Genomic DNA, 56,427 nt, shown 5'->3' with positions numbered 1-56,427 from the left:
GGGATCTCGCCGACCAGCATCGGCGTCCGGGTGCGGTTGAGGCCGAACTGCTCGACCTCGTCGTCGGCCTCGGGCGTGAGGAAACAGCGACGGAGGGCATCGGCCGGTCCGGCCGTGGCCAGCGGGGTGTGGCGGCGACGCTCGGGGTCCCGAACGGCCAGCCACGCCGCGTCGAAGGGCACGATCCGGCCCAGGAGCTCGAGCGCCGCTTGCGTTGTCTCGTGCAGCGTCGACACGATCGCGGCGAGCTCCCACCGCAGCGCCGCGAGGTCCGGTTCTCGTCCGCTCATGTCCCTCGTCGCCTCCTCGTCGGGACGGTGGAGCTCTGGCACCACGATGATCGCCAGGTCCGTCGGGTGGCATCGGCAGAGCGCCCGATCCCTGGGACACGCGAGGCGGCGCTGCGCGCCACGGGGATCCACGGATCGGCAGGTCTGCCGATATCGCCGGACCACGCGACCGGTGTCCGATGGCGAGCGTTGCCGTGCGGGCCGGACGCCGCGCAGGCAGCGCACCGACGACCAGCGAGGGGGACGGCATGCGAGCAGTGGTCTACGAGGGGCCCCGGCAGGTCAGCGTCAAGGACGTACCGGACGCGCGGATCGAGCGGCCGACCGACGTCCTGGTGCGGATCACCTCGGCGAACATCTGCGGCTCGGACCTGCACATGTACGAGGGCCGGACCGACTTCGAGACCGGCCGCTGGTTCGGGCACGAGAACCTGGGCCAGGTGATCGAGGTCGGCGACGGGGTCGACAAGGTCCAGGTGGGGGACTGGGTCGTCCTGCCGTTCAACATCGCCTGCGGACACTGCAAGAACTGCGAGCAGCAGCTCACGAACTACTGCCTGACCGCGCAACCGGAGCCGAAGATGGCCGGCGCGGCCTACGGCTTCGCCGACATGGGTCCCTGGGCCGGTGGGCAGGCGGAGCTGCTGCGTGTGCCCTGGGGCGACTTCAACTGCCTGCGGCTCGGTGAGGACGCCGAGCAGCGCCAGACCGACTACGTGATGCTCGCCGACATCTTCCCGACCGGCTACCACGCCACCGAGCTGGCCGGCGTGAAGCCCGGCGACCAGACCGTCATCTACGGAGCCGGCCCGGTCGGGCTGATGGCCGCCCTCTCGGCCACGATCCGCGGGGCCGGCAAGGTGATGGTCGTCGACCGGCAACCGGACCGGCTGCGGCTGGCCGAGTCGATCGGCGCGATCGCCATCGACGACTCGAAGGTCGACCCGGTGCAGGCCGTCCTCGAGCAGACGATGGGGCTGGGCGCGGACAACGGCTGCGAGTGCGTCGGCTACCAGGCGCACGAGCCGGACGGGCAGGAGCAGGCCAGCCTGACGATGAACCGGCTGGTCGCCTCGGTGCGCTTCACCGGGAAGATCGGCAACGTCGGCGTCTTCGTGCCCCAGGACCCCGGCGCCAGCGACGAGCTGGCGAAACAGGGCAAGCTCGCCTTCGACTACGGCATGTTCTGGTTCAAGGGCCAGCACATCGGCAGCGGCCAGGCGCCGGTCAAGAAGTACAACCGGCAGCTGCGCGACCTCATCGCCGCCGGCAAGGCCGAGCCGTCGTTCATCGTCAGCCACGAGCTGCCGCTGGACCAGGCACCCGAGGCCTACAAGCACTTCGACGCCCGGGACGAGGGCTGGACCAAGGTCGTCCTGCACCCGGCGATGGCGGGGGCCTGACATGGCAGGAGAGCTGAACGGACGACGGGTCGCGATCCTGGCGGCCGACGGCGTGGAGCGGGTCGAGCTCGAGCAGCCGCGCCGTGCCCTCGACGACGCGGGGGCACGGACCGACCTGCTGTCGATCCACGACGGCGAGATCGCGGCACGCAACAACGACGTGGAGGACGCCGGCACCTTCGGGGTCGACCGCCTGGTCGGCGCCGCCTCGGTCGACGAGTACGACGCGCTCTTGCTGCCCGGCGGGACGGTGAACCCGGACAAGCTGCGGATGCAACCCGTCGCGGTGCAGTTCGTCCGCGACTTCGTCCAGTCGGGCAAGCCGGTCGCCTCGATCTGCCACGGCCCGTGGAACTTCGTCGAGGCCGACGTCGCGCGCGGACGCCGCTTGACCTCGTGGCCGAGCGTGCGCACCGACCTGCGCAACGCCGGGGCGGACGTGGTCGACGAGGAGGTCGTCACCGACGGCAACATCACCACCAGCCGGTCGCCCGACGACCTGCCGGCGTTCTGCGAGCGCATCGTGCAGGAGTTCGCGCGGGCCCCGCAGGCCGCCGGCGCGGGGGGTCGGCTATGACCAGCTCCCTCGGGAATGTGGCGTCCCTCGCCGCCCGCGCGGGCGGCACCGTCGTCCGCCAGGTGCGGTCGGCCATCGACCCGTCCGCCGCCCGTCCGGCCGGCCGGGGACAGCCGGCGTCCGGGTGGCTGGCGGTGACGGTGTTCCGCGAGCCGTCCGACGTCGACACCGCGCAGCTGCCCGCACCCCTGGCCGAGCTCGGCGACCGGATCGAGGTCCGCGTCCGCCCGGCCCCCGGCGGCAAGGGCACCGAGCTGGCGGCCCGGCTGCGCGACCGGCCGTCGTCGGGCGCCCTGAGCCGGATCGGCGGCCGCGACCCGCAGGCCGACCTGCGATCCGCGCTGCGCCGGGCCAAGCAGCTCATCGAGGTCGGTGAGGTGCTGGCGGTGGACCCGGCACCGCACGGCAAGCGGACGGCGACCCCCGGCGGCGCGCTGCTGGAGGCGTGGACCAAGGTGGCGCCCCGGGCAGGTGTGCGGTGAAGGCGGTGACCTGGCGCGGGGTCAACGAGGTCGGCGTGGAGGACGTCCCCGAGCCGAAGCTCCTCAACGACCACGACGTCATCCTCGAGGTCGGCCTGTCGGTGACCTGCGGCTCGGACCTGCACCTGCTGGGCGGCTACATCCCCGCCATGCGCGCCGGTGACGTGCTCGGGCACGAGTTCATGGGCACGGTCACCGAGGTGGGGCCGGGGGTGACCAGGCACCGCGTGGGTGACCGCGTGGTGGTGGCCTCCTTCATCGGCTGCGGGCAGTGCTGGTACTGCCGGCAGGGGCTGTGGTCGCTGTGCGACAACGGCAACCCCAACCCTGGGATCACCGAGGCGCTGTGGGGCCAGTCGATCGGCGGCTGCTTCGGGTACTCCCATGCGATGGGCGGCTGGGCGGGCAGCCACGCGCCCTACATCCGGGTGCCCTACGCCGACCAGGGGGCGTTCGCCATCCCCGACGGCGTCTCCGACGAGCGGGCGCTGTTCGCCTCCGACGCCGCACCCACCGGCTGGACGGGAGCGGACCAGGCCGGTGTGCGGCCGGGGGACGTGGTCGCGGTGTGGGGTGCCGGGGGTGTGGGCCAGATGGCCGCCCGCGCGGCCATGCTCATGGGCGCCGAGCGGGTCGTCGTCATCGACCGGTTCGACAACCGGCTCGAGCAGGTCCGCACGCACATCGGGGCGGAGACCCTCGACTACGAGGAGGCCGACGTCCCCGCCGAGCTGCGCGAGATGACCGGCGGGAGGGGACCGGACGTCTGCATCGAGGCGGTGGGCATGGAGGCGCACCACCCGGGCCCGCAGTTCCTCTACGACCAGGTCAAGCAGCAGATGCGGCTGCAGACCGACCGGCCCACGGCGGTGCGCGAGGCGATCTACGCCTGCCGCAAGGGCGGGACGGTGTTCACCCTCGGTGTCTTCGCCGGCCTCGTGGACAAGTTCCCCCTCGGCGCGGTGATGAACAAGGCGCTGACCCTGCGCGGCGCCCAGCAGCACGGGCACCGCTACATCCCGGAGATCCTCGACCGGATGAGCCGGGACGAGGTGAGGACCGAGCACCTCGCCACGCACGTGATGCCGCTCGACGACGGGCCGAAGGGCTACCGCATGTTCAAGGACAAGGAGGACGGGTGCGTCCGCGCTGTTTTCCGTCCGGGTGCATGAGGCGCCGACGGGCGGGCCGCCCCCGCGGTGTGATGAGCAACTGCTGAGGCGCGACTCGCTGGCCCTTGTTGCTGGGCTGATGCTCGACCACCAGGTCCCGGGGGGAGTGACGTGCCCGGGATGCAAGGTGGCGCCCTGTCACACACTCGGGATCGCACGCGTCGCCCTCGGTAGACACGTCTGGACAGGCCGCTCAGGTCGAGGGCCACGCACCTATCTGACGTCGAACTCCGCAGCGATCTGCCGGTCCCGGTGACGTCAGTGGCGCAGCACCTGACGAGGACGGCCTTCACCGACTCACTGCCACCCGACTTGCAGCACCTGGAAGCGGCCTTGGTGCCCCGAGACAGGGCCTGGCGCGACGGCCTGGCCGGCCGTCCGTCGATGGAGAAGCTGGATCGCTGGCGAACAGCTGCGGCGGCGGGTGAGAAGACCGAACGCCACCCGATGCTCTTCCATGACGGCGGCCTACGGCTGGCATCACAGGTGCCAGTCGACGCCAGTTCGCTGGATCGGCACGACATGCTGGCTCTGCTGGAGGCGGCTCTCACACATCTGGGTCGAGTCGCCCGCGACGTGCCACAGCGCTGTCGAAGCCGCGCGACGCGACCTGGGCTCGTGACGCTGCGGGGGACGATTCCGCTATGGCGCTAGCCGGCGTGTGCAAACTCGCGACGGATTCGTGTGCGAGCGCCACAGCCCGATACCTGAACCGGGCGATCTACCCGCTCGCATTTCGCCAAGATCCCACAGACAGACACACACCCCGAAAGTCCTCCTGATCCCCGGGAGGACTGCAGCTCAACTCACGTGCGGAGCCCGGTCGGACGACCGGGCCCCGCACGTGTCCCCGTCTCTGGCAGCGCTCCCTACCAGCCGCCCGTGCCGGCGCTCAGGCCGGGAGGACGCCGTCGATGGCGACCGGCAGGTGGCGCGGGCCGCGCAGGACCGGACTGGTGCGGTACGGCGGCGGGTCGACGACCAGGCGCGGGTTGACCAGCCGGCGAGCCAGCTCGGCCAGGGCGATCTGCGTCTCCAGCCGGGCCAGCGGGGCGCCGAAGCAGTAGTGGACGCCGCCGCCGAAGCCGAGGTGCTGGTCCCTGTCCCGGGCGAGGCCGAACCGGTCGGGGTCGAACCGGTCGGGATCGAAGCGCTCGGGGTCGTGGACGTGCTCGGGGTCGCGGCTGCCGGCGGCGAGGACCAGCACGACCCGGGCGCCCTTCGGGATGGTGGTCCCGGCGATCTCGATGTCGTCGAGGGCGGCCCTGTTCGGCAGGAACTGCACGGGCGGCTCGAATCGCAGCAGCTCCTCGACCAGGTGGATCGCCAGCTCGGGTTCACGGCGCAGCCGCTCGAGCACCTCGGGGTTGCGCAGCAGGGTGAGCACACCGTTGGTGATCAGGTTGACCGTCGTCTCGTGGCCGGCCACCAGCAACAGGACGGCGGAGGTCAGCAGCTCGACGTCGGTCAGGCGGCCCTCGGGACCGTCCTCGGTGGCCAGTGCGGACAGCAGGTCCGCACCGGGCGATCCACGGTGGGCGTCGACCAGCCCGGCGAGGTAGAGGCCCAACTCCCTCGTGGCGGCCGTCCGCCGGCGCTGCTGTTCGTCGGGGTCCCCGGCGCCCGGGTCGAGCGCGTCCACGAGGGCCTGGGCCCAGCCGTGGAAGCGGGGCTCGTCCTCGCGCGGCACTCCCAGCAGCTCGCAGATGACCGTCACCGGGAACGGGTAGGCGAACTGGTCGACGATGTCGACCTCGGTCCGGCCGGCCAGGCCGTCGATCAGCCCGGTGACCTTCCGGCGCAGGTCCGGCTCCATGCCGTCGACCCGTCCCGGGGTGTGCGGCGGGCCGAAGTGGCGGTTCACGATGCGCCGCAGCCGGTCGTGCTCGGGTGGATCGGTGCGGATGAACGCGGGCGGCAGCCCGGGTGGCTGGTCGGTGTCGTCGGCGGCCGGCGCGTCGGCGCTGCGCGCGTCGGAGCTGATCCGCGGGTCGTGCAGCAGGTCGACGATCTCCCGGTACGTGGAGACGACGTAGCTGCCGTCGGCCTCCCGGGCCACCGGCGTCCGGCGCAGCTCGGCGTAGAGCGGATACGGGTCGGCGCGGTTGGCGTAGTCGAGGATCTGCGCGAAGACGCTGGGCGGCGCGATGGTGACCATGATGGCGGCCTCCTTCAGGCGCGGGGCGTGGGGATGCGCGGCGTGCTCGCGGTGCCGGACCTCTCCGGCAGCAGGGTGGCGCGCCGCTCGTCGGGGTCGTGGCCGGTGAGCACGACGGTGGCGTCCTGGGTGGGGATCGGCTGGGTGGGGAACCCGGCCTCGACCGGGCGCAGCTCAGGGGGCTGGTCGACGGTGCGGTGGGCGGGCGGGAAGGGCGCACCGCGTTCGATCTGGCGGCCGTAGAACTCCAGCCACTTCGACTGGTCGAAGGTGACCGCGCCGACGAGGCGACCGCGCCGGCCGTAGGCGGCGACGAACCGGCGGTCCGCGACCGAGCCCTGGGTGACCACGACCTGATCGGCGACGTTCGGCACCCCGACCGACTTGATCTCGGTGCCGAACTGGGTGGACCAGAAGATCGGCAGAGCCAGGTGCGGCCAGCGGTGCGCCTGGTCGCTGATCATGTTGTGGGCGGCGACCTCGGCCTGGGCGACCGCGTTGCCCCAGTGCTCGAGGGCGAGCATCTGGTAGCCGAACAGCGGCTGCGGGCTGCGGGCGACGTCGCCGGCGACGAAGACGTCGTCGGTGACCAGGCCGTTGGCGTCGAAGGCGCGGCAGCCGGCGTCGCAGGCAACGCCCCACCGGCCGGCCGCGAGCCCGGACCCCTCCAGCCACTCGACGTTGCGGACGCCGCCGAGCGCAGCCACCGCCACCTCGACGTCCAGGGTGCTCCCGTCGGAGAGCCGGGCGCGGCGCAGCCGACCGTTCTCACCCTCCAGCGCGGTGACCATGACGCCGCAGCGCAGGTCGACGCCGGCCGCGCGGTGCATGTCGGCCGCGACCGCGCCGATCGTGCCGCCCAGGGCGGCCACCAGCGGAGCCGGGCCGGCCTCGGCCACGGTGACCGGGACGTCGATCTGGCGGCAGACGGAGGCGACCTCCGAGCCGGTGAACCCGGCGCCGATGACCAGCACCCGGTCCGGCCGCGCGGCGACCAGCCGCCGCAGCCGATCGGCGTCCTGGCGGGTGCGCAGCACGAGCACCCCGTCCAGTGCCGCCTCGGCCGGGTTCGGCCACGGCCGCGCCCGCACCCCCGTCGCGATCAAGAGCCGGTCGAACCCGACGGACGAGCCGTCGGCCAGGCGGACCTGCTTGGCGGCCAGGTCCAGCCCGGTGGCCGCCACACCCAGCCGCCAGTCGGCCTCGATGGCGCGGCGGCGCGGCAGCCCGGTGTGCCCGGCCGGCACCCAGCCCTCCAGCACCTGCTTGGACAGCGGCGGGCGGTCGTAGGGCTCGGCGGACTCGTCGCCGATCACGGTGAGCGAGCCGGTGAACCCCTGGTGGCGCAGCGCCCCGGCGGCCCGCGCCCCTGCCAGCGACGCCCCGACGATCACGATCCGCCCGGTCCGCAGGAACTCCTCGTCCATGTCCCCGCGGCGCGCCGCGGCCGCGGCGGCCCGCCGACCGCCGTCCTCGACGGGTCCCCGGTCGAGGACGATGGCCTGCACCGGACAGGCCGCCGCCGCCCGCAACACCCGCTCGCGCATCTCGTCGCTGGGCTCGGGGTCGTAGAGCAGGGCTTCTCCCTCGCCGTGCATGGTGAAGGCGCTGGGGGCCAGGAAGGCGCACTGTGCGTAGCCCTGGCACCGGGTCAGGTCGACGACGAGTTCCATGTCGGCGTTCTCCCGTCAGGCTCTGGTGCGACGGGCGGGCGGACCGAACGGCACGGCTGCCGCACTGCTCCCCAACCGGGCCGATCGTCCCGCGAGCCACCGGACGGCCCAGGCTGGACCAGCGGCCCGGTGCGCGGCCTCACCCGCAACGGGTGAGAGGCATCGCGACCGCCGTTGTGTACGCTAGTTCTCATGAGTGCCGCGCCCGTCGCGGGCGATCCCCGGCCCCTGCGCGAGCGGGTGCTCACCGGCGACCTCTACACCGCCGACGACCCCGAGCTCGCCGAGGCCGGCAGCCGGGCTCTCGACCTCACCGACGCCTACAACGCGACGACGGTCCTCCAGGGTCCGCTGCGCCGGCAGCTGCTCGAGGAGCTGCTCGGCGAGATCGGCGAGGGCACCGAGATCCGGCCGCCGCTGTACGTCGACCACGGCAGCCACCACCGCATCGGCGCCCGGTGCTTCGCCGACTCCGGCCTCGTCGCCCTCGACGTCGCACCCATCACCATCGGGGACGACGTCTGGCTCGGCGGCGGGGCGATCGTGCTGCCCGGCGTGACCATCGACGAGAGCACCGTCGTCGGCGCCGGGTCGGTGGTTCCCCGCGACCTCCCGGCGAACGTGGTCGCCGTGGGCAACCCCGCCCGCGTCGTCCGCACGCCGGACACGACCGGCCGGTGAGCACCGCTCCCGCTCCGGCCCGGCGGGCCCGCCGGCACGACCCGGGACGGCGCGACCGGCTGGTGGACACCGCGCTCGACGTCATCGCCGAGCAGGGCGTCGCCGCCGCGACGCACCGGGCGATCGCCCGTGCGGCCGACGTCCCGCTGGGGTCGCTGACCTACCACTTCGGCTCGCTGACCGACCTGCTGGCCGCGGCGTTCACCCGGCACGTCGACACCGTCGCGGCCCGCTTCGACGAGCGCATGCGCGCCGCACCCGACCGGAAGGCGGCGCTCGAGGCGCTGGTCGAGCACCTGACCGGCGACCTGCTCGGCTCCTCGCGCGACCTGGTGCTCGCCGTCGAGCTCTACGTCGCCGCGGCCCGCAACCCGGCCCTGCGCGCGGTCACCCAGGACTGGATGTCCCGCAGCCGCTGCAGCCTCGAGCGTCACCTCGACCCGGTGACCGCGCGGGAGGTCGACGCGTTGGTCGAGGGCCTGGTCCTGCACAGCGCGCTGTCGACCGACCCGATGGACGCCGGCCAGATCCGCTCCGCCCTCTCCCGGCTCGCCGGCTGAAGACCCGACCCCGAGGACCCGTGGACACCACCACGCTCGACGCCCCGCGCCTGCGCCGCGCGCGCGGCGCCGTCGCCACCTGCTTCTTCCTGAACGCCGTCTTCTACGCGAGCCTCGTCCCGCGACTGCCGGAGGTGAAGGCGCAGCTCGGGCTGAGCAGCACCGCCCTCGGCACGGCGCTGGCGGCGCTGCCGCTGGGTGCGCTGCTGGCCGGCCTGTCCTCCGCGGCGCTGATCCGGCGGTTCGGGTCCGGCCGGGTCGCCTCCTACGGCCTGGTGCTGCTCGGCGTGACCGTGTGGACGGTGTCGGTGGCGCCGAACTGGTTCGGCCTCGCCGCGGCGCTGCTCGTGGCCGGCGCGCTGGACGCGATCATCGACGTCGCCCAGAACGCGCACGGGCTGCGCGTGCAGCGGCTCTACCAGCGGTCGATCCTCAACGCCTTCCACGGCATCTGGAGCATCGGCGCGGTGGCGGGCGGGCTGCTCGGCTCGGCCGCGGCGGGGCTGGGCGTCCCGCTCGTGGCCTCCCTCGCCGGCTCGGCCGTCGTCTTCGGCGCCGTGGCGCTGGTCGCCTCGCGGGCGATGCTGCCCGGACGCGACGAGCCCGAGCCGGCCGACGCCGACATCGACGAGCACCCGCGCGAGCGCCCGCGCCGGCGAGCTGCCGTCCCGGCGCTCGCGGTGCTCGGCGTGCTCGCCGCCTGCGGTGCGTTCGTCGAGGACGCCGGCGCCTCGTGGAGCGCGCTCTACCTGCGCACCGAGCTCGCGGCCGGCGCGGCCACCGCCGGGCTGGGCTTCGTCGCGCTGTCGGTGGCGATGACCGTCGGGCGGCTGACCGGCGACCGCGTCGTCGACCGGTTCGGCCAGCGCCGGGTGGCCCGGGTCGGCGGGGCGCTCACCGCCGCCGGCATGGGGCTGGCCCTGGCGTGGCCGTCGGTGCCCACCACGCTGGCCGGGTTCGCCCTGGCCGGCCTCGGCGTCGCCACCCTGATCCCCGCCGTCTACCAGGCGGCCGACGAGCTGCCCGGACTGCCGCACGGGCTGGGCCTGGCCGCGATCAACTGGCTGCTGCGGATCGGCTTCCTCGTCTCCCCACCGCTGATCGGAGCCCTCGCGGACGCGACCAGCCTGCGGGTCGCCCTGCTCGCGGTCGTGCTCGCCGGGGTCGGCACGCTGGTGCTCGGCCGGGCCCTGCCGGGCCGGCGGTCCGCGGGCGGGTCCGGCGGCTGACCTCCGCGACCGGTGGCGAGGGCGGGAAGACCCTCGCCACCCGCGGCGGGCGCGAGCGCCCTACCGCGCGGCGACCGCCGGAGCGCGGACCCCGCGGCCGATGAGCTCCCCGGCGACCGCGGCGAGCCGCCGCGAGAGAGCGGGGTCGCGGCTCGGGTCCTCGTCGGTCAGCTCGCCGAGGGCGACCACCCGCTCCACGCCGAGTCGCCGCCGCTCCTCCGGCGTCAGCAGCGACCGCCCGACGACGGCGGACACGGGGCGCGGTCCCGACCGCGCCGCGACGACGGCGGGCAGCTTGCCGGCCAGCGTCTGCCCGTCCATCCGCCCCTCGCCGGTGACGACCGCCGCGCAGTCGGCGACCGCGGCGTCGAAGCCGAGGAGGTCGAGGAAGAACTCCGCTCCCGCCACCCGGCGGGCACCGAGCCACCGGCAGGTCAGGCCCAGACCTCCCGCGGCCCCGGCACCGGGCTCGTCGGCGAGGGCGGTCGCGTCCAACAGGCGGGTGAGGTGCGCCAGTCCGGCTTCGAGCTCGGCGACCTGCCGAGCGTCGGCACCCTTCTGCGGACCGAACACGGCGGCGGCGCCCTCGGCCCCCAGCAGCGGGTTGGTCACGTCCGTGGCCACGACGAGCTCGACGTCGTCCAGGTGCCGCAGTCCGGACACGTCCACGGACGCGATCCGCGCCAGCGTGCCCCCCGTCGGCTCGACGTCCCGCCCCGTGGAGTCGCGGAACCGGACGCCGAGGGCGGCGAGCATCCCGGTGCCACCGTCGGTGCTGGCGCTCCCGCCCAGGCAGAGGACCACCCGCCGGGCCCCGGCGTCGAGGGCCGCGAGGACCGCCTGCCCGAAGCCGGCGCTGGACGACGTCATCGGGGCGAGCACCCCCGGGGGGAGCGTGCTCAGCCCGCACGCCCCGGCGACCTCGACCACGGCGGTCGTGCCGTCGAACGCGATCCCGGTGTCGCGCCGGCGTCCGTCCGCGCCCTGGACGGACACCGGGCGGACGGCGGAGCCGGCGTGGACGGCGGCGGCCACGCTGCCGTCCCCGCCGTCGGCCAGGGGCAGGAGCCGGGCGGCGACACCGGCCGCTGCCAGGCCCTGCCCGATGGCGGTGGCCACCTCGAGGGCGGTCAGGGAGCCCTTGAACTTGTCGGGAGCGACGAGGACGCGCACGTCAGCCCCTCGCCGCAACGGGGATGCCGACGACGCCGGGCGCCGGGTGCGGCGCGGCTGCCTGCGGGGTGTCCGGGGTCTCCTCGGGCGCCTCGGCCACCTCGTGCAGCGGCGGGACGTCGTTCCCGCGCAGGACCGCGCGGGCCCGGTCGCGGTCCAGCGTCCCGTCCCAGGCGGCGATGAACAAGGTGGCGACGGCGTTGCCGCAGAAGTTCACCAGCGCGCGGCACTCCGACATGAACTTGTCGATGCCGAAGACCAGCATGATGCCCGCCGCCGGGATGGTGCCGACCGTGGACAGGGTCGCCGTCAGGGCGATGAAGCCGCCGCCGGCGACGCCGGCCGCGCCCTTCGACGTCAGCAGCATGACCGCGAGCAGGCCCAGCTGCTCGGTGATCGACAGGTCGGTGTCGGTCGCCTGGGCGATGTAGAGCGCGGCCAGGGAGAGGTAGATCGCGGCGCCGTCGAGGTTGAACGAGTAGCCGGTCGGCACCACCAGGCCGACGGTGGACCGCTCCACGCCGGCGTGCTCCATCTTCCTCATCAGGCCGGGCAGGGCCGGCTCGGCGGTGGAGGTGCCGAGGATCAGCAGGAGCTCCTCCCGCAAGTACCGCAGCAGGTGGAAGACGTTCAGCCGCAGGTAGGCCATCACCGAGCCCAGGACCACGACGACGAACAGCGCCGAGGTGACGTAGAACAGCGCGATCAGGGAGCCGAGGCTGGTCAGCGTCTCGAGGCCGTACTCGCCGATCGCGTAGGCCATCGCCCCGAACGCGCCGAGCGGGGCGGCCTTCATGAGGAAGGCGAGGACCTTGAAGACGACCGCGGTCAGCCGCTGGACGCCCGACAGCACCGGGGCGCCGACCGTGCCGACGGCGTTGAGCGCCACGCCGAAGACCACCGCCAGGAAGATGACCTGCAGGATCTCGCCCTCGACGAAGGGGGCGACGGCGCTCTCCGGGAGCACGCGCAGCACGAAGTCCCACCAGTGCTGCTCCTGCCCGGCCGCCACCAGCGAGTCGACGTCCTCGGTCGGCTGCAGGGTGCTGACGTCGGCGTCCACGCCGTCGCCCAGGCGGAAGAGGTTGATCGCGACCAGCCCGGCCACCATCGCGAGGATCGTGCCGATCTGGAAGTAGGTCAGCGCCTTGATGCCGGTGAGGCCGACCTTCCTCAGATCGGCCACGCCGGCGATGCCGCCGACGATGGTGAGGAAGACGATCGGGCCGATCAGCATCTTCATCAGCCCGACGAACGCGGTGCCGATGGGCTCCATCGCGGTCCCGACTGCGGGCCACAGGGCGCCCACGACGACGCCGAGGACGATCGCGACGAGGACGTGGAAGTACAGCTGCCGGTACCAGCGCCTCTTCTCGGCCGGCGGCGTGGGCGCGTGTGACAGGTCCATGGGACACCTCGGTGCTTGCGACGGGGGACGCGGTGACCGCCACACTGGGTGACCGGCGCCACACGCGTCCAAGACGCCTTCGCTACTCCACCGGTAGGCTCGACCTATCGGTCCGCGGGGAGGGAACGCGGTGGACGTCCGGCAGCTGACCTACTTCCTCGCCGTCGTCGAGACGATGAACTTCGGCCGCGCCGCCGAGCAGTTGCACATCGCGCAGCCGTCGCTGTCCCAGGCGATCGGGACGCTCGAGCGAGAGCTCGGCGTGCCGCTGTTCCACCGGGTCGGCCGCGGCGTCGTGCTCAGCGATGCCGGCGCGCAGCTGATCGAGCCGGCCCGGCAGGTGGTCCGGGACCTGGAGGCCGCCAAGGCCGCGGCCCGGTCGGCGCGGGGGCTCCGGCGCGGCCGGGTCGAGCTGGTCACGATGCCCAGCCCCGGCATGGAGCCCCTGGCGACGCTGGTCCGGGACTTCACCACCGCCCACCCGGCGATGACCGTCTCCGCGGACGCGGCGTTCACTCCCGAGGAGGTCGTCCAGGCGGTCAAGGCGGGCCGGGCCGAGCTCGGCCTGCTCGGCGCGGCGTCGCCGCCCCACACCGGCGGGCTGCGGGTCCTGCCGATCGAGGAGCAACCGCTCGTCCTCGTCTCCCCTCCTGAGGAGGACCCGGACCCGACCCGCTCCGCCACGGTCACCCACGAGGACCTCGACGGAGCGCGGCTCATCGTGAGCAGGCAGGGCAGCCTGGTGCGGCGCCTGGTGGACGACGTCCTGGCCGGCGGCGTCGACGCGCGGATCGTCGTCGAGGTCGAGCACCGCACCTCGATCCTGCCGCTGGTGCTCGCCGGCGTCGGCCACGCGGTCCTGCCGTCGTCCTGGACGCCGCTGGCGCGACGGTCGGGCGCGCGCGTGCGACGGATCGAGCCGGCCGTCCTGCTGCGGATCTCCCTCGTCTCCCGGACGACTCCCCTCACCCCGGCCGCGCAGGCCTTCGTCTCCTGCGTCGAGGACTTCATCGCAGGCAGGCAGGACCGACAGGCCCGGCCTATCGGTCGCATCGACGATCCGTCTTGGACGCCGGACGACGGAACGCCGTTTCCTCGGTGACGACCCCAGCAGTCGTCCCCTCCGGAGCCCGTCATGACCGCCCAGCGCACGTTCCGCATCGCCGCCATCCCCGCCGACGGAGTCGGGAAGGAGGTCGTGGCGGCCGGCCGCGCCGTCCTCGACGCCCTCGCCGAGTCCTCGGACGGCCGGTTCGCCTTCGCCTGGCAGGAGTTCCCCTGGGGCTCGGACTACCACGCCGAGCACGGCCGGATGATGGACGAGGACGGCCTCGACCAGCTGCAGGACTTCGACGCCGTCTACTTCGGCGCCGTCGGCTGGCCGACCGTCCCCGACCACGTCAGCCTGTGGGGCCTGCGCCTCAAGATCTGCCAGGGCTTCGACCAGTGGGCCAACGTGCGCCCCGTCGAGTTCCTCCCGGGCATCCAGAGCCCGCTGCGCACGGCCGAGAGCACCGACCTGAGCTGGGTCGTCGTCCGCGAGAACTCCGAGGGCGAGTACGCCGGCTTCGGCGGCCGCAACTTCTCCGGCCGCGGCGACGGCGGTGAGGTCGCCGTCCAGTCCGCGGTGTTCACCGAGGTCGGCTGCGAGCGGATCATCCGGTTCGCCTTCGACCTGGCCCGCACCCGGCCGCGCCGGAAGGTCTCCAGCGTCACCAAGAGCAACGCCCAGCAGTACGGCATGGTGCTGTGGGACGACGTCTTCGCGCGGGTCGCCGCCGAGTACCCGGACGTCGAGACCGAGAGCGTGCTCGTCGACGCCATGGCCGCGAAGTTCGTCCTGCGCCCCGAGGACCTCTCCGTCGTGGTCGCGTCCAACCTCAACGCCGACATCCTCTCCGACCTGGGCAGCGCACTGGCCGGCAGCCTCGGCCTCGCGGCCAGCGCCAACCTCAACCCCGAGCGACGCTTCCCGTCCATGTTCGAGCCGGTCCACGGGTCCGCTCCCGACATCGCCGGCCAGGGGATCTGCAACCCCGTCGGCGCCATCGGCAGCGCCGCGCTGATGCTCGAGCACTTCGGCCTGCACGACGAGGCGAAGGCCGTCCAGCTCGCCATCGAGGTCACCTCGGGTCAGGGCATCCGCACCCGCGACGTCGGCGGGACCGCCACCACCGAGGAGGTCACCGCCGCGATCATCGGCAACCTGCCCGCCTGACCCGGGCTCCCGGCCGGGCCCCCGTCCGCACCCGGACGGGGGCCCGCCACGTCCACCGGCGGAGCCCGTTGTCGGACCGGGCCCCTAGCGTGCCGGCATGGCAGCGAGGAGGGACGACGGCCGGCCGGCCGCCGCGGACGAGACCCTGGAACGCATCCGGCAGGTGATCGCGCTCGGGCAGCAGGGGCGCCGCGCCGAGGCCCGCGCCGCCTTCGGCGAGATCTGGGCGGCTCTGGGTCCCGGCGGCGACCCGCTGCACCGGTGCTTCCTCGCCCACTCCATGGCCGACGTCCAGGACGACCCGCAGGAGGAGCTGGCCTGGGACCAGCGGGCGCTGGAGGTGGCGGAGTCGGTCACCGACGAGCGGGCCGCCGCCGCGGGCGCCATCGGGCCGGTGGCCGCCTTCTACCCGTCGCTGCACCTCAACGTCGGTGAGGACCACCGCAGGCTCGGGAACCTCGCCGAGGCCCGCCGCCACCTCGACCTCGGCCTCCGGGCCGCGCCGGCGCTGGGCGACGACCCCTACGGCGCGCTGATCACGAAGGCCCTGGACGACCTGGCGGCGCGCCTGTCCGCGGAGGGGACGCCGCCCGACGCCGGCGGGTGAACGACACCGGCCGGCGCCGGCCTCAGACGCCGGTGGCGCCGTCGATGCGCTCCCGGATGAGGTCGGCGTGCCCGGCGTGCCGGGCGTACTCGGCGATGAGGTGGTTGTAGATCCACCGGAGCGTGACCTGGCCGCCCATGAACGGGCTGGTCCGGTCCAGGTCGCGCCCGGCGCAGTTGGCGCGCCCCCGGGCGACCTCGTCCTCCCAGACGGCGCGGGCGGTGGCGAGCGAGGCGTCGTCGGCGAGGTCGAAGCCGCCGTCGGGGCCGTCCGGGTCGGCGTCCGGGTCGTGGATGGGCGGCACCCGCTCCCCCACCAGCACCCGCCGCAACCAGTTCCGCTCGACCTCGGCCATGTGCTGCACGAGCCCGAGCAGCGTGAGCGGCGACGGCGGAACCGAGGCCGTCCGCAACTGCTCGTCGGGCAGGCCGTCGCACTTGCCGAGCAGCGTGGCCCGGTAGAAGTCCAGCCAGCCCTCCAGCGTCGCCCGCTCATCGGCCTGCAGCGGCGGCATGCCGCGCTCGGTCGTCGTCATGCCCCGATGGTGTCAGGGCGCCGTCGGACGCCGCGGACGCGTCAGCGGGTCGCCTCCTCGGCTCGCTCGGTCGCCGCCTCCCGCGGCGCGGGGATGCCCGGCCCCGTCGGCGGGACGTTGGGGTTGTGCCGGAACAGGTTCTCCGGGTCCCACTCGGCCTTGAGCGCGGCCAGCCGGCGGTACTTCTCCTCGCCGTACGAGGCCCGCACCCGCCGCTGGTCGGTGTCGCTCTCGAAGTTGAGGTAGGCCCCCGCGTCGGACGCGTACGGCTGCAGCGCCTCATAGAGCTCGCGGACCCAGACCCGGTCGGCCTCGTAGCTCTCCTCGTCCGGCGCGATGTCGAGCAGGGCGAGTGCCCAGCGGGTGCTGCGGGGACTCCCCCACGCCGTCGCGTCGTCCGGGACCTCGGCGAACCGGCCGCGCAGCGGGAACATCGGCACGTAGGACATCGGTGACCGCCGGCGGGGCAGCCGGTCGAGCAGGACGTCGATCGCGCCGTCGGGCAGGTCGTCGAGGTTGACGCTCTTGGCGTACCCGCGGATGCCCCACGGCTCGGCCTCGTCGAGCACCTGCTGCAACGACGTGTACGGGAGCCGCGTGATCATCTCGATGAGCGGGAACCGCGCCTGGAGGGGCGCCACCACGTCGGCGTGCTCCTCCGCGCTGCCCCAGCCGGCGACCAGGACGGCGACGCCCGGGACGCCCTGGTGCTGCCGGGGCACGAAGGGTTCCGGCGGTGCGGACAGCGCCGCGACCACGGCACTGGTGTCCAGGGGGCACGCGAACAGGTACTCGCGGGCGAAGCCGAGCACCTCCTCGACCTCCTCCCCCTCCACGGGCCAGAAGAAGAACCCCAGGTTCACGGTGGGGTCGAGCTCGTGCAGGTCGAACACCAGCTCGGTGACGACCCCGAAGTTGCTGCCCGCACCCCGCAGCGCCCAGAGCAGGTCGGGGTGCTCCCGGTCGGAGACGTCCACGGTCCGGCCGTCGGCGGTGACCAGCGTCGCCGCCACCAGGTTGTCGCAGGCCAGCCCGTGCCGGGCGGTCAGCCACCCCATCCCGCCGCTGAGTGTCAGTCCCGCGACGCCGGTGTGACTCACCGTCCCGCCGACCGCCGCGAGTCCGTGCGGGGCGGTCGCGGCGTCGACGGCGGCCCAGGTGGCGCCACCGCCGACGTACGCGCGCCGCTGCCCCGGGTCCACCCGGACACCGGCCATCCGGGACAGGTCGATCATCACCGCCCCCTCGGCGACACAGCTGCCGGCCGCGCTGTGCCCGCCGCCACGGACGGTCACCTCCGCACCCGTCTCGCGGACGAAGGCCAGCGTCCGGGCGACCTCGTCGGTCGAGGCGGGCCGCACGATCAGGGCCGGCTGCCGCGCGACGGCGCCGTTCCAGACGGCCTCGGCCCGTGCATCGGCGAAGCCGGCGTCGGCCGGCCGCAGCGCCTCCCCCCGGAAGGAGCGGAGGAACCGGGTGGTGGTCAGGTCGTCGAGTGGCATGACAGCCCCCTTGCGAGCCCGCAGGCGGCTCCCGGGTGGTACGGCCCCCGCTGGGAGCGATCGGCACTGTGGCACACGCCGGGGCGACCGGCGGTCCCGCGCGCACGCCGAACGGGGCGTCCGGCGCGTGGTGACCGTGGGGACACGGGCTGAGCTGCCGAGCGACCGCGGCGCGGCAAGCGGACCTCACATGGTCAGGCGGTGGCCGACGCCGCGGCGGCAGGCGGCCGTGAACACCAGCCCGGCGGCCGCCGCGTCCTGCACGGCGACGCCGACGGACTTGTAGAGCGTGAGCTGGTCCGGGGTGGTCCGCCCGGGCCGCCGTCCCTCGACCAGCTCGCCGATCTCGACCACGTCGTCCGGCAGCAGCAGGCCCCGGCCGAGCGGCCGGCTGAGGTCGTTGCTGCCGACCGGGAAGTCCGCGAGCGCGGTCTCCCGGTGCTCCACCGCGACGAGGGCGTCGGCGACGGTGTCGTCGTCCACCTCACGCCCGGTCGCGGTGAAGCCGACCGAGGTGACGTGCGTGCCCGGGTCGAGCCAGTCCCGCCGCACCACCGGCTCCTCGGCCGCGGTGGCGGCGCACACCAGGCCGGCGCCGCGGGACGCGTCCGCCCACGACGCCACGGCCCGGGCCGGCAGCCCCGCCGCGCGGAGCTCCGCGGCCAGCGCCTCGGCCCTCTCCGGGTGCCGTCCCGCGACGCGCACGTCCTCGAGGTCCCGCTCGGCGCGGACCGCGAGCGCGTGCGCCCGGGCCTGGACCCCGGTGCCCAGCACGGCCAGGACGGCGGCGTCGGGCCGAGCCAGGAGGCGGATCGACAGGGCCGAACCGGCGGCCGTGCGGGCCGCCGTGATCGCGTTGCCGTCCATCAGCGCGCACGGCGTCCCGGTCTCCGGGTCGAACAGCCCGATCAGCGCCTGGTGCGTGGGCGTCCGGGGCCCGGTGTTGCCCGGGAAGAGGGTGATCACCTTGACCGCCAGGGACCCCAGGGTCGGGCTGTAGCCCGGCATCGCCGCGAGGAAGCCGCGCTGCTCCACGAGCGCGGCCACCCGGGGCGGGACCGAGGCCCGCCCGGCCGAGAGGTCTGCCATCGCCGTCGCCAGGGCGTCGACCAGGTCACGCGCGTCGAGCAGCTGCTCGACGTCCCGCCGTCGCAGGAGGAGCACCGTCCGATGCTGTCGCGCAGGGCGTCGCCGGTCAACGGTGGACGACGGCGGCCGGCGCCCCCCCGGGGTTTCCGGCTTGTTGCCCGTGTCGCCCGATCCACCCCCCGGGATGACGTTCTCGTCTCGCCACTGGAGTGTCGGGCCGCCGGTGCCGATCGTCCTCGCAATCGGATGAGAGGAGCCCGTCGTGCGGACCATGGCGTGCAGGGCGGTGGCCCAGGCCTCACTGGTGGCGGCGACCGCGTCGCTGGACGACGAGCAGCCGTGGCCGCTGCTGCTCGTCGCGGGCTGGCTGACCACGGCGGCCGACCTCACGCTGCAGGCCACCGCGGCCGACGCCGTCCTGGCCTGACGGCGGCCTGCGGTGCTGCGCTGCCGGCCGGACGGCGCCCCCACCGCCCCGGCCGACGGCGGCTGACCGCGCCGGTCAGATCCACCCGCGGCGCTTGAAGACCCAGTAGAGGGTCACGCTCACCCCGACCATCAGCACCAGGGCGAACGGGTAACCCAGGTGCCAGTGCAGTTCGGGGATCGCGTCGAAGTTCATCCCGTACACGGTGCCCACGAGCGTGGGGGCGAAGAGGATGGCCGCCCACGCGGAGATCTTCTTGACCTCCTCGCCCTGCGCGATCGAGGCCTCGGTGAGCTCGCGGATCTCCTCGTTCTGCCGCTGCGCGACCAGCGTGGCGTTCACGGTGAGGATGTCCCGCAGCTGCAGCCGGAAGCCCTCCACCCGCTCGTTGACCTGAACGACGTGGTCCTCGACGTCGCGCAGGTAGCTGCGCAGGTCCTCGTCGACGCCGTACTTGTCGAACCCGGCGGCGATCTGGGCGAGGATGCCGGTCAGCGGCTGGGCGGCGCGCTGGAACTCCAGCACCTCCTGGGAGAGCTCGTAGATGCGCCGGGACACCCCCGGGTCCCCGCGGAAGACCTCGGTCTCGATCTCGTCGATGTCGTTGGCCAGCCCGGCGACCACCGGGGAGTACCCGTCGACGACGGCGTCGAGGATCGCGTAGAGGACCGCCTCGCTGCCCTTCTCCAGCAGCGCCGGCTCACTCTCCAGCCGCCGCCGCACCCGCGAGAGGTCCGGCGACTCGCTGTGCCGCACGGTGATCGCGAAGTTGCGGCCGAGGAACAGGTGCAGCTCGCCGAACTCCACCTCCTCGGCCGCGTCGAGGTACCGCGCGGCCTTGAGGACGACGAACAGCGTGTCCCCGTAGCGCTCGAACTTGGGCCGCTGGTGGGCCTTGATCGCGTCCTCCACCGCCAGCTCGGGCAGGTCGTACTGCTCGGCGAGCTCGCCGAGCTCCCCCGGCTCGGGCCGGTAGAGGCCCAGCCAGACCAGGCGCTCAGCGTCCTCCACCAGCCAGTCGTGGCTCTCCGCGACCGTCTCCGGCGTCGCCACCCGCCGGCCGGACGAGTAGACGGCGTTGTCCACGATCAGCGCCGGGCGCTTGCGGGTGGGTGGCGCGACCGGCTGCGGCAGGGCGGGCGCGAGGGTCAGCTCCGGCCGCGGACGGCGGCCGAGGGACAGGGCGGTGAGGGACGCACGGCGGCGGTCGACCACGACGGACTCCCGGGAGGGACGCTGGGGCGGGGGGACGCGTCGGAGGTCCGCACCCGCCTCGCGAGAGCGGGGTCCTTCAGCAGGGAGCGCGGACCTCGGTGCCGGTACTGGGCGGTTCGCTGCGCACGCGCTCGCTCCCTCCCGTGGTCGGTGGACCCGCGCGGGGTCAGCGGGCCGTCGTCCATCGTGACACGACCTGTCCACCCGGCTCCCCCCGGCGGGTGAACGGCGGGTGGCGCCGGGACGGTACGGCCTGGTCGACCACGCCGTCGCCCGCGCCGCCCCCCTGCCCGAGCGGGGCGACTAACCGACGTTCAGCACGAGGTCGATGAGCAGCGGCAGCAACAGGACGATCAGCAGCGCACCGAGGACGTCGAAGGAGATCCCCGAACGGATCATCTTGGTGATCGGCACGACGCCCGAGCCGTACACGATCGCGTTCTGCGGCGTGGAGACCGGCAGCATGAACCCGAACGACGCGGCGAACGTGGCCGCCAGTGCCGGCACGAACGGGTTGATGCCCGCGGCCACCGCGACCGGGATGACGATCGGCACGACCACGGCGGCCGAGGCGGTGTTGCTCGTCGTCTCGGAGATGACGATCGCCAGGATCACCGCGAAGACGGTGATCGCGAGCGTGCTGGTCAGCCCGAGGCTGTCGGCCGCGCTGTTGCCGATGGTCTCGGCCAGGCCGGTGTCGGCGAGCAGCGAGCCGAAGATGATCCCGGTGCCGAACAGCAGGATCGTGCCCCAGTCGATCTTCGCCGCGTCGGACCAGTTCAGCGTGAACTCCCGGCGCTTCCAGTCGGTGGGGAGCAGGAACAGCAGTGAGGCGCCGAGGACGGCCACGATGCCCTCGTCGAGCCGGTCGGAGACCGTGACGTAGAGGGCGGAGTCGGTCCCGGCCGTCAGCGCGATGATGCCGGGGAAGATCCACAGCAGCACGGTGATGCCGAACGCGGCCAGCGTGTTCCGCTCGGCCCGCGACATCGGCCCCAGTTCGGCGCGCTCGGCGTGCACGTACTCGTGCACGCCCTCGATCCGCTTGATCTCCGGGCGGTTGAGCAGCAGCAGGACGGCGACCAGCGCCACGAACATCAGCGCGCAGATCGGCAGGGCCATCAGCATCCAGTCGAGGAAGCTGATCCGCTCCCCCGTCGCCTCCTCGATCAGCCCGCGGCCGATGAGGTTGGGCGGCGTGCCCACCGGGGTGATGAGACCGCCGACGCTGGCCCCGTAGGCCAGCATCAGCATCAGCGCGACGCCCACCCGCAGCCGCAGCGGGTCGAAGTCGGGGGCGACCATCTCCTTGTCCTGCATCAGCTTGGCGATCACCGAGAGGATGCCGATCGCCGTCGGCAGCAGCATCGCGACGGTGGCGGTGTTGGAGACGAACGCCGACAGCAGGCAGGTGATCAGGCCGAAGGCGATGATCACCCGCGCGGTGGAGGCGCCCACCCACCTCATCGACAGGATGGCCATCGCGAACCGCCGCGCGACGCCGTGCTTGAGCATCGCCGCGGCGAGGATGAAGGCGCCGATGAAGGTGAAGACCGTCGTCGACCCCAGCGGCCCCACCGCGTCGTCCGCCGGGACGACGCCGAGGACGACGATCGCCCCGACGCCGATCAGCCCGCCGACCGGGATCGGCACCGGCTCGGTGATCCACAGCACGATGACGCCGAGCAGGACCGCCGCGAGCAGGTGCTGGTCGCGCGGCAGGCCCAGCGGCAGCAGCGCGAAGGCGATCGTGACGACCGGGGCGAGGAACAACCCGACGGTCCGGCGGCCCTTCTCGAAACGCTCCTCGGCCGGGCTGAGCCGCTGCTCGCCGAGGCTGCGGTAGGTGGCGGAGCCTCGGAACGCGGCGTCGACGTCGGTCCGTTGCGCCGGCCGGTGCTCGGTGGCCGTCATGTCGCCCTCCCGGGGTGTGACCCTGACCACAGGACGGAGGGGTTACCCCGCGGACGCGCGCGTCACGCTCACCGGGCGGCGAAGGTCCCGGCCGGGTAGGCGCCGGCGGCCACGAGCCGGGCCGACAGCTGCTTGCCGAGCGCCACGACCCGCGCCGTCCGCTCGGGGCCGAGGTGCTGCCACGGTGCCGCGGACAGCTCGTCGGTCTCCGCCTCGATGCCCGCGCGCAGGGCCAGTCCCGCGTCCGTGAGGCCGCCGTCGGCCAGCAGTCCCCGCTCGGTGAGCCGCGCGCCGGCCGCCGTCCACTCCTCCTCGCTCCAGCCCCGGGTGGCCCGGGCGGCGGCCTCGGTGAAGCCGCGGCCGGTGGCCGTGTGCGTGACCAGCGCCTCCAGCCCGGACAGGCCGTGCCGCACGAGGACCGCGACGTGGCCGTCGCCGCGGTGCTCGCGCAGCAGCGTGGCGCCGTGCCAGACGACGAGCAGCGGCTCGTCGGGCCAGGGCAGGTCGGCGGTGCCGGCGTAGAGCGGGCGGCCCTCGGGCGTCAGGGCGGTGCACGCCTCGCGGAACAGGCCGGCCAGCTCGACGACCTCCGGGGCGTCGGCCGCCTCCGCACCGAGCAGCCGGGTCAGGGCGGCGCGCGCGGCGGCCGCGCGGGCCTCGACCACCTGCGCGGGCGTGGCGAGCGTCCAGCAGCGCGGGACGTGCCGGGCCACGATGGCCGGCGCGAAGTTGGCGAAGGTCGCCGTCACCAGGCCGGGGCCGACCGCGCCCATCGGGGCCGCGCGCCCGGCGAAGTAGCACATCCGCCCCGGACGCAGACCCAGCGCGCTCAGGTGCTCGTCCTGCTCGGGGGCGAAGTACAGGTGGCTGTGCAGCGGCTCGACGGCGCGGTGGGCGCGGGCGACGTCGGCGAGGGGATCGGCGCTGACCATGCAGCCGACCCTAGGAGGACCCCGTCCTCCCCACCCCTCGCAGGCTCAGGGCGGGAGCCGGGACGGCCCCGACGGCGGACCGACCGACCGCAGCCAGCGACGCTGCCAGGGCGTCTCGACGGCGCGGGGGTGGTAACGGGCGCGGACCCAGTCGACGGCGGCCTCGGCCGGCAGCCCGTCCAGGACGGCGAGCGCGGCCAGCGCCGTGCCGGTGCGCCCGATCCCGCCGCGGCAGGCCACCTCCACCCGCTCCCCGGCGCGCGCCCGCTGCAGCGCTTCCCGCAGCGCGTCGAGGGCATCGGTCCGGTCGAGGGGCACCCAGAAGTCCGGCCACCGGACCCGTCTCGCCGGCCAGGCCGGCAGCGGGCCGGCGCCGAGGACCACGGCGGAGTCGGCGGGGGTCGCCGGGGCGGCGAGCCGGCGGCCGCGAACCCGGACGCCGCTGGGGAGCGCGACCAGCCCGGCGTCGTCGCCCTCCGGCCAGCCCACCGGCGCTCAGCCGGCCGCGGGCAGGCAGTGCGCCCACGAGGTCCTCGTCCGCACCGGCGCGAACCCCAGCCGCCGGTACAGGGCCGGCGCGCCGGTGGAGTTCTCGCTGTCGACCTGCAACCCCGCCGTCGCGCAGCCGGCGTCCGTCGCGGCCCGCAGCGCGGCGGTGATCGCCGCCGTGGCGACCCCGCGGCCGCGCGCCGGCCGCAGCACGCCGATCTGGCCGAGGTGGGCCTGCCGGGCCCCGGTCGCGCGGGTGTCGGCCTCGAAGACGTAGGCCAGGACGTAGCCGACCACCTCCCCGTCGGCCAGGGCGAGCACCGAGAGGTCGGGGCGGAACGCCCGCTGCCCGGTGAACCAGCTGCGCCAGGCGGTCTCGTCGCGGTCGGTGGAGCCGAAGTGCTCGGTGAACGCGGCGTTGTGTGCGCGGCGCACCTCCTCGTCCCGGTCCCAGGCGAACGGCACGAGGTCGATGCCCGGCACCGCCGGCACCTCGGGCAGGCCGGTCAGCGGGCGCTCCATGTCCCAGTACCAGCGCTCGGGCTCGAACGCGGCCCGCCGCAGCAGCCCCTCCAGGGAGGTCATGGCCGGGTACACCGAGACGGTCAGCCGGGCCGGGGCCTGCGGCTGCTGCGCGGCGTGCAGCTCGGCACCGCGGCCGAGCTGCCAGGCGAGCAGGACGCGGCCGATCCCGCGGCCGCGCCCGTCGGGGTGCACGCGGCCCTCCAGCCACACCCGGAAGGCGTCGCGGCCGCCGCCCGGGGCGATGGCGGTGGCCCAGCCGACCAGCCGCCCGTCCGCCGTGCAGACGGCCCGACCGTCCCGCGCCAGGTCGACGCGCTCGGTGCCCCAGAACTCGACGAGGTCGTCGGCGTCCTCGTGCTCACCGGTGGCGTCGACGGCCTCCGCCGCGGCGAGCAGCTCGGCCGCCGCGGGGGCGTCGTCCAGGCTCAGCGGGTGGACGGTCAGGCCGTCGGGCAGCGCGTGCACGGGCGGCAACGCTAGGACGGCGGCGCGCTGTCGGCGACCGGGTTTCGGCACTCGGACGGTCGGTCGTCGCCACGCCGTGGCCGCGCACGGGTCCCGACGCGCCCGTTGTCCGCTCGCGGGCCGCGCCGGGACCATGTCGCGCACCTGCGCCGAGGAGGAGGACCCCGTGCCCCGGTACCTGTTCATCGCCCAGTACGCCCCGCAGGGCGCGAAGGCCATCATCGCGGCCGGCGGCACCGCCCGGCGCTCGGCCATCGAGAAGATGATGTCCGAGCTCGGTGGCCGGGTGGAGTCCTTCCACTTCGCCTTCGGCGGCGACGACGCCTACGTGATCGCCGAGCTGCCCGACCACCGGACGGCCACCGCGGTCAGCCTGACGATCAACGGCACCGGGGTCGCCACGACCCGCACCGTCGTCCTCATGACGCCCGAGGAGGTCGACGCCGCACGTCAGGTGCACCCGGACTACCAGCCGCCGAGCGGCTGAGACGGTCCGTCGTCGCCACGCCGCTGCCGTCCCGCTCGTGCGGACGGGCGTTGCGTGCCGGCCGGGCCGCCCGGACCATCGCACGGGCACGGGGACCGGACACGGAGGCCGCGATGCCCCGCTTCCTGTTCATCGCCAAGTACGCGCCGCAGGGCTCCAAGGCCATCATGGCGGCCGGCGGGACCGCCCGCCGCAATGCAGTCGAGAAGATGGTCACCGACCTGGACGGCCGCCTGGAGACCTTCGACTTCGCCTTCGGCGAGGATGACGTCTACACGATCGTCGATCTACCGGACAACCGGACCGCCGCCGCGGTGGCGCTCACCGTCAACGCCAGCGGTGTCGCCCACGTGCGCACCGTCGCCCTCATGAGCCCCGAGGAGGTCGACGCCGCACGTCAGGTGCACCCGGACTACCAGCCGCCGACCGCCTGACCCCGGGCGGGCGACCGGCCCAGTGGCGACGTGTCCTGCCCGGGCCGGGGCTCACCAGCCGGGGAGGAACAGGCAGAACGGGTGGCCGGCGGGGTCCCGGCACACCCGGACGCCGTCCTGGGGCTGGAACTCGGCCACCGTCGCACCGGCCTCGACCGCGAGCGCCACGGCCGCGTCGAGGTCGTCCACTTCGATGTCGAGGTGCAGCTGCATCTGCTGGGTGCCCGGCTCGGGCGGCCACACCGGCGGCACGTGGTCGGCCTCGAGCTGGAAGGACAGCCCGGGACCGCCGTCGGCCGGGCGCAGCGTCGCCCACTCCGGGTCGTCGTCGCGCAGCGGCCAGCCCAGCAGCCGGCCGTAGAAGCGGGCCAGCCCGCGGGGGTCCGGCGTCCCGAGGACGGCGGCGGTCAGGCGCAGGGCCGGGGTCACGCCTCGATCCTGAACAGGCGCGCTCCGTTGTGCCACAGGACGGCGCGCAGCCACTCCTCCCCGAGGTCCAGCCGGTGGAGCGCGGCCAGCTGGTGGGCGTACGGGTACGGGATCGACGGGAAGTCGCTGCCCAGCAGGACCTTGTCCCGCAGCGCGGCCAGCCGCGGCCGGTCGGCGGGGTCGAAGGGCATCAGCCGCTCGGTGAAGTCGGTGGCGAACATCGTGGTGTCCAGGTGCACCCGCTCGAACCGCTCGGCGAGGTCGAGGAACTCCCGGTACTCCGGCATGCCGAGGTGGGCGATGACCAGCTGCAGCCGCGGGAACCGCTCGAGCAGGCCGGTCATCGGCTCCGGGCCGGTGTGCTCGCCGGCCAGCGGACCCGAGCCGCAGTGGATGACCCCCGGCGTCCCCGCCTCCTCCAGCCGTGCCCACACCGGGTCCAGCAGCGGGTGCCGCGGGTCGAAGGCGCCCACCTGCACGTGCACCTTGAACACCCGCGTGCCGCCGTCCAGCGCCTCGGCGACGTAGTGCGGCGCCTCGGGCTCGGGGTAGAAGGTCGCCGACCGCAGCACCTGCGGGTGCGCGGCGGCGAACTGCGCCGACCAGTCGTTGAGCCACGCGGCCATGCCCGGCCGGTGCGGATAGGGCAGGGTCGGGAACGCCCGGACGCCGAGCCGCTCGAGGACGGCCAGCCGCTCGCCGTCCGGCAGGGCGTACCGGACCGGCCAGGCCGCGCCGTAGTGCGTCTCGGCGGCCTCGAAGTACCGCCACACCTTGGCCTGCACCCGCTCGGGCAGGAAGTGCACGTGCACGTCGACCAGCCCGGGCAGGCCGAGCTCGCGCCAGTACCGCGGGACGTCGCCGTCGTCGAGCGGCGGCTGCAGAGCACTCACCGGAGGGTGACCACGACCTTGCCGCGCACGTGCCCCTCGGCGACGAGCGCCTGCGCGTCGGCCACCTGCTCCAGCGGGTACGCCCGGGCGATCGGCACCCGCAGCTGGCCGGCGTCGGCCATGCGGCCCAGTTCCTCCAGGTCGTGGGCGTCGGGCCGGACGAAGAGGTAGCGCCCGCCCATCGCCTTGACCGCGGGGTCGACGACGCTGGCGACGCGGGCCCGGTCGCGGACCTGCTTCGGCGCGTCGGCCAGGGCGTCCCCGCCGACGAGGTCCAGGACGGCGTCCACCGGCTCGGACAGGTGGGCGCTGATCGGCCCGGCCGAGTAGTCGAGCACCTCGGCCACGCCGGCGTCCCGGAGGAAGCCGTGGTTGCGCGGGCTCGCCGTGCCGACGACGTGCGCCCCGAGCGCGACGGCGATCTGGACGGCGTTGAAGCCGACCCCGCCCGCGGCGCGGTGGACCAGCACCCGGTCGCCCTCACCGACGTCGAGCACCTCGGTGAGCGCCTGGTACGCGGTCAGCCCGGCCAGCGGCAGCGCCCCGGACTCGGCGAAGGACAGCGCCTGCGGCCGCTGCGCCAGGCACCGCTGCGGGGCGGGCACGAACTCGGCCATGGCGCCCCACTGGACGTCGTCCCGCCGGACGTAGCCGAACACCTCGTCGCCGGGCGCGAAGTCGACGACCGCGGGACCGGCCGCCTCGACCACGCCGGCCAACTCCCAGCCCGGGACGACCGGGAAGTGGTGCGGGTAGGCCCCGGCGAGCAAGCCCTGCCGGATCGCCAGGTCCACGGGGTTGACCCCGGCCGCGTGCACCCGCACCAGCACGGTGTCCGGGCCGACCGGCGGGTCGGGCAGGTCGTCGCGGACGGTCAGGACGTCGAGCCCACCGAACCGGTCGAACGCGACACCCCTCACCGGCGACCCTTCACGTACCGGCCGAAGGCCCGCTGGATCTCGCGGCGGGAGTCGCGCTCGGCCATGTCCTGCCGCTTGTCGTAGGACTTCTTGCCCTTCGCCAGCGCGAGGGTGGCCTTGACCTTGCCGTCCTTGAAGTAGAGGTCCAGCGGCACCAGGGTGAGGCCGCCCTCCTTGGTCTTGCCGATCAGCTTGTCGATCTCCGCGCGGTGCATGAGCACCTTGCGCTTGCGCCGCGGCGCGTGGTTGGTCCAGGTGCCCTGCGTGTACTCGGGGATGTGCACGTGCTGCAGCCACACCTCGCCGTCGTCCACCGTGGCGAACCCGTCGACGAGCGAGGCACGGCCCTCACGCAGGCTCTTCACCTCGGTGCCGGTCAGGACCAGGCCCACCTCGTAGGTGTCGAGGATGGAGTAGTCGTGCCGCGCCTTCTTGTTCTGGGCGATCAGCTTGCGCCCCTGTTCTCGCGGCATGTCCCCAGGTTAGCGCCGGAGCAGGACCTTCCACCGGACGCGTACCGGGCCTAACCTGCTACGACGCACGACCGCTCCACGCCACGGACGACCGGCCGGTCAGCCTGGAGGAGCCGATGGCCGCAGCCGCTGGAGTCGGCGTCCCCGCCGATCCCGGGTGCCCCGTGCAGTCCACGTCGGCGTCACGACGGGCGAGCGGGGCGACCGCCCCGGCCGCTCCCGCCGCGTCCTCCCACGCCGAGATCCCGGGAGCCCCGAGCCGGTGGGCTCCCCCACCCCGAGGAGAGGACCGTGGCCGAGTCACGCGCTGAGACCGCGGGCGGCGGGAACGTCGCCACCGAGATCCCCAGCAGGAACCTGGCGCCGGTGACCTACGCCGACCTGCCGGAGCCGCTGCCCATGCGGAAGGTCCTCGGGCCGAGCGTGCTCCTGCTGGCGGGCGCGATCGGCTCGGGCGAGTACGTCCTGTGGCCCTACATCACCTCGCAGGTCGGGCTGAGCCTGGTCTGGCTGGTCGTGATCGGCGTCGCGACGCAGTACTTCCTCAACATGGAGATCGAGCGGTACACGCTGGCGACCGGGGAGACCGCGGTCACCGGCTTCACCCGGCTGTGGAAGCCCTGGGGGCCGCTGTTCATCGTCATGACGATCGTGCCGTGGGCGTGGCCGGGCTGGGCCACCGGCGGGACGACGACGCTGAGCTTCGTCCTGGGGTTCTCCGAGGCGGCGGTCCCCTACGTCACGATCGGGGTCCTGCTGCTGATCGGCGTCGTCCTCACCGTGTCGCCGGTCGTCTACCGGACCGTCGAGAAGATCCAGTTCTTCTTCGTCGGGCTGATCGTCCTGTTCATGGCGTACGCGCTCGTCGCGCTGATCGGCGGCGAGGGCTACGCGGCGCTGGGCCGGGGGTTCGTCGAGGTCGGCCGGATCCCCGACGGGGTCGCGGCGATCGGCGCCGCCACCCTGCTGGGCGCCATCGCCTTCGCCGGCGCGGGCGGCTCGCTGAACCTGGTCCAGTCCAACTGGGTGCGCGACAAGGGCCTCGGGATGGGGGCCCGGCTGCCCAAGATCGTCTCGCCGATCACGGGCGAGGAGGAGGCCGAGCCCTCGATCGGCTACTTCTTCCGCCGGGACGACGGCAACATGCGTCGGTGGCGCGGCTGGTGGCGGGTGGCCGACCGCGAGCAGTTCGTGACGTTCTTCGTCATCGGCGCGCTCGCGCTGCTGACCTTCATGATGCTCACCTACGTGACCGTCGGCGTCGGCGGCACGGCCGAGAGCTTCGACTTCATCCGGCTCCAGGGCGAGGCGCTCTCGGCGGATCAGGGTGCCTGGCTGGGGACGACGTTCTGGCTGATCGGCACCGTCGTCCTGTTCTCCACCAACCTGGCGGTGCTGGACATGGTGGGCCGGGTGACGGCCGACGTCCTCAAGACCGGGCCGCTGGCCGCCAGCAGGACCTGGACCGAGAGCCGGATCTACTTCGCCACCGTGTGGGCCGAGATCGTCTTCGGCTCGGTCATCCTGCTGTCGGGGCTGACCCAGCCGCTGGTCCTGCTCGTCATCGCCTCGGCCCTCAACGGGCTGGTGATGTTCGTGTACTCGTGCCTGCTCATCCAGCTCAACCGGCGGACGCTGCCCCGCGAGATCGGGCTGCGCGGCGGCCGGCTGGTGGCGATCGGCTGGGCCGTGCTGTTCTACGGCTTCTTCTCGGCGATCCTGCTGTGGGACCAGCTGGGCCAGCTGTTCGGCTGAGAGAGACCCCCTGCCCTCCACCGTGGAAGGACCCCGTCCTCCCCACCCTTCGCAGGCTCAGGGCGGGACCCGGGACGGGGCCGCGGCGGGGCCCTGCAGGCGGACCGCCGAACGGCGAGGGCGCCGACCCCACCCGGGGATCGGCGCCCTCGTTGCTGCGCGCGGGCTACAGCCGCACGTAGAGGCGCAGCGTCACGTAGGCGGCGATGGCGGCCAGGCCCACGCCCGCGGCGGCGATGACGGGGGAGATCGTGGCGATCGCGCCCCAGTCGACCGGCGGGATGATCCCGGCCTTGATCGGGCCGGCCAGGGTCTTGTCGACGAAGAGGACCTTGGTGAGCACGAGGCCGCCGACCGCCAGCAGCGCGCCGATCAGCCCGGCGAGCGCCGCCTCGAGGATGAACGGCAGCTGGGTGTACCAGCGGGAGGCACCGACCAGCCGCATGATGTTGGTCTCGTTGCGCCGGTTGAACGCGGCCAGCTGGATGGTGTTGGAGATCAGCAGCAGGGCGGCCAGCGCCTGGACGACGGCCACCGCGATCGTCGCGTTCCGGGCGCCGTTGAGCAGGCTGAAGAGCCGGTCGAGGAAGTCGCCCTCGTCGCGGACCTGGTCGACGCCGTCCTCCCCGTTGGGGAACTCCGCGGCGATGACCTCGTAGCGCTCGGGGTTGACCAGCTCCACGCGGAAGCTCTCCGGCAGCGCGTCCTTCGGGGTGTTCTCCACCAGCTCGGGCTGCTGGCTGAACTGCTGCTGGAAGCGTTCGTAGGCCTCGTCCTTGGACTCGTAGAGGTAGGTGGCCACCTCCGGCGAGTCCTCGAGCTGCTGCTCGATCGCCGACCGCTGGTCGTCGGTGACGTCGTCGGCCAGGAAGATGGAGACCTGCACCTTGTCGTAGTAGATCTCCTTCATGTCGGAGATCATCCCGGCGATCAGCAGGCCGGTGCCCATGAGACCGAGCGAGATGGCCGTGGTCAGGATCATCGCGACCGTCATGGTCAGGTTGCGACGCAGCCCGGTGGCCACCTCGGAGAGCACGAAGTTGACGCGCATGGGTTCCCTGTCGTGAGTTCAGGCAGGCGGGGGGCTCGACGACCGGTGGGTCAGCGGCCGACGCCGTAGACGCCGCGCGACTGGTCGCGGGTGAGCACGCCCCCGTTGAGCTCGATGACGCGACGGCGCATCGAGTCGACGATGTGGTAGTCGTGTGTCGCCATCACCACGGTCGTGCCGGTGCGGTTGATCCGCTCCAGCAGCAGCATGATCCCCTCGCTGGTCTCCGGGTCGAGGTTCCCGGTGGGCTCGTCGGCGAGCAGGACCAGCGGGCGGTTGACGAACGCGCGGGCGATGGCGACGCGCTGCTGCTCACCACCGGAGAGCTCGCTGGGCAGCCGCTCGGCCTTGCCCTCCAGGCCGACCATCTCCAGCACCTCGGGGACGACGCGCTTGATCGTGCGCTGGGGCTTGTTGATGACCTCCAGCGCGAAGGCCACGTTCTGGGCCACGGTGCGGTTGCGCAGCAGGCGGAAGTCCTGGAAGACGCAGCCGATCGTGCGGCGCAGCTTCGGGACCTGCCACTTGCTCATCGTGTTCAGCGTCTTGCCGTTGACCTTGACGGTGCCCTTGGTCGGGTCGTCCTCCTTCAGCAGCAGCCGCAGGAAGGTCGACTTGCCCGAGCCGGAGGAGCCGATGAGGAAGACGAACTCCCCCTTGTCGATCTCCGTCGACACGTCATCGAGAGCCGGCCGGGAGCTGGCCGGGTACAGCTTGGTGACGTGTTGCAGTTCGATCACGAGGGGCCACGGTACCTTCCGCGAGGTGGATGCTGGTCGGTTCGCCACGGAACCGCCCCGGCTCGGGATTCGCGCAGCGTGACGGGGTCCTCCGACGTCCCAGGTCCCCCGTCACCCAGCGTCGCGTATTCCGCGGATCGCCGCGCGACGCGTGTGACGAACGGGACGCCTGCGACGCCGGGCCGAGGTCCGCCCGGCGATCACCCGGCCGGCTTCCGCACCGCGGTCCGCGGCGATCACCCCGCGGCGACGGAGTCCTGCTGACGGCGCCACCGGATGCCGGCCTCGATGAAGGAGTCGATGTCGCCGTCCAGGACGGCGGTGGTGTTGCCCGTCTCCTGCTCGGTCCGCAGGTCCTTGACCATCTGGTACGGGTGCAGGACGTAGGAGCGCATCTGGTTGCCCCAGCTGCTGCCCTCCCCCCGCAGCGCGTCCATCTCGGCCCGCTGCTCCTCCTGCCGCTTGGCCAGCAGCCGTGCCTGGAGCACCCGCATCGCGGCCGCCCGGTTCTGGATCTGGCTCTTCTCGTTCTGGCAGGAGACGACGATGCCGGTCGGCAGGTGGGTGATGCGGACGGCGGAGTCCGTCGTGTTGACGCTCTGCCCGCCCGGACCCGAGGACCGGAAGACGTCGATGCGGATCTCGTTCTCCGGGATGTCGACGTGGTCGGTCTGCTCGACGACGGGCAGCACCTCGACGCCGGCGAACGAGGTCTGCCGGCGCCCCTGGTTGTCGAACGGCGAGATGCGGACCAGCCGGTGCGTGCCCTGCTCCACCGAGAGGGTGCCGTAGGCGTAGGGCTGCTTCACCGCGAAGGTGGCCGACTTGATGCCGGCCTCCTCGGCGTAGCTGACGTCGTAGAGCTCGATCGGGTACTTGTGCCGCTCGGCCCAGCGCAGGTACATGCGCATGAGCATCTCGGCGAAGTCGGCGGCGTCGACGCCCCCGGCCTCCGAGCGGATGGTCACCAGCGCCTCGCGCGAGTCGTACTCGCCCGACAGCAGGGTGCGGACCTCCAGCTCGTCGATCGCCTTGCGCAGGCTCTCCAGCTCGCGCTCGGCCTCGGCCAGCGTGGCCTCGTCCCCCTCCTCGGCGGCCATCTCGTGCAGCAGGCCCGCGTCGTCGAGGCGGCTGCGCAGCTCCTCGACCCGGCGCAGGTCGCCCTGCAGGTAGGACAGCTTCGAGGTGAGGGCCTGCGCGGCCTCGACGTCGTTCCAGAGGTCGGGCGCGGCGGCCTGCTGCTCGAGGTCGGCGACCTCGCGGCGGAGGCGGTCGACGTCGAGGACCGCCTCGATCGACCTCAGGGTCGTGTCGAGCTCGTCCAGGACGGCGGAGAAGTCAGCGGCCACGTCGACCCAGGGTAGTGCGCCCCCGCCGGGGTACGCGGTGCGGCATGAGCGATCCCCGACGCCGACCGCGGTCGCGGGAGGACTACGAGCGCGGCCTGCCCGACCACCACGACCCGACGGCCGGCTTCGCCGGTGCGCCGCCGGCGCAGTCGGCCCTCACCCTGCGGCTGGTGCTGGCCGCCTTCGGCCTCGTCGTCTGCACCGGCGGCGGCATCCTCTGGCTGGCCGCCGGCCTGCCGGTGTGGGCCGCGGTCGTGCTCTTCGTGCTCGCTGCCGTCGCGCTGGTGGACCTCGTCGTGGTCGTCCGCCGCAAGCGGCGCGGCGAGCCCGGCTGAGGCCGGCCGCCGGTACAGCAGGCCGGCCGCTGGTCAGCCGGTGGCGACCGCCGGTCAGCCGGTGGCGACCGCCGGCCGGCCCGGGGACCGCTGCGCCATCCAGGGCGCGACCTCCTCGGCCGGCATCGGCCGGGCGATGTGGAAGCCCTGGGCGGACGTGCACCCCAGTTCAGCCGCCAGCTCCAGCTGCTCGGCGGTCTCCACGCCCTCGGCCATGACGCGCATGCCGCAGGCCCGGCCCAGCGCCACCACCGCGGCGATGGCCGCGGCCGCCGCGCTGCGGCGCCCTTCCGGGAAGGCGACCAGGCTGCGGTCGATCTTGAGGATGCCGGCCGGGATGGCGACCAGCTGTCCCAGCGAGGAGAAGCCGCTGCCGAAGTCGTCGATGCCGACCTCGACCCCGCGGCGGCGCAGCGCGGCGAACTGGGCGGCGGCACGCTCGGCGTCCTCGGCGACCGAGCTCTCGGTCAGCTCGACGACCAGCTGCTCGGGCGGGAGCGCGGAGTCGGTCAGCGCGTCCTCGACGTCGCGGAGCAGGGTGCCGGTGGAGAAGTGGCCGGCGCTGATGTTCACGCTGGTGATCAGCTGCAGGCCCGCGCGGTTCCACGCCGCGGCCTGCCGGGTCGCCGAGCGCAGCACCCAGCGGGCGATCGGCGTCATCAGGTCGGCCTGCGCGGCGATCGGGAGGAACTCGCCGGGCGGGAGCAGCCCGCGCTGCGGGTGCGCCCAGCGGACCAGCGCCTCCACGCCGGTGACCCGCCGGGTCGGCAGGTGCAGGACCGGCTGGTAGTGCAGCACCAGCTGGTCGTCGAGGACCGCCTCCCGCAGCTCGTTGGCGGCGGTGGCCCGCCGCTGGGCGGCGGTGCGCAGGTCGGCGGTGAACAGCCGGACGCGGTTGCGGCCGGCCGCCTTCGCCGCGTACATCGCCAGGTCGGCGTCCCGGACCAGGTCGGTGGAGCGCAGCTCCCGGCCGGGGTCCGGGGCGGTGGCGATGCCGATGCTCACCCCGAGCCGCACCATGCGGCCGCCGAGGTCGAAGGGCCGGTCGATGCTGGCGCGGCAGCGGTCGGCCAGGGCCTCGGCGCCGGTGGTGTCGCACTCCCGGCAGAGGACGACGAACTCGTCGCCGCCGAGCCGGCCCACGGTGTCGCCGGCCCGCGTGCTACCGGTCAGCCGGCCGGCGATCTGGCGGAGGAGGTCGTCACCGGCGTCGTGCCCGAGGGAGTCGTTGACGTCCTTGAACCCGTCGACGTCGAGGAAGAGGACCGACACCGGGCCGCGGGTCGCCCGCTGCAGCTCGGCGTCGATGAGCTCGTGCAGGTGGGCGCGGTTGGGCAGCTCGGTGAGGGTGTCGTGGCGGGCCCGCCAGTCCGAGGCCCGCTCGGCCCGGACCCGCGAGGTGACGTCGGTGTGCGTGACGACCACCTGCCCGGCCTGGTCGACCCGGGAGGCCTGCAGGTGGAACCACCGGGTGCCGTCAGGACGCTCGAGCGCGTAGTCCGCCTGCACCGAGGCGCACTCGCCGCGGGACAGCGCCCGGAGCCGGTCGACGAGGGACACCGTGCCCGAGCCGGCGCTCAACCGCCGGGCCATCGCGTAGTAGTCGTCGTCGAGGCCCACGCGGACCCGGTCGTCGTCGAGCAGGTCCGTCGCGGTCTGCCAGGCGGTGTTGGTCAGCAGCACGCGGCCCTCGGTGTCGATGAGCAGCGTCGGCGAGGGCAGCGCGTCGAGCACCGCCTCGACCGCGACGGCCGGACTGCTGGGCCCCTCGACCCGGCGGCGCACGTCCAGCGGCAGCGGGTGCTCGCCCGATCGTCGCCCCACGCACTCTCCCGCGATCTGCCCGGGCCGCCTGCCGGGCGGCCGTCCTGGTTCTGTTTCGGCCGTCGCACCGGCCGTCCCGAGCTCCGTCATACCGGCCCGCCCCCATCGGGTGACGACCGGGTCAGCCCTCCGGTTCCCGCGTCTCGGCGACCACCCACCGCAGGTAGTCGGGCGAGCCGCCGACCAGCGGGAGGGCGATGACGCACGGGACGTCGTACGGGTGCAGCTCGGCGGTGCGGGCCACGACGGCGGGCACCAGCGACCGGCGGGTGTGCAGCGCGACCCGCGCCTCCGGCTCGTCGTGCACCTCGCCGTCCCACCGGTACACGGAGCGGATGGCGGCGATCTGGTGCCCGCAGGCGGCCAGCCTCTCCTCCACCAGCGTCCGGGTGTAGCCGGCCAGCCAGTCGGCGTCGGCACCGGTGACGACGACCTCGCAGCAGTCCTCCACGCGCCCATCCTCGCCCCGCGGGTGCGCGTGGACCGGCCGCCGCGCGGGGTAGGGCTCCGCCATGAGCGACGAGATGACCATCCGGCTCGACAGCGAGGAGTACGTGCTGCGCTCCGAGGGCGGCAGTCTGCGGGTGGGCCGACGGGTGGCCGGCGAGGTCAGCTGGCTCGACGACGTCGACCCCGCCGTCCTCCCCGAGGACGCGCGGGCGGCGCTGGAGCGCGGCGACACCGGGGACGGCACCCTGCGGACGGCGCTGCTCGGCATCGTCCAGGCCGAGGTGCAGCGCGGCGGCTGACCGGGCTCAGCCGGCGACCGGCACGGAACAGGTCAACCGGCGACCAGCTCGGCAGCTCCCTCCGGCCACCACTGACCGGCGGGCGGCGCGCCCCGGCAGGAACCGTCGGAGTCGCCCGGCTGCTTGATCCACAGCAGCGCGTCGACCCGCTCGTGGGTGACCGACGTGCTCGGCTCCGCGCCCAGCCGCCGCCCGGGCGGGTTGCACCAGCGGTCCTCGTCCGCGCCGGTCTCCGGCACCGGGCCCGCGCCGTTGCGGCTGGTGTCGATGACGAAGTGGACGGCGGGGGCGTCCGGGGCCGCGCCCTGCTCGAGCTCCCGGGACAGTGCCACCCCGTACTCGGCGCTGGCCTCGGTGGTCTCGAAGTTGGCGACGTTGAGCGCGAAGCCGTCGGCCCGGTCGACGCCGCCGCGCCGCAGGGCGTCGGCGAGCGCCGGCAGGTCCTCGATCCAGCTGGCGTTGCCGGCGTCGAGGTAGACGCGGACCTCCGGCTGGCGGTCGAGGATCGCCACGGCCTGGGCCAGCGCCTCGAAGCGGGCCGCGGGGTCCACGCCCGCGCAGCCGACGACGGCGTGCGCGACGGCGTCCGGCTCCAGCACGACGAGGGCGGGCCGGTCGCCGAGGGCCGCGGCGAAGCTGCCGATCCAGCTCAGGTACGCGTCGACGTCGGCCGCTCCCCCGGCGGAGTACGAGCCGCAGTCGCGGCCCGGGACGTTGTACGCCACCAGCACGGGCAGCTGCCCGGCGGCGGCGGCGGCCAGGGAGACCTCGAGCACCGCGTCGTAGGGGTTGGCCGGCGCGGCGATCCACGTGGCGGTCGGCTGCTCGGCCAGCGGGGCCAGCGCGTCGGCGTCGGCGGCCCGGCCCTCGGCGAGCGCCTGCTCGACGGCGACGGGGCCGTGGCCCTCCGGGTTGACCCACAGCCCGCCTTCCAGCCGGTCGGCCTCCGGGGCGGCGGCCGAGGGGCTCGTCCCCTGGCCGGGACCGGGTGCCGCGACGCCGGTGCAGGCGACGGTCGCGCCCGCCGCGGCGGCCAGCACCGCCGTCCGCACGGACCGCCGTGGCGAGGAGCGCCCGCTCATGCCACGTGCACCCACCGTGCCGGCGAGGGGACGCCCTCGCTGTCGAGCACGACGAGCATGTACCAGCCGGACGGCGTCAGCCCCTCCTCGGCCGGGACGCCCAGCTCGAGGGTGCCGGAACCGCAGCAGCCGTCCGGGCAGTGCCCTGCCGTCTCGTGCGCGGCCGCGTCGGGGGCGTCCGGTGGGCAGGCCGCGGTGACCTCGAGGGCGACGGAGCGCTGCTCGGGGTCGGTCTGGTGGGTCACCGCGCTGGGCCGCAGCAGCCGGGCCTCGGCCACGTCCGCGCCCGTGGTGGTCACCCGGAACGCGCTCCCCCGCGTGACCTCGGTCGGCGCGGAGGTGACGCTCGGGCGGTCACCGGTGAACAGGTACGGCGGGGAGTAGATCTCGATCCGCGTCTCGAACCGTCCGGGGACGGTGTTCTCCTCGTCGGAGAACAGCGGGTCGGAGCCCATGGTCATGACCCGTCCGTCGGGCAGCAGCACCGCGGTGGCGTGGTAGTTGCGCCCCACCTCGTTCGGCGCCGCCGGCAGCGTCTCCCCGGTCTCCGGGTCGAACAGCGTGGTCAGGTGCAGATCGCTCTGCGAGTTGCCGCGGTAGCCCACCGATCCCCCGGTGAGCAGCGTGCGGTCGTCGGGCAGCGTGACGGCGTTGATGTAGCGGGCGGGGCTCGGGTAGTCGCTCAGCGGGACGTAGCGGGGCTGCGGGTCGGTGAGGTCGACCACGTCGAACCGCGCGGTCGACTCCTCGCTGTCGCCGACACCACCGCCGCCGACGATCGCCACCCGCTGGTCCTGGGCCGGAGCGAGCAGGAACGAGGTGGCGGTCTCGTTGAACCCCGGGTCCGCGAGCCCCTGGACATCGGTCCAGGAGTTGTCGCGGAGGTCCCAGATCCCCGGCCGGCGCCCCTCCAGGTGCGAGCCGTAGCCGGTGTTGGCGCCGCTGTAGAACAGCCGGTGGCCGTCGGCGAGCCGGAACAGGTGGGGGTAGGTCGGGAAGTAGCGCTCCAGGTCCGGCCGCTCCTCCCAGGTCCGGGTGGCCGGGTCGTAGACCTCGTTGGCCCCGTCGATGACCACGCCGTGCTCGTCGAGGCCGGAGACGGCGAGCACCTCGCCGCCCTCCAGGCCGACCAGCGTCGGGTACCAGCGGGACTCGGTCAGCCGGCCGGTCCGCCGGTAGGTCTCGGTGGCGACGTCGAACTCGTAGGAGGCGTCGAGGCCCCGGTAGTTCTGCTTGTCGAGGGTGAGGCTGTCGGCCTGGCCGTAGACGTCGTTGCGCCGGTCGGGCGCGACGTCCGGGATCTGGAACTGCCGGCTGCCGGTGACGACGGAGGCGTCGCCCTCCTCCTCGGCCTCGACCCACACCGTCTGCGCGCCGGCCATCCGGCTGCCGTCGGGCATGGTGTGCGCGGGTGGCACCGTGACGTCCTCGGTCGACAGGTAGGTGTTGCCCCCGGCGGTGAAGCGGGTGCCGACGGGCAGGGTGACCGGGCCGCCGACGCGCTCGTTCTTCACGGTCATGACGCCGGCCGCCCGGCTCACGTCCGCGGCGAGCACCTCGTACTCGCGGGTGCCGCCGGCGATGAGCAGGTTGCCGTTGGGCAGGTAGGCGTGCCCGGAGCAGAAGAGGTCCTCCGGGGTCGCGACCTCGGTCGACTCCCCCGTCACCGGGTCCCACACGATGGTCCGGAAGGTGCCCGCCTCGAAGTCCCGGGCGTTGTTGCCCGACCCGGCGATCAGCAGCACCTTGCCGGTGTACAGCAGCGCGGCGTGGATGGCCTGGACGCGGTACTCCTCGGGCAGCTCGATGGTCTCCCAGGAGCCGTACTGCGCCTTGTAGTCGGCACGGCTGCGCTGGAAGTCGGTGTAGGCGTCCTGCGCGACCGCGGTCACGACCGGGCCGTTCGCCGCCACGAGGCCGGCCACGGCGGCGAGGACCAGGGCGGCGTTGCGCAGCCGGCGCACCGGCCGTGGCTTGCGGCGGGTCATCGGGTGCTCTCCTGCGTCAGGGGGACGGGTGCCACGGAGTTGCCGGCGAACGTGACGGCCGGTGCGCGGCCGCCGTCGACGAGGGCGAGCTCCGGGGCCTCGGGGACCGGGGTGGACGCCGTCGGGACGGGCCGGCGGAGCCGCTCGCGCACCCGGCCGGTGGCCCACACCGCGATCGGCAGCAGGCAGGCCACCAGGCTGAGCACGGCCCAGACGCGGATCTCCGCGTGCGTGTGGCCCCACAGCTGCGACAGCACGAGGGCCACGACGAGCAGGGCGGCCCACCGGAGGTGCTTGGTGAAGGAGCTCAACCGGTCGCCGCTGACCGCGCCCTTGCGGGTGACGGCGAAGCTGATGTCGCGGTTGCGGACGGCCGCCCACAGCGCGCTCACGTACACCGGCGTCGACAGGACCGACACCAGCATGCCGCTGATGCCCGAGGAGCCCTCCTCCTCGTGCGGGCTGACGTTGTGCCGGCGGTTCCAGAAGTAGACGGCGACCTGCAGCACCGCGGCGTTGGCGTAGAGCATCGCCCACAGCTGCGCGGAGACCAGCAGGCCCGCCACGCCGGTGAGCAGGTAGGCGACCAGGTTGGAGACGCCCAGGACCCAGCTGATCGCGGCCGCCGGGTAGTAGGCCATGAGCAGCCGGTAGTGCGCCCGCCGCCAGGGCGACATCCCGCGGGCCGCCGTGCGGAACCGGCGCAGGACCACCTCGTCGGTGCCCCGGGCCCAGCGGCCCTGCTGGGTGAAGTAGTCCCGCCAGGTCGACGGCCCCTCCCCGACGGCCAGGACGTCCGGGGTGTAGACCGACTTCCACGCCGCCCCGGTCTCCGGGTTGACGCTCGCGTGCCACACGACACTGGTCGCGGCGTCCTCGGTGATGGAGTCCTGCAGCCCGCCGATTGCCCGGAGCGCCGACAGGCGGACGGCGTTGTTGGTGCCGACGAACATGGCCGTGGTGAACCGGTTCGCGGCCCGCTGCAGCACGCTGTGGAACAGGTACTGCTGCGACTCGGCGGCGCGGGTGACGAAGTTGTCGTAGTTGCCGTACACCTGCGGGCCGACGACGAAGGCGACGTCCGGGTCGTGGAAGTAGCCCAGGAGCCGTTCGACGAAGTTCGGCAGCGGCACGTGGTCGGAGTCGACCGACACCCAGAAGTCGTAGCCGTCCCCGTGGGCGTCCAGCCAGGCGTTGTAGTTGCCGTGCTTGGTCCGGGCCTTGTGCCGCCCGGTGGTCTGGTTCCACTCCGGCACGCCGTGCCGGCTGAAGTGACGGACGCCGAGTTCGGCGCACATGGTCCGCACATCCGGGTCGTCGCCCTCGTCGAGCAGCCAGACGTCGAGCGTGCCCTCGTACCGGACGGCGACGGCGGCCTGCAGGGTCCGGCGCACCATCTCGAGCGGTTCCTTGCTCGGCACGATGGTGGTGATGAAGGCGACGCGCTGCCCCGCAAGGGGCGTCACCGGGACCGGGTCGCGCGCGTTCAGGGTGGCGACGGCGAGGGTGAACACGTTGACCAGCCGCAGCAGCTCGATCACGGCGATGCTGCCGATGAGCCCCATGGCCAGGATCGACTGCCAGTCGCCGGTGAGCACCGGGTAGTGCACCGGGCGCAGCAGGAACAGCAGGAAGACGACCTCGAAGACGAGGGCCGCGCTGACCAGCAGCCAGGCCCGGGCGCGGGCCCCGCCCCGGGTCACCGGCCGGAACCGGACGCGACGGTCCTCCGGCGGCTCCTGGACCGGACCGGCGAGCTCGCTGAAGTCGCCGTAGGGGTAGTTCGGCTGGGCGGCGCGCTCAGCCACGCCGGGACGTGACCACGGGGCTGCCTCCTTCCCGGGAACCGGTCAACCAGAGGGCAGCCGGGGACTCCACAGCAGGGAGTGCGAAGACGGACGAGGGCAAGGGATGACCTTCGGGACGGCGACACGGGCAGGCGGAGCCGGCCGGACGTGCTCCGGAGCGGGAGCGGTCAGCAGGGCCGGGCCGGGAGGAACGCGCGCACCGGTGCGGCACGCGGCGGGGAGCGCGGGCGCGAGGGGACGGACCCCTCCCGCCGGCGAGGTCAGCGCGTGGCGGCCACTCGCGTGGGCGGACGGGAGCACACGGCGCGGGTCATGGTTCTCCTGCTCAGGTGGGTGGGACCTGACAGGACGGCGGTCTCGCCACTCGTTCCCCGGATGGTCTGGCGACCGTCTTCTCCCCCGAGCACCGATGCGGCGGCGGTGGGACCACCCGGATCTCAACGTCGTCCTGGCACGAGTTCACGTGCCGTGACGGACGTTAGTCAGACGCGATCACGGAGAGCCACCTCAGGGGAGCGGTCCACCCGTTCGGGTGACACCGCAGCGCGCCGGGTCACGAGCACACCGTCACCGACGTCGGGCTCGCGCGACCAGCGCGGGTCGCTGACCAGCACTTCAGTGCAGGCGTGAGCCTGTGACGTGCCTCATGGCGCCGAGCGGCAGCGGCGGCTACGGCTACCGTCGGTGACGAGTGCCGGGGTGGTCGACGTCACTCCGGGTGATCCCCCGGACGGGCGACCGGCTCACGCCGGCAGGTCGGTCGCGTCCCCGCGGGGCATCCTGCGGGAGCGCTCGCGCAGCTCGGGCGGGGACGCGGCGAGCAACCGCCGGCCGGCCACCTCGAGGAGCACCGTCGGGCCACCGACGTGGGTGGGCCGGACGGTGCCCGCCGGGCGGGGGGTCACGGGGTGCCGGCGACCTCGGGGCGGCTCGGCCGCGCGTGCTGGACGGCCCACTCGAGCACGGAGTCGGCGATGTCCTGCCAGCCATCCTGGGCGGGGAGCAGGTGCGCGTAGCCGGCGTACTCGCGGTGCTCGGTGACCGTGTGCGGCGACCGGTAGTGCTCGACGTTCGACCGCTGCACGCTCGGCGGCATGAGGTGGTCCTCGCCGCCGGAGACGAACAGCAGCGGCGCCCGGTCGTCGTTGGCGTAGTCGACCGCGGCGTCCTGCGGGCCGGGCATGAAGTTGGCCAGCACCGAGCTCCACAGGATCCGGCCGGACGCCGGGATCGCGTACCGCTCGTAGAGTCGGCGCGACTCCTCCTCGCTGAACGTGTTGGTGAACGCGTAGTGCCACTGCTCGTGGGTCAGCCCCACGGCGCGGTGCCGGTTCGCCGGGTTCTTGAACGCGACGAACGTGGAGCGCAGCTGGGAGAGCGGCAGCACCCGGACGCCCTCCGTGGGCGCCGAGTTGAGGACGACGCCGACGGCGCCGTGCCCCCGGTCGAGCAGCAACTGCACCAGCGTGCCGCCGGCCGAGTGGCCCATGAGGATCGGGGGCTTCTCCAGTTCCCCGACCACCGACTCCAGGTGCGCCACGATCTGCGGCAGCGTGACCTCGGCGATCGGCGTCGGGTCGGCGTTGAGCGCCTCCACCTCGACCTCGAAGCCGGGGTAGGCCGGGGTGAGCACCCGGTAGCCGTGGCCCTCGTAGCGCGCCTTCCACTCCTCCCAGCTGCGCGGGGTCACCCAGAACCCGTGGACCAGGACGATGGTGTCGGGGGCGGCGCCCTGGGCCTCGGACCGCGGGGCGGGGATCGCGTCGGTCACGTCGTCCTCCTTTAGGCCCGCGCGAAGGCGAGCAGGTCGGCGGTGAACTGCTGCTCGTGCGCGCCGGTCAGGCCGTGGGGCTGACCGGGGTACACCCTGAGCTCGGCGTCCTTGAGCAGCGCGGCCGTCTTCGGCGCAGAGTCGGCGAAGGGCACGATCTGGTCGTCGTCGCCGTGCGCGACGAGCACCGGGACGTCGATGCGCGCGAGGTCCTGGGTGAAGTCGGTCTCGCTGAACTCGTGGACGCAGTCGTGGGCGCCCTTGAGACCGGCCATCGTGCTCATCCGCCAGAAGTCGTCGAGCTGGCCCTGGTTGACCTCGCTGCCGGGGCGGTTGGCACCGTAGAACGGGATGGCGAGCTGGCGGTAGAACTCCGAACGCCCGCCGAGGACGCCGGCCCGGATGTCGTCGAAGGCCTCGCGCGGCGTGCCCTCGGGGTTGGCGTCGGTCCGCAGCATCAGCGGCGGGATCGCCCCGAGCAGCACGGCCTTGGCGACCCGGCCGGTGCCGTGGCGGCCCATGTAGCGGGTGACCTCGCCGCCGCCGGTGGAGTGCCCGACCAGGATGACGTCGCGCAGGTCCAGCAGCTCGATGAGCGCGGCCAGGTCGTCGGCGTAGGTGTCCATGTCGTTGCCGTTCCACGGCTGGCTCGACCGGCCGTGCCCCCGGCGGTCGTGCGCGACGGCGCGGAAGCCGTTGCTCGCCATGGCGAACGCCTGACCGTCCCAGGCGTCGGCGCACAGCGGCCAGCCGTGGCTGAACACCACCGGCTGCCCCGATCCCCAGTCCTTGAAGAAGATCTCCGTGCCGTCGGACGTGGTGAAGGTGCTCATCGCGCAGCTCCCGTCGGGATGGGTCTCGGGCTCCCTCAGCCGCGGAGCCTGGCAGGACGCCGTCCGGGCTGCTGGGCCCTCGCTGCACACCTCTGGCCCCTGCCTGCACGCGCGGGCGGGACCGGCGGCCCTTCTCCGCCCGGACCCGGCCCTGCCAGACTCGGCGCGCGCTCGCGGGCCCGGCGCACGACGAGGTCCGCCCGCCTCGTCCTCGTCCGCCTCGAGGGGGACCCGATGCTGCTCCTGGACACCGCCCGGCTCCCCCCGGAGGACCGGGCCGACGCCTTCCGCGCCGCGTTCGGCCAGGCCTCGGTGCCCTGCCGGATCGAGCACCTGGGCCCGGCCCGGGAGCTGCGCACCCGCATGCACCTGTGGCACTACGGCGCCACCACCCTGTTCACCACCGACTCGACCGGCTTCCGGCTGCTGCGCACCGACCGGCACGTCCGGATGGCGAGCACCCCGGTCGTGGCCCTGGCCGTGCAGTCCAGCGGCATCGGGGAGTTCAGCCAGTTCGGCACCGACCGGCTGGTGCACGCCGGGGAGCTGATGGTCAACGACCTCGCCGAGCCCTACGCGTTCTCTTGGTCGGGCTCGGGGGGCTCGCGGGCGTTCCAGGTGCCCACCGAGGCACTCGGGCTGCCGGCCGGCGTCGTCCGGGCGGCGGCGCCCCGGCTGCGTGCCAGCCCGCTGCACGACCTGGTGCGCGACCACCTGGTGCACCTGGCCGGGGACGCCGGCCGCGTCGCCGCGGACCCCGGTGCGGCGGCGGTGGGGACGGCGACCACCGAGCTGGTGCGCGCGCTGCTGCTGTCGGCCGCCGCCCTCGACCGGCCGGCCCCGACCGTGCCCGCCGAGACCCTGGTGACGCGGGTGCTGGCCCACGTCCGCCGGTACCTGGCCGCTCCCGACCTGACCCCGGAACGGATCGCCGCGGCGCACAACGTCTCGGTGCGGCAGCTGTACAAGGCCTTCGCCGAGGCCGGGGTGAGCCTGGAGCAGACCGTGATCACCGAGCGGCTGGAGCGGGCGCGGTCGCTGCTGGTGTCGCCGTCCGGCCGGCGGCGGTCGATCGCGGCGACCGCCCGCTCCTGCGGGTTCACCGACCCCAGCCACTTCACCCGGCGGTTCCGGGCGGCGTTCGGGACGACCCCGCGGGAGTGGCAGCGGGCCGGCACGGGCTGACGCCGGTCAGGCCCCGGGCAGCTCGGCGCGGGTGCCGGGGTGCTGGCCGAGCAGCAGCAGCTCGGCGTCCGTGGCCTCCAGTGGGCGGGCGAACAGGTACCCCTGACCGCGCGCGCAGCGGCCGTCGAGCAGCCGGGCGCGCTGCGCCTCCGACTCGACCCCCTCGGCGACGACCTCGAGGTCCAGGGCGCGGCCGAGGTCGACCAGGCCGCGGACGATCGGCGGCATCTCGTCGTCCTCGGTGATCGTGGCGACGAAGGACCGGTCGATCTTGAGGACGTCGACGGCGAACTGCTGCAGGTACCCCAGCGACGAGTAGCCGGTGCCGAAGTCGTCGAGCGCGACGCGCACGCCGAGTGCCCGGAGCGCGGAGAGGGTCGCGGCGGCGCGCTCGGGGTTGCCGACCAGCGCGGTCTCGGTGACCTCCAGGACCAGGGCCGACGGCGGCAGACCGCTGGCGTCGAGTGCCCCACGCACCTGGTCGGTCAGGTCCGGCGAGGCCAGCTGCACGGCCGAGACGTTCACCGACATCGTGGCGTCCGCGGCGGCGGGGTGCTCGCGCCGCCAGGCGGCGGCCGTCCGGCAGGCCTCCCGCAGCACCCAGGCGCCGATGTCCCCGATGAGGCCGAGGTCCTCGGCGACGGGGACGAAGCGCACGGGCGGGACGGCGCCCAGGGTGGGCGACTGCCAGCGCAGCAGCGCCTCGAACCCGAGCACCCGCTGGTCGGCCAGGTCGACGACGGGCTGGTAGACCAGCCGGAACTGCTCGGCGGCGAGCGCTCCGGACAGCTCCTGCTCCAGCCGGCGCCGCTCCACGGCGGCGGCCCGCATGTCAGGGTCGAAGACGACCGAGCGCCCGCGCCCGGAGACCTTGGCCGCGTACATGGCGATGTCGGCGTCCCGGACCAGCGACTCCCCCGTCGCGTCCGCGCCGGCCACGGCGATGCCGACGCTGCCGCTGATCGTCACCTGCTGGCCGGACAGCTCCATCGGCCGGGCGAGGGCGGCGAGCACCCGCTCGGCCGTGGCGCCGGCCTCGGAGACGCCGTCGCCGGTGCACTCGACGAGGACGGCGAACTCGTCGCCGCCGAGCCGGGCGACGGTGTCCCCGGCGCGGACCGCCGACCGCAGCCGGTCGGCCACCTCCCGCAGCAGGGCGTCGCCCGCCTGGTGGCCGAGGGTGTCGTTGACCGCCTTGAAGCCGTCGAGGTCGATGAAGACGACCGCCGCGCAGACGTCCCCGCGCGCGCGGCGACGCAGGGTCTGCTCGACCCGGTCGGCGAACAGCGCGCGGTTGGCCAGGCCGGTGAGGGCGTCGTGGAAGGCCTGGTGGGTCAGCGCCTCCTCGGCGCGCTTGCGGGCGGTGATGTCGGTCAGGTGGACGACGACGCCGCCGACGTCCGGGTCGGTGGTGAGGTCGACCATCCGGACGCCGAGCCAGCGCTGCCCGCCGTCGCGCCGGCACGGGAGCTCGGCGTCGACGACGGCGCCGCCGGCGGCCAGCGCCTGCTGGAAGACCCGGCGGCCCCCGTCGCGGTCGATGCCGGACAGCCGCGCCAGGTCGACGGCGGTCAGGCCGGCGGGGGTGTCCGGACCCAGGAGGCTCCGCAGGGCGGCGGGGTCGCTGAGCAGCCGGCCGTCCGCGGAGAACACCGCCACCGCGTCCGAGGAGTGCCGGGCCAGGGCCGCGCTGTACCGCTGCTGGGCGCGGACCTGCGCACGGGCGGCGGCCTCCGCGCGCATGACCCGGGCGACCCGCGCGAAGACGAGCAGCGCCAGCACGAGGGTGCCGCCGAAGACGGTCACCGGCGCGCCCGCGGCGCCGGTCACCGCCCGGAACAGCTCCAGACCGGCCGGCACGAGCAGCGCGCCCAGGCTCACCGCGAGCCGGGCCAACGACGGAACGGCCTCGACCGGCTCGGCCGCCGCGCGCTCCGGGCGGCCGCGGGCGCCGGCAGCGGCGGCCAGCAGCAGCGCCCCGAGCAGCCACCCCATGTCGAACCACACGCTGGCGAGCTCGGGGTCGGCCAGGAGCAGGAAGCCGAGGTCGGAGACGAGCCAGCAGGCCGCCCCCGCGGCGACGGCGAGCGGTGCGCGCTCCCCGCGGGCCCGGGTGACGACCAGCCGGAAGACCAGGCCGATGAGGGCGGCGTCCAGGGCCGGGTAGAGCGCCCAGACGACGCGGGTCAGCACCGGGAGGGAGGTGTCGCTGACCGTGCCGGCGACCGACAGCTGCCAGACGAGCATGAGCACCGCGACGAAGACGCCGGCCCCGTCCAGCCAGCCGTCGAGCTGCTTGTCCCGCGGGCGGCCGCGGGTGTCGGCCATCCGCCACAGGCCGAGGGCCAGCGCGAGGTAGCCGCCGAGCCAGGCGGCGTCCGCCGTGGAGACGTCGGGCGCGTCTCCCGCCCACGCGCCCAGCTGCCAGACGAGGTCACCGACGGCGCTGAGCGAGACACCGGCGGCGATGAGGACCGCCGCCGAGCGCCGGCCGGCCCGCAGCGCCCCCCGGCAGGCCAGTCCGGCGGCGGCCCAGGTGACGGCGAGGTACAGGACGTCGGAGCCGACCGTGCCGTACGCCGCGGCGTGCGCGGCCAGCACGGCGACCAGCACCAGCCGGCCGGCGGACACCGGCCCGAGCCGGCCTCCCCGATGGAGCACCCCTGCGCCCACTCGACACCGCCTCTCGGTCCAGTTGCCGGTGGATCGGCGGCGGCCCGGGACTGCTGAACGGCCGCGGGGGGAGCCTCATCCGGGTGGGTGACCCGGCCTCGTCGCGACGACGGCGACCAGCGGGGTACCCGGAGCGAGGCGCCGGGGCGGCTGTGGGCGGAGTCCGGCCGCGGTCAGCTCCGTGAGCAGCGCACCGGCGTCCGGCAGCTCCATGGCCCCCTCCTGCGCGCGGAGCAGCAGGTCGAAGTGCCGGCTGAACAGGTGCGGCGTCGCGACGGTGGTGACCACGACCAGGACCCCGCCCGGGACCAGCAGGCCGGCGACCGCGCGCAGCAGCGCGACCCGCTCGGCGGCGGGCACGTAGTAGACGACGTTGGCCAGCAGCGCGAGGTCGACCGGATCGACCCGGCCGCCCAGCTCGCGGACGTCGGCCCGCAGCACCTCGGCCCGCTCGTCGAGCCCTCGCCGGGCGAGGGTGCGCCCGGCGAGGGCGACCGCGCCGGCGTCGACGTCCACCCCGACCCCCACGGCCGCCGGCGCCGCGGCCAGCATCGCGGCGAGCTCCAGCCCCGCACCGCAGCCGACGTCGAGGACCCGCCGCGGTCGCCGCTCGGCGACGTCGCGGCGCGGCGGGCCGCCGACCAGCTGCGTCCGCAGCTCCCGGTAGACGCCGGTGTGGAAGCCGGAGAACGCCTCGTAGGTGGCGCGGACCAGGTCGTCGCGGACGACGGCCCGGCCGGCCCTGGTCAGCTCCCACGCCGTGTCATTGCCGCGGACCAGGCCCGCCGCCGCGACGACGCGCAGGAACGCCGCGAACAGCTCCGGGTCGGCGGTCCCGGTGCGGCGGACGAGGTCGTCGCTGGACGCCCTCCCGTCGGTGAGGGCGTCGAGCAGGCCGGTCTCCACGGCCGCGCCGACCAGGTGCAGGCGGACGGCGGTCTGCCCCTCCCGCGTGGCCCGCAGCCGCGCCCGCAGCTCCCCTGCCCGCAACAGCTGCCAGGTCGCGCGCGCGCCCAGCATCCTCGACACGGTCGTCACCTCCCGGGTGCGCCACTGTGGCCGCCGTCCCCTGATCGCGCCAGCACCCTGCGGCCCCGCCGTCCGAGCGTCACCCTGCCGGCACCGTGCGTGCTCACCCGGCCGACGGGTGCGGCGTCTCCGCGGTCGGCGGTCGTGGTGCACGTCACGACCTGTCCCCGGGCGCTGGTAGAACCGCGCCCGCGGACCGACCGAGGGGAGTCAGGGCATGACCACGACCGAGGAGTCGCAGACGGCGAGCGCGGAGCGCGTGGAGCACGTGGACGTGCTGATCGTGGGCGCGGGGATCTCCGGCATCGGCGCCGGGTACCACCTGCTGACCCAGCGGCCTGGCACGAGCTTCGTCATCCTCGACGCCCTCGACGGCCACGGCGGGACGTGGTGGACCCACCGCTTCCCCGGCGTGCGCTCCGACAGCGACCTGTTCACGTTCGGCTACCGGTTCAAGCCCTGGCGCGGCCCGTCGATCGCGACGTCGGAGGAGATCCTCCACTATCTCGACGAGGTCGTCGACGAGAACGGCCTGGACCGGCACATCCGGTACCGGCACCGGGTGACCGCCGCGACCTGGTCGACCGACGACCGCCGCTGGACCGTCGAGGTCACCCGCGACGACACCGGCGAGCAGCTGCGCTTCACCACCGGCTTCCTGTGGATGTGCCACGGCTACTACAAGCACGACGAGCCGCACCGCCCGCAGTGGCCGGGCATGGACCGGTTCCGCGGGACCGTCGTCCACCCGCAGCAGTGGCCCGCGGACCTCGACCACGCCGGCAAGCGGGTCGTGGTGATCGGTTCCGGCGCGACGGCGGCGACGGTCGTGCCCGCGATGGCCGAGACCGCCGCGCACGTGACCATGCTGCAGCGGTCGCCCACCTACTTCCTGGCCCGGCCGAAGACGCACGAGCTGGCGACCACGCTGCGGGCGCTGGACGTCCCGGAGGAGTGGACGCACGAGATCCTCCGCCGGCAGCACATCGCCGAGTTCAGCGAGCTGGCCCGGATGTCGTACGAGGCGCCTGACGAGCTGCGGACGTTCCTCATCGAGTCGATGCGGCCGCAACTGCCCGAGGGCTTCGACATAAAGAAGCACTTCACCCCGACCTACCGGCCGTGGCAGCAGCGGATCGGCGTCCTCCCGGACGGCGACATGTTCACCGCGATCCGCGAGGGCCGGGTCTCGGTGGTCACCGACACGATCGAGACGTTCACCGAGACCGGTGTGCAGGTCTCCTCCGGCGAGGTGCTCGAGGCCGACATCGTCGTCACGGCCACCGGCTTCGACCTCAGCGTCTTCGGCGGCGTCGCGTTCACCGTGGACGGCGAGCCGGTCGACTTCGCCGACACGGTGACCTACCGCGGGCTGATGTTCACCGGCGTCCCGAACACGGCCTACGTCTTCGGCTACTTCCGGCACAGCTGGACGCTGCGGGCCGACCTCATCGCCGACTTCGTCTGCCGGCTGCTGGCGCACATGGACGAGAAGGGGGCGACCATGGTCGTCCCGACGCTGCGGGACGACGAGGTCGCCATGCCGCGCCGGCCGTGGGTCGACCCGGAGAACTTCAACCCCGGCTACCTGGCACGGTCCATGCACCTCATGCCCAAGCAGGGCGACCGCGAGCCGTGGCTGCACCTGCACGAGTACTACGAGGAGCGCGACATCCTCCCCGCCGCCGACCTGGACGACGGCACGCTCGTCTACAAGTGAGGCCGGCCGCGGCCCGTCACCGCTCCGGCACCACGCTCCTGCAGCCGCGTTGCCGGCGTTCCTCGCGCAGTGCCGGTGCTGTCGAACTCGCAGTGCGAGAGAAGCGCCGGCACTGAGAAGACCCCAGGGGCTCGACGTCCGGGTGTGCCACCGAGGGCCACTGGAACGGCGACGAGGCGGGCGCCGGGTTCTACGCATCGGCCCACTCCCCGCGGGACACGTTCGACCCGCGAGGGCTGGGCAACAGGGACGCCGGCGCCCAGGACGTGGCCGTCACCGTGCACAACGGCGACCGCGTCTGACGACGCGCACGTTGCCGACGGATTCTCGCTGCTGCGCCGCGACGCCTGGCAGAGCGGCACCTTCAACGCCGGCCCCGAGCCGGCGACGAAAGGGCGGCCAGATCACCGTCAAGGGCCGGCTGCTGGTCGCCGACTGGGACCGGATGGCCTACGTGCCCTACGCCGGCCGCACCATCCAGGTCCAGTTCCGCACGCCGAACGGCGAACAGCGTGGCCGCCGGCTCCGTCCCGGTCGGCGACACCGTCCAGGTGGTCGCGCCCCCCTCGCAGCCGACGCCGCCACGGCCGACGGACAGGGGCAACAGCACGAACTGCGGTGACGGGACGGCGGAACGTCTCAGGTACGTAACCGCCCGCACCACGCGCGTGTGTCGGCTCTCCATGCGTCGGGCGTCGTCCTAGCTTCCCGTTCTATTCAACGGCGAGTGATCGCCCGAAATCGGACAGGAACGACACACATGAGGAAGCGCCTCGCGGCCGTGCTGGCCACGGTCGGGCTCACGGTCGGTGGCGTGGCCGTGGCCACCCCCGCACAGGCCGACGTCCGCTGCACCATCACCAACTTCAGTCCCCGCTCTGTCGTCGTGGGGCTGAGTCCCGTCACGCGGACCTTCGGCGTCTCGACATCCGGGTGCTCGACCGTGCGGAGTTGGACCGTCGACGAGTCCGGCTACCTGTTCTACACGTACAAGAGCTCGACGCAGGACACGTTCAACCCCAACTGGCTGCGCAACAGTGACGCGGGTGCGAAGGACGTGATCGTCAGCGTGGCCAACGGCGACTGGACCCGGACGGAGCGGACCTTCCTCGACGGGTTCAGGCTGCTGCGCCGCACCGCCTGGCAGAGCGGCACCTTCAACGCGAGCCCGGAGCCGGCGACGAAGGGCGGCCAGATCACCGTCAAGGGCCGCCTCCTGGTCGCGGACTGGGACGCCAACTGGGGACAGGGTGCCTACGTGCCCTACGCCGGTCGCACCATCCAGGTCCAGTTCCGCACGCCGGACGGCACGTACCGGACGGTCAAGACGGTCACGACTGACCGGAACGGCTGGGTGAACACCACCGTCCCGGCCAGCACGACGGGCGTCTGGCGCCTGCAGTACAAGGGCAACAGCGTGGCCGCCGGCTCCGTCCCGGTCGGCGACACCGTCCAGGTCCGGTAGCCCCGACCCCCTCTCGGTCAGTCCGCGGCGGCCGCCCGGTCCTGGGACCGGGCGGCCGCCGCGCCCCGGTCAGCCGTCGACGTAGCGGTCGCGTTCGACGAGGAACTGCCCCGTCGCGGTGTTGGCGTCGATGAACTCCGGCAGCAGCGGGATCCGCACGGTCACCGTGACGCAGACGGAGAACTCCTCCCCCGGCGTCAGCGTCGGCGTGTAGCCACCCGCCGCCTCGCACCCGGCACCGGCCGGCGCGTAGGCGACCCGGACGTCCGCGGCGTCGATCGACTGGTCGGCCACCGCCAGCCGCGCCGCCGCCTCGGCCCGGGCCGCACCGCTGACCGCGTCCGGCGCGGTGCCGATCGCCCGCCCGGCCTCCCGCGCCGCCGCGGTGGAGGCGAACACCCCGCGCTGCACGGCCGAGAACCCCGCCACGATGTAGACCAGCGGCACGAACACCACGATCGCGATGAACACGAACTCGACCAGCGCCGAGCCTCGCTCACCCTCGAGCTGTCCCAGCCGGGCGCGCAGCCACCTCACGCCGCGATCTCCTTGACCGCGCGGCCGGTAACCTCGAGCGGCAGCAGGTTGCCCAGCCCGGCCAGCAGCGTCGGCACCGCACCCGAGCAGCGCACGACGACCAGCGTCAGCCCGCTGGCGTCGGCCTCCTCCCCCGATGTGCACGCCAGTCCCTGGGCGGTCTGCTGCGACGTCGCCCGCGCCACGACGGCCACCGTCCGGTCCGCACCGGTGGACGACGGCACGTCGGCGTTGGCCGCGTACCGGGCGCCCTCCTGCGCGCCGGCGGTCACCACGTTGCGGGTGTGCACGTACACCGCGACCTGCAGCACCGCGAGCAGCAGCACCACGACCAGCACCGAGACGAAGACGAACTCGACCACCGCGCCGCCCCGCTCCCGGTCGTCCGGCCGCGGCCCCACTGCAGGGTCCCGCCCCGAGCGGAGCGAGGGGTGGGGAGGACGGGATCCCTCCTCAGCCACCGCTCGTGACGGAGTCCAGCGCGTTGGTCACCGCGGAGACGATCGCCTCGCGGAACGGGATGAGGATCGCCAGCACCAGCGCAGCGGTCATCACCGTGATCATCACCCAGCCGGGCACGTCGCCCCGCTCGGGATCCTCCCCGCGCAACCGGTCGGCCAGTGCGGCCAGCGCCGCGAGGACCCCCGTGAGACCCGGCATCGTTCGTCCTTCCTGTCGTGTCCGCGGGCTCATCGCGCCAGCGAGACGATGCTGATCAGCCCCGGGAACAGGGCGAAGACAACGGTCACCGGCAACACCAGGAAGACGACCGGGACCATCATCGCGATCTCCTTCCGGCCGCCGGCCTCCAGCAGCCGGCGCTTGCCGGCCTCCCGCACGTCGGCCGCCTGCGCGCGGAGCACCTCGGCCAGCGGCGTGCCGCGCTCGATCGCGACCAGCAGGCCGTCGACGAAGCGGGCCAGCGCGTCCAGCGAGGTCCGGTCGGCCAGCTGCTGCAGCGCGTCGACCAACGGCACCCCGGCACGGGCCCGGCCGAGCGCCGAGCCGAGCTCGCGGGCCAGCTCACCGCCGGAGAGCCGGGTGACCCGCGCGATCGCCGCGGTCGGGCTCTCGCCCGCCGTCACCGCCAGCGCCAGGAGCTCGGCGACGACCGGGAACTCCGCGAGCAGCAGCTCCTCCCGCCGGCGCACCCGCTGGGTGAGCCACCAGTCGCGACCCAGGACCCCACCGACCACCCCGGCCACGCACAGCAACGCCATCGACAACACGTTCACGCTGCCGGCGACCAGTGAGCCGACTGCCGCGAGCAGCGCCGTCCCGAGCAGCCCGAGGCCGCCCCAGACCACCTGCTCGACGCGGAAGTCCTCGACCGTGACCTCGCCGCCGAGCGCGTCCAGGCGCCGGCGCACCGCCGTCCGGCCGCCCACCACCCGGTCCACGAGCCGTGCACCGTCGGCCACCACCGGTCCGAAGACCCGCCGGGCCGCGGTGAGCAGGCCGGCCTCCGTCGCCGTCCCCAGCAACCGGGACGGCGGTGGGGTGTCGTGCACGTACGGCGCCAGCCGGTCCACCAGCCGGACCGACCGGAACGGCGGCGCGAAGGTGACCACGAGCAGCGCGCCGGCCGCCGCGGCCAGCCCGAGCAGCATCCCGGTCAGGGCGGCGCTCACGAGTCCTCCTCGCCGACGCTCGTCGGCCGCGTTCGCGGAGCTGCCGTGCTCATCGGTGGGCTCGCACGCTCGCTCACTGGAGCACCCGCAGGTCCTGCGGCAGCCGGCCGATCCGCAGCATGAGCCGGTACGCGGCGAGGCAGACCGCGGCGCCGCCGAGCAGCAGCGCGGTGCCGACCGGGGAGTCGTAGGCGTCCAGCGTCGTCGACTGCGTGGCGAGGAGCAGCAGCACGACCCACGGCGCGGCGACCGCCAGCCGCGCCGCCTGCACCACCCAACCCTGCCGGATCTCCAGCTCGGCGCGGGCGCGGGCGTCCTCGCGGAGGAAGGTGGCGAGGGTCCGCAGCACCCGGCCGAGGTCGCTGCCGCCGACCTCGCGGGCCACCCGCAGCGTCTCGACGATGCGGTCGCCGACCGGGTCGGCGAGGTCGTCCTTGAGCCGGTCCAGGCAGGTGCCGAACCGACCGCTGGAGCGGTAGTCGGTGGCGAACCGGGCGAACGGCGGCCGGAGCACCTCCGGCCCGCGGGTCGCCAGGGCGGCCAGCGCCTCGGGCAGCGACAGCCCCGCGCGGACGGCGGAGGCCAGGTTGTCCACGACCTCGGGCCAGACCTCCCGCAGGTCCGCGCGACGCTTGACCGCCAGCCGCCGCACCTGGACAGCGGGCAGCGCGAACCCGAACGCGCCGAAGACCAGGCTCACCGTGACCGTGCCGGTGGTCAGCAGGACGACGACGAAGGCCAGCAAGCCCAGCCCGACCTGCAGCGCGATGAGCTGGGCGGCGTTGATCCCGGTCAGTCCGGCCGCGGCGAGCCGCTGCTGGCGACGGGACGGCCCGCGCGACCTCGGCGTCCGCCGGGGGGCGCGGGGGCCGCTGCGCCAGACCAGGAGCAGACCGACACCGAGCAGCAGACCCAGCAGCGCGCCGGTCAGCGTCACGAGGGCCACCGGGCGTCGTCCAGCAGCGCGGGGAGATCGATGCCGCGGGCGGCGAAGCGCTCGGCGTGCGGCGGGTAGCCGTCGGCCCGCACCAGCCGCCCGTCGCGCGTGGTGAACAGGTCGGCCAGCTCGACGACGCCGTTCTCGGCGCGGCCGGGGACCGCCACGATCTCGCGCACCCGCCGACGCCCGTCCGGGTCGGTGCCGACGTGCACGACCAGGTCGACGCTGGCGGCGACCGTCGGGACGACGAAGGCGTGGCCGATGTTCTCGCCGGCCAGCAGCGGGAGGGTGCACATCTTCACGACGGCCTCGCGAGCGCTGTTGGCGTGGAGGGTGCACATGCCGGGCAGTCCGGAGTTGAGCGCGATGAGCAGGTCGAGGCACTCCTCCTGCCGGACCTCGCCGACGACGATCCGGGAGGGCCGCATCCGCAGCGCCTCCTTCACCAGGCGGCGCAGCGGGATCTCGCCCGCTCCCTCCAGGTTGGGCTGTCGGGTCTGCATCGCGACGACGTCCGGGAGCGGGAGACGGAGCTCGAACACCTCCTCGCAGGTGATCACCCGCTCCCGCGCGGGGATCGCCGCGCACAGACAGTTGAGCAGCAAGACCTGTACGAAGTGGCATACTTCAACCGTGACCGCCTCACTGCCTCGGACCAACCGCCGACCCACCGCTGACCAGCCGCGGGCCGCCGTCTACTGCCGGATCTCGTCCGATCCGCGCGGGCTCGGGCTCGGTGTCGAGCGCCAGCGCCAGGACTGCCACGCGCTGGCCGAGCGTCACGACTGGCGGCTCGTGGGGACCTTCATCGACAACGACGTGTCGGCCTACTCGGGCAAGCCACGACCGCAGTACGCCGCCCTCATCGAGGCCGTGCAGGCCGGTGAGGTGGACGTCGTGGTGGCCTGGGACCCCGACCGGCTGCACCGCTCCCCGAGGGAGCTGGAGGACTTCATCGACCTCATCGAGCGCACCGGGACCGACGTCGTCACCGTGCAGGCTGGCCAGTGGGACCTCGGCACCGCGAGCGGCAAGCTCATGGCGCGGATGCTGGGCTCCATCGCCCGCCACGAGTCCGACCACAAGAGCGAGAGGGTGCGCCGCGCCATGCAGCAGCGAGCCGAGTCCGGCCGGTCCCACGGCCGCCGCGCCTACGGCTGGACCCGCGAGCACGCTCCCGACGGCACGGTCCGCGAGGTCGTCGAGCCCGCCGAGGCCGCCGTCGTCCAGCACATCGCCGACGCCCTGCTGTCCGGAGAGTCCCTGCGCGCGGTCACTGCAGCGCTGAACGCCGACGGAGTCCCCTCGCCGACCGGCAAGCCCTGGGAGAAGGGCATGGTCCGGCACCTCGTCCTGCGCGACCGGAATGCCGGCCTCCGCGTCCACCGCGGCGAGGTGGTCGGCGAAGGCGCGTGGGAGCCGATCCTGCCGCGGCACCGTTGGGAGCAGCTCCGAGCCGTCCTCACCGACCCGGGCCGCCGGACGTCGACCGGCTCGGCCGCCGCTCACCTGCTGTCGGGCATCGCCCGGTGCGGTGTGTGCGGCGCCAGCCTCCGCATGGCCGTCAACCGCGGCGTGCCGTCCTACCGGTGCTCGGCCAAC

The 56,427-nt window shown here is 74.1% G+C and carries 56 protein-coding genes (2 of these 56 running past the window's edge); 20 read left to right on the top strand and 36 right to left on the bottom strand.

Translation table 11 applies throughout. The features are described 5' to 3' along the window. Positions 1-290 carry the 5' portion of a helix-turn-helix transcriptional regulator gene (locus ACI782_RS03145; protein ID WP_456905967.1) on the bottom strand. It extends 742 nt beyond the left edge of the window, so 290 of the gene's 1,032 nt are visible here — the first part of the coding sequence; its start codon is at positions 288-290; its stop codon lies beyond the left edge, outside the window. 248 nt (positions 291-538) lie between these two features. Between ACI782_RS03145 and ACI782_RS03140 the strand changes: the two genes are divergently transcribed. From ACI782_RS03140 to ACI782_RS03125, 4 genes are read left to right on the top strand one after another with little or no spacing between them, the layout of a single operon-like run. Next, the gene (locus tag ACI782_RS03140; protein WP_456905966.1) at positions 539-1,693 is read left to right on the top strand and encodes a glutathione-independent formaldehyde dehydrogenase; all 1,155 of its coding nucleotides are present in this window, start codon (positions 539-541) and stop codon (positions 1,691-1,693) included. Position 1,694: 1 nt separating this feature from the next. Beyond that, positions 1,695-2,270 (top strand): type 1 glutamine amidotransferase domain-containing protein, encoded by a 576-nt coding sequence (locus ACI782_RS03135; RefSeq protein WP_456905964.1) that lies wholly within the window; start codon positions 1,695-1,697, stop codon positions 2,268-2,270. After that, positions 2,267-2,752, top strand: coding sequence for a hypothetical protein (locus ACI782_RS03130; RefSeq protein ID WP_456905962.1), 486 nt, complete (start codon positions 2,267-2,269; stop codon positions 2,750-2,752). The genes ACI782_RS03135 and ACI782_RS03130 overlap by 4 nt, the downstream gene beginning before the upstream one ends. Continuing rightward, complete coding sequence (locus ACI782_RS03125; protein ID WP_456905960.1) at positions 2,749-3,924, top strand: zinc-dependent alcohol dehydrogenase; 1,176 nt, start codon at positions 2,749-2,751, stop codon at positions 3,922-3,924. Before ACI782_RS03130 ends, ACI782_RS03125 begins: the two co-directional genes overlap by 4 nt. Positions 3,925-4,816: 892 nt before the next feature. Here the strand turns inward: ACI782_RS03125 and ACI782_RS03120 are convergent. Beyond that, positions 4,817-6,082, bottom strand: coding sequence for a cytochrome P450 (locus ACI782_RS03120; RefSeq protein WP_456905958.1), 1,266 nt, complete (start codon positions 6,080-6,082; stop codon positions 4,817-4,819). A 14-nt stretch (positions 6,083-6,096) separates the two neighbouring features. Then, on the bottom strand, positions 6,097-7,755 hold the full coding sequence (locus ACI782_RS03115; protein WP_456905956.1) for an FAD-dependent oxidoreductase: 1,659 nt from the start codon (positions 7,753-7,755) through the stop codon (positions 6,097-6,099). Positions 7,756-7,947: 192 nt separating this feature from the next. Here ACI782_RS03115 and ACI782_RS03110 point away from each other — a divergent pair, with 192 nt between their 5' ends. From ACI782_RS03110 to ACI782_RS03100, 3 genes are read left to right on the top strand one after another with little or no spacing between them, the layout of a single operon-like run. Then, complete coding sequence (locus ACI782_RS03110; protein ID WP_456905954.1) at positions 7,948-8,436, top strand: maltose acetyltransferase domain-containing protein; 489 nt, start codon at positions 7,948-7,950, stop codon at positions 8,434-8,436. Beyond that, a complete protein-coding gene (locus ACI782_RS03105; protein WP_456905952.1) occupies positions 8,433-8,996 on the top strand; it encodes a TetR/AcrR family transcriptional regulator in 564 nt (187 codons plus the stop codon). The genes ACI782_RS03110 and ACI782_RS03105 overlap by 4 nt, the downstream gene beginning before the upstream one ends. Before the next feature lie 20 nt (positions 8,997-9,016). Then, positions 9,017-10,225, top strand: a complete 1,209-nt coding sequence (locus ACI782_RS03100; protein WP_456905950.1) for an MFS transporter — start codon at positions 9,017-9,019, stop codon at positions 10,223-10,225. Between the two features lie 60 nt (positions 10,226-10,285). Here the strand turns inward: ACI782_RS03100 and ACI782_RS03095 are convergent, their stop codons facing one another. Continuing rightward, on the bottom strand, positions 10,286-11,398 hold the full coding sequence (locus tag ACI782_RS03095) for a glycerate kinase (RefSeq protein WP_456905948.1): 1,113 nt from the start codon (positions 11,396-11,398) through the stop codon (positions 10,286-10,288). Position 11,399: 1 nt separating this feature from the next. After that, positions 11,400-12,806 (bottom strand): C4-dicarboxylate transporter DctA, encoded by a 1,407-nt coding sequence (gene dctA, locus ACI782_RS03090; RefSeq protein WP_456905946.1) that lies wholly within the window; start codon positions 12,804-12,806, stop codon positions 11,400-11,402. A 130-nt stretch (positions 12,807-12,936) separates the two neighbouring features. Between dctA and ACI782_RS03085 the strand changes: the two genes are divergently transcribed. From ACI782_RS03085 to ACI782_RS03075, 3 genes are all read left to right on the top strand, one after another. Then, positions 12,937-13,908, top strand: coding sequence for a LysR family transcriptional regulator (locus ACI782_RS03085; protein WP_456905944.1), 972 nt, complete (start codon positions 12,937-12,939; stop codon positions 13,906-13,908). A gap of 33 nt (positions 13,909-13,941) precedes the next feature. Next, positions 13,942-15,024, top strand: a complete 1,083-nt coding sequence (locus tag ACI782_RS03080) for a tartrate dehydrogenase (RefSeq protein ID WP_456905942.1) — start codon at positions 13,942-13,944, stop codon at positions 15,022-15,024. Positions 15,025-15,121: 97 nt separating this feature from the next. Then, positions 15,122-15,631, top strand: a complete 510-nt coding sequence (locus ACI782_RS03075) for a hypothetical protein (RefSeq protein ID WP_456905940.1) — start codon at positions 15,122-15,124, stop codon at positions 15,629-15,631. 22 nt (positions 15,632-15,653) lie between these two features. On the opposite strand, the gene ACI782_RS03070 is transcribed toward ACI782_RS03075, so the two are convergent. The 3 genes from ACI782_RS03070 to ACI782_RS03060 all read right to left on the bottom strand — a co-directional run bounded on the left by ACI782_RS03070 (position 15,654) and on the right by ACI782_RS03060 (position 18,832). After that, positions 15,654-16,166 (bottom strand): DinB family protein, encoded by a 513-nt coding sequence (locus ACI782_RS03070; RefSeq protein ID WP_456905938.1) that lies wholly within the window; start codon positions 16,164-16,166, stop codon positions 15,654-15,656. 41 nt (positions 16,167-16,207) lie between these two features. Continuing rightward, positions 16,208-17,668, bottom strand: coding sequence for an FAD-binding oxidoreductase (locus ACI782_RS03065; RefSeq protein WP_456905936.1), 1,461 nt, complete (start codon positions 17,666-17,668; stop codon positions 16,208-16,210). Between the two features lie 186 nt (positions 17,669-17,854). After that, complete coding sequence (locus tag ACI782_RS03060) at positions 17,855-18,832, bottom strand: ornithine cyclodeaminase family protein (protein WP_456905934.1); 978 nt, start codon at positions 18,830-18,832, stop codon at positions 17,855-17,857. 187 nt (positions 18,833-19,019) lie between these two features. Here ACI782_RS03060 and ACI782_RS03055 point away from each other — a divergent pair, with 187 nt between their 5' ends. Continuing rightward, positions 19,020-19,184 (top strand): hypothetical protein, encoded by a 165-nt coding sequence (locus ACI782_RS03055; protein WP_456906123.1) that lies wholly within the window; start codon positions 19,020-19,022, stop codon positions 19,182-19,184. Positions 19,185-19,259: 75 nt separating this feature from the next. Here ACI782_RS03055 and ACI782_RS03050 read toward each other — a convergent pair whose 3' ends face one another. The 5 genes from ACI782_RS03050 to ACI782_RS03030 all read right to left on the bottom strand — a co-directional run bounded on the left by ACI782_RS03050 (position 19,260) and on the right by ACI782_RS03030 (position 24,724). After that, positions 19,260-20,399, bottom strand: coding sequence for a magnesium and cobalt transport protein CorA (locus ACI782_RS03050; RefSeq protein WP_456905932.1), 1,140 nt, complete (start codon positions 20,397-20,399; stop codon positions 19,260-19,262). Positions 20,400-20,702: 303 nt separating this feature from the next. Continuing rightward, on the bottom strand, positions 20,703-22,313 hold the full coding sequence (locus ACI782_RS03045) for an SLC13 family permease (protein ID WP_456905930.1): 1,611 nt from the start codon (positions 22,311-22,313) through the stop codon (positions 20,703-20,705). 68 nt (positions 22,314-22,381) lie between these two features. Then, positions 22,382-23,245 (bottom strand): SCO6745 family protein, encoded by an 864-nt coding sequence (locus tag ACI782_RS03040; protein WP_456905928.1) that lies wholly within the window; start codon positions 23,243-23,245, stop codon positions 22,382-22,384. Between the two features lie 45 nt (positions 23,246-23,290). Then, positions 23,291-23,734, bottom strand: coding sequence for a protein-tyrosine phosphatase family protein (locus tag ACI782_RS03035; protein WP_456905926.1), 444 nt, complete (start codon positions 23,732-23,734; stop codon positions 23,291-23,293). Between the two features lie 6 nt (positions 23,735-23,740). After that, positions 23,741-24,724 carry a GNAT family N-acetyltransferase gene (locus ACI782_RS03030; protein WP_456905924.1) on the bottom strand — a complete coding sequence of 328 codons (984 nt, stop codon included), beginning with the start codon at positions 24,722-24,724 and terminating at the stop codon, positions 23,741-23,743. A gap of 166 nt (positions 24,725-24,890) precedes the next feature. Between ACI782_RS03030 and ACI782_RS03025 the strand changes: the two genes are divergently transcribed. Further along, positions 24,891-25,211, top strand: coding sequence for a GYD domain-containing protein (locus ACI782_RS03025; RefSeq protein ID WP_456905922.1), 321 nt, complete (start codon positions 24,891-24,893; stop codon positions 25,209-25,211). A gap of 113 nt (positions 25,212-25,324) precedes the next feature. Then, on the top strand, positions 25,325-25,645 hold the full coding sequence (locus tag ACI782_RS03020; RefSeq protein WP_456905920.1) for a GYD domain-containing protein: 321 nt from the start codon (positions 25,325-25,327) through the stop codon (positions 25,643-25,645). Between the two features lie 51 nt (positions 25,646-25,696). Here the strand turns inward: ACI782_RS03020 and ACI782_RS03015 are convergent, their stop codons facing one another. Genes ACI782_RS03015 through smpB form a run of 4 tightly spaced genes read right to left on the bottom strand, consistent with a single transcriptional unit; the run spans position 25,697 to position 28,360 of the window. Beyond that, positions 25,697-26,074, bottom strand: coding sequence for a VOC family protein (locus tag ACI782_RS03015; RefSeq protein WP_456905918.1), 378 nt, complete (start codon positions 26,072-26,074; stop codon positions 25,697-25,699). Then, a complete protein-coding gene (locus tag ACI782_RS03010; RefSeq protein WP_456905916.1) occupies positions 26,071-26,967 on the bottom strand; it encodes an amidohydrolase family protein in 897 nt (298 codons plus the stop codon). The genes ACI782_RS03015 and ACI782_RS03010 overlap by 4 nt, the downstream gene beginning before the upstream one ends. Continuing rightward, positions 26,964-27,887: an NADP-dependent oxidoreductase gene (locus ACI782_RS03005; RefSeq protein WP_456905914.1), complete on the bottom strand. Its 924-nt coding sequence runs from the start codon at positions 27,885-27,887 to the stop codon at positions 26,964-26,966. The genes ACI782_RS03010 and ACI782_RS03005 overlap by 4 nt, the downstream gene beginning before the upstream one ends. Further along, on the bottom strand, positions 27,884-28,360 hold the full coding sequence (gene smpB / locus ACI782_RS03000; protein WP_456905912.1) for an SsrA-binding protein SmpB: 477 nt from the start codon (positions 28,358-28,360) through the stop codon (positions 27,884-27,886). The genes ACI782_RS03005 and smpB overlap by 4 nt, the downstream gene beginning before the upstream one ends. A gap of 291 nt (positions 28,361-28,651) precedes the next feature. Between smpB and ACI782_RS02995 the strand changes: the two genes are divergently transcribed. After that, positions 28,652-30,115 carry an Nramp family divalent metal transporter gene (locus ACI782_RS02995; RefSeq protein WP_456905910.1) on the top strand — a complete coding sequence of 488 codons (1,464 nt, stop codon included), beginning with the start codon at positions 28,652-28,654 and terminating at the stop codon, positions 30,113-30,115. A gap of 166 nt (positions 30,116-30,281) precedes the next feature. On the opposite strand, the gene ftsX is transcribed toward ACI782_RS02995, so the two are convergent. The 3 genes from ftsX to prfB form a co-directional block, all read right to left on the bottom strand. Further along, positions 30,282-31,166, bottom strand: coding sequence for a permease-like cell division protein FtsX (gene ftsX, locus ACI782_RS02990; protein ID WP_456905908.1), 885 nt, complete (start codon positions 31,164-31,166; stop codon positions 30,282-30,284). A gap of 50 nt (positions 31,167-31,216) precedes the next feature. Then, the gene (gene ftsE / locus ACI782_RS02985; protein WP_456905906.1) at positions 31,217-31,906 is read right to left on the bottom strand and encodes a cell division ATP-binding protein FtsE; all 690 of its coding nucleotides are present in this window, start codon (positions 31,904-31,906) and stop codon (positions 31,217-31,219) included. 236 nt (positions 31,907-32,142) lie between these two features. After that, positions 32,143-33,255, bottom strand: coding sequence for a peptide chain release factor 2 (gene prfB / locus ACI782_RS02980; RefSeq protein WP_456905904.1), 1,113 nt, complete (start codon positions 33,253-33,255; stop codon positions 32,143-32,145). 44 nt (positions 33,256-33,299) lie between these two features. Between prfB and ACI782_RS02975 the strand changes: the two genes are divergently transcribed. Then, on the top strand, positions 33,300-33,590 hold the full coding sequence (locus ACI782_RS02975) for a DUF6343 family protein (protein ID WP_456905902.1): 291 nt from the start codon (positions 33,300-33,302) through the stop codon (positions 33,588-33,590). A gap of 54 nt (positions 33,591-33,644) precedes the next feature. Here ACI782_RS02975 and ACI782_RS02970 read toward each other — a convergent pair whose 3' ends face one another. Together ACI782_RS02970 and cutA are read right to left on the bottom strand one after the other, a co-directional pair. Beyond that, the gene (locus ACI782_RS02970) at positions 33,645-35,414 is read right to left on the bottom strand and encodes a putative bifunctional diguanylate cyclase/phosphodiesterase (protein ID WP_456905900.1); all 1,770 of its coding nucleotides are present in this window, start codon (positions 35,412-35,414) and stop codon (positions 33,645-33,647) included. Positions 35,415-35,535: 121 nt separating this feature from the next. After that, positions 35,536-35,865 (bottom strand): divalent-cation tolerance protein CutA, encoded by a 330-nt coding sequence (cutA, locus tag ACI782_RS02965; protein WP_456905898.1) that lies wholly within the window; start codon positions 35,863-35,865, stop codon positions 35,536-35,538. A 61-nt stretch (positions 35,866-35,926) separates the two neighbouring features. Between cutA and ACI782_RS02960 the strand changes: the two genes are divergently transcribed. Then, positions 35,927-36,163 (top strand): hypothetical protein, encoded by a 237-nt coding sequence (locus ACI782_RS02960; RefSeq protein WP_456905896.1) that lies wholly within the window; start codon positions 35,927-35,929, stop codon positions 36,161-36,163. Between the two features lie 32 nt (positions 36,164-36,195). Here the strand turns inward: ACI782_RS02960 and ACI782_RS02955 are convergent, their stop codons facing one another. The 6 genes from ACI782_RS02955 to ACI782_RS02930 form a co-directional block, all read right to left on the bottom strand. After that, the gene (locus ACI782_RS02955) at positions 36,196-37,245 is read right to left on the bottom strand and encodes a glycoside hydrolase family 6 protein (protein WP_456905894.1); all 1,050 of its coding nucleotides are present in this window, start codon (positions 37,243-37,245) and stop codon (positions 36,196-36,198) included. Beyond that, positions 37,242-39,233: a galactose oxidase-like domain-containing protein gene (locus ACI782_RS02950; protein WP_456905892.1), complete on the bottom strand. Its 1,992-nt coding sequence runs from the start codon at positions 39,231-39,233 to the stop codon at positions 37,242-37,244. The genes ACI782_RS02955 and ACI782_RS02950 overlap by 4 nt, the downstream gene beginning before the upstream one ends. Beyond that, positions 39,230-41,041 (bottom strand): glycosyltransferase family 2 protein, encoded by a 1,812-nt coding sequence (locus ACI782_RS02945; protein ID WP_456905890.1) that lies wholly within the window; start codon positions 41,039-41,041, stop codon positions 39,230-39,232. Before ACI782_RS02945 ends, ACI782_RS02950 begins: the two co-directional genes overlap by 4 nt. Before the next feature lie 743 nt (positions 41,042-41,784). Continuing rightward, the gene (locus tag ACI782_RS02940) at positions 41,785-41,946 is read right to left on the bottom strand and encodes a hypothetical protein (RefSeq protein WP_456905888.1); all 162 of its coding nucleotides are present in this window, start codon (positions 41,944-41,946) and stop codon (positions 41,785-41,787) included. Continuing rightward, positions 41,943-42,812 carry an alpha/beta hydrolase gene (locus ACI782_RS02935; protein ID WP_456905886.1) on the bottom strand — a complete coding sequence of 290 codons (870 nt, stop codon included), beginning with the start codon at positions 42,810-42,812 and terminating at the stop codon, positions 41,943-41,945. Before ACI782_RS02935 ends, ACI782_RS02940 begins: the two co-directional genes overlap by 4 nt. A gap of 11 nt (positions 42,813-42,823) precedes the next feature. Next, positions 42,824-43,645, bottom strand: coding sequence for an alpha/beta fold hydrolase (locus ACI782_RS02930; RefSeq protein WP_456905884.1), 822 nt, complete (start codon positions 43,643-43,645; stop codon positions 42,824-42,826). A 234-nt stretch (positions 43,646-43,879) separates the two neighbouring features. Between ACI782_RS02930 and ACI782_RS02925 the strand changes: the two genes are divergently transcribed. Further along, entirely contained in the window at positions 43,880-44,830 is a 951-nt protein-coding gene (locus ACI782_RS02925; protein WP_456905882.1) for a helix-turn-helix domain-containing protein, read from the top strand. Positions 44,831-44,836: 6 nt separating this feature from the next. Here ACI782_RS02925 and ACI782_RS02920 read toward each other — a convergent pair whose 3' ends face one another. Beyond that, positions 44,837-47,461 carry a putative bifunctional diguanylate cyclase/phosphodiesterase gene (locus tag ACI782_RS02920; protein WP_456905880.1) on the bottom strand — a complete coding sequence of 875 codons (2,625 nt, stop codon included), beginning with the start codon at positions 47,459-47,461 and terminating at the stop codon, positions 44,837-44,839. Positions 47,462-47,578: 117 nt separating this feature from the next. Beyond that, positions 47,579-48,523, bottom strand: a complete 945-nt coding sequence (locus tag ACI782_RS02915; protein WP_456906117.1) for a methyltransferase domain-containing protein — start codon at positions 48,521-48,523, stop codon at positions 47,579-47,581. Positions 48,524-48,749: 226 nt separating this feature from the next. Here ACI782_RS02915 and ACI782_RS02910 point away from each other — a divergent pair, with 226 nt between their 5' ends. Beyond that, positions 48,750-50,252 carry a flavin-containing monooxygenase gene (locus ACI782_RS02910; RefSeq protein WP_456905878.1) on the top strand — a complete coding sequence of 501 codons (1,503 nt, stop codon included), beginning with the start codon at positions 48,750-48,752 and terminating at the stop codon, positions 50,250-50,252. 760 nt (positions 50,253-51,012) lie between these two features. Next, positions 51,013-51,717 carry a hypothetical protein gene (locus tag ACI782_RS02905; RefSeq protein WP_456905876.1) on the top strand — a complete coding sequence of 235 codons (705 nt, stop codon included), beginning with the start codon at positions 51,013-51,015 and terminating at the stop codon, positions 51,715-51,717. Between the two features lie 69 nt (positions 51,718-51,786). On the opposite strand, the gene ACI782_RS02900 is transcribed toward ACI782_RS02905, so the two are convergent. The 6 genes from ACI782_RS02900 to ACI782_RS02875 form a co-directional block, all read right to left on the bottom strand. Next, complete coding sequence (locus ACI782_RS02900) at positions 51,787-52,254, bottom strand: hypothetical protein (RefSeq protein WP_456905874.1); 468 nt, start codon at positions 52,252-52,254, stop codon at positions 51,787-51,789. Then, positions 52,251-52,655 (bottom strand): TadE/TadG family type IV pilus assembly protein, encoded by a 405-nt coding sequence (locus ACI782_RS02895; RefSeq protein WP_456905872.1) that lies wholly within the window; start codon positions 52,653-52,655, stop codon positions 52,251-52,253. Before ACI782_RS02895 ends, ACI782_RS02900 begins: the two co-directional genes overlap by 4 nt. Before the next feature lie 52 nt (positions 52,656-52,707). Further along, complete coding sequence (locus tag ACI782_RS02890) at positions 52,708-52,914, bottom strand: hypothetical protein (protein ID WP_456905870.1); 207 nt, start codon at positions 52,912-52,914, stop codon at positions 52,708-52,710. Positions 52,915-52,943: 29 nt separating this feature from the next. Continuing rightward, on the bottom strand, positions 52,944-53,885 hold the full coding sequence (locus ACI782_RS02885) for a type II secretion system F family protein (protein WP_456905868.1): 942 nt from the start codon (positions 53,883-53,885) through the stop codon (positions 52,944-52,946). Between the two features lie 73 nt (positions 53,886-53,958). Further along, a complete protein-coding gene (locus ACI782_RS02880) occupies positions 53,959-54,831 on the bottom strand; it encodes a type II secretion system F family protein (protein ID WP_456905867.1) in 873 nt (290 codons plus the stop codon). After that, positions 54,819-55,430, bottom strand: coding sequence for a CpaF family protein (locus tag ACI782_RS02875; protein ID WP_456905865.1), 612 nt, complete (start codon positions 55,428-55,430; stop codon positions 54,819-54,821). Before ACI782_RS02875 ends, ACI782_RS02880 begins: the two co-directional genes overlap by 13 nt. 28 nt (positions 55,431-55,458) lie before the next feature. Here ACI782_RS02875 and ACI782_RS02870 point away from each other — a divergent pair, with 28 nt between their 5' ends. Beyond that, positions 55,459-56,427 carry the 5' portion of a recombinase family protein gene (locus ACI782_RS02870; RefSeq protein WP_456905863.1) on the top strand. The gene runs 456 nt beyond the window's last position, so the window shows 969 of its 1,425 coding nt (coding positions 1-969); the start codon lies at positions 55,459-55,461; the stop codon falls past the right edge of the window.

Source organism: Geodermatophilus sp. SYSU D00703 (assembly GCF_054050155.1).
Note: the sequence above shows the minus strand (reverse complement) of the source record. Positions and strands in the feature narration are given on the sequence as shown.

Excerpts from the sequence above, each read along its gene's own strand:
- ACI782_RS03140 (WP_456905966.1), top strand. The coding sequence starts at position 539 with ATGCGAGCAGTGGTCTACGAGGGGCCCCGGCAGGTCAGCGTCAAGGAC.
- ACI782_RS03135 (WP_456905964.1), top strand. The coding sequence starts at position 1,695 with ATGGCAGGAGAGCTGAACGGACGACGGGTCGCGATCCTGGCGGCCGAC.
- ACI782_RS03130 (WP_456905962.1), top strand. The coding sequence starts at position 2,267 with ATGACCAGCTCCCTCGGGAATGTGGCGTCCCTCGCCGCCCGCGCGGGC.
- ACI782_RS03120 (WP_456905958.1), bottom strand. The coding sequence starts at position 6,082 with ATGGTCACCATCGCGCCGCCCAGCGTCTTCGCGCAGATCCTCGACTAC.
- ACI782_RS03115 (WP_456905956.1), bottom strand. The coding sequence starts at position 7,755 with ATGGAACTCGTCGTCGACCTGACCCGGTGCCAGGGCTACGCACAGTGC.
- ACI782_RS03110 (WP_456905954.1), top strand. The coding sequence starts at position 7,948 with ATGAGTGCCGCGCCCGTCGCGGGCGATCCCCGGCCCCTGCGCGAGCGG.
- dctA (WP_456905946.1), bottom strand. The coding sequence starts at position 12,806 with ATGGACCTGTCACACGCGCCCACGCCGCCGGCCGAGAAGAGGCGCTGG.
- ACI782_RS03080 (WP_456905942.1), top strand. The coding sequence starts at position 13,942 with ATGACCGCCCAGCGCACGTTCCGCATCGCCGCCATCCCCGCCGACGGA.
- ACI782_RS03075 (WP_456905940.1), top strand. The coding sequence starts at position 15,122 with ATGGCAGCGAGGAGGGACGACGGCCGGCCGGCCGCCGCGGACGAGACC.
- ACI782_RS03070 (WP_456905938.1), bottom strand. The coding sequence starts at position 16,166 with ATGACGACGACCGAGCGCGGCATGCCGCCGCTGCAGGCCGATGAGCGG.
- ACI782_RS03065 (WP_456905936.1), bottom strand. The coding sequence starts at position 17,668 with ATGCCACTCGACGACCTGACCACCACCCGGTTCCTCCGCTCCTTCCGG.
- ACI782_RS03045 (WP_456905930.1), bottom strand. The coding sequence starts at position 22,313 with ATGACGGCCACCGAGCACCGGCCGGCGCAACGGACCGACGTCGACGCC.
- ACI782_RS03040 (WP_456905928.1), bottom strand. The coding sequence starts at position 23,245 with ATGGTCAGCGCCGATCCCCTCGCCGACGTCGCCCGCGCCCACCGCGCC.
- ACI782_RS03020 (WP_456905920.1), top strand. The coding sequence starts at position 25,325 with ATGCCCCGCTTCCTGTTCATCGCCAAGTACGCGCCGCAGGGCTCCAAG.
- smpB (WP_456905912.1), bottom strand. The coding sequence starts at position 28,360 with ATGCCGCGAGAACAGGGGCGCAAGCTGATCGCCCAGAACAAGAAGGCG.
- ftsX (WP_456905908.1), bottom strand. The coding sequence starts at position 31,166 with ATGCGCGTCAACTTCGTGCTCTCCGAGGTGGCCACCGGGCTGCGTCGC.
- ACI782_RS02975 (WP_456905902.1), top strand. The coding sequence starts at position 33,300 with ATGAGCGATCCCCGACGCCGACCGCGGTCGCGGGAGGACTACGAGCGC.
- ACI782_RS02960 (WP_456905896.1), top strand. The coding sequence starts at position 35,927 with ATGAGCGACGAGATGACCATCCGGCTCGACAGCGAGGAGTACGTGCTG.
- ACI782_RS02955 (WP_456905894.1), bottom strand. The coding sequence starts at position 37,245 with ATGAGCGGGCGCTCCTCGCCACGGCGGTCCGTGCGGACGGCGGTGCTG.
- ACI782_RS02950 (WP_456905892.1), bottom strand. The coding sequence starts at position 39,233 with ATGACCCGCCGCAAGCCACGGCCGGTGCGCCGGCTGCGCAACGCCGCC.
- ACI782_RS02930 (WP_456905884.1), bottom strand. The coding sequence starts at position 43,645 with ATGAGCACCTTCACCACGTCCGACGGCACGGAGATCTTCTTCAAGGAC.
- ACI782_RS02925 (WP_456905882.1), top strand. The coding sequence starts at position 43,880 with ATGCTGCTCCTGGACACCGCCCGGCTCCCCCCGGAGGACCGGGCCGAC.
- ACI782_RS02915 (WP_456906117.1), bottom strand. The coding sequence starts at position 48,523 with ATGCTGGGCGCGCGCGCGACCTGGCAGCTGTTGCGGGCAGGGGAGCTG.
- ACI782_RS02910 (WP_456905878.1), top strand. The coding sequence starts at position 48,750 with ATGACCACGACCGAGGAGTCGCAGACGGCGAGCGCGGAGCGCGTGGAG.
- ACI782_RS02905 (WP_456905876.1), top strand. The coding sequence starts at position 51,013 with ATGAGGAAGCGCCTCGCGGCCGTGCTGGCCACGGTCGGGCTCACGGTC.
- ACI782_RS02890 (WP_456905870.1), bottom strand. The coding sequence starts at position 52,914 with ATGCCGGGTCTCACGGGGGTCCTCGCGGCGCTGGCCGCACTGGCCGAC.